Annotated in this window: 59 protein-coding genes and 1 tRNA gene (1 of these 60 only partly in view); 37 read left to right on the top strand and 23 right to left on the bottom strand. The window is 73.2% G+C overall.

Features of this window, described 5'->3' with window-relative positions; genetic code table 11:
- Together ACLE50_RS16430 and ACLE50_RS16425 are read right to left on the bottom strand one after the other, a co-directional pair.
- Positions 1 to 600 carry the 5' portion of a cupin domain-containing protein gene (locus tag ACLE50_RS16430; protein ID WP_410944432.1) on the bottom strand. 681 nt of this gene lie to the left of the window's left edge, so only the first 600 of its 1281 coding nucleotides appear in the window; it begins with the start codon at positions 598 to 600; the stop codon falls past the left edge of the window.
- On the bottom strand, positions 590 to 1018 hold the full coding sequence (locus ACLE50_RS16425) for a BatC protein (protein ID WP_410944431.1): 429 nt from the start codon (positions 1016 to 1018) through the stop codon (positions 590 to 592). Before ACLE50_RS16425 ends, ACLE50_RS16430 begins: the two co-directional genes overlap by 11 nt.
- Before the next feature lie 103 nt (positions 1019 to 1121).
- Here ACLE50_RS16425 and ACLE50_RS16420 point away from each other — a divergent pair, with 103 nt between their 5' ends.
- The 11 genes from ACLE50_RS16420 to ACLE50_RS16370 all read left to right on the top strand — a co-directional run bounded on the left by ACLE50_RS16420 (position 1122) and on the right by ACLE50_RS16370 (position 7949).
- A complete protein-coding gene (locus ACLE50_RS16420) occupies positions 1122 to 1466 on the top strand; it encodes a nuclear transport factor 2 family protein (protein WP_410944430.1) in 345 nt (114 codons plus the stop codon).
- 475 nt (positions 1467 to 1941) lie between these two features.
- Positions 1942 to 2829, top strand: coding sequence for a hypothetical protein (locus ACLE50_RS16415; protein ID WP_410944429.1), 888 nt, complete (start codon positions 1942 to 1944; stop codon positions 2827 to 2829).
- Positions 2822 to 4000, top strand: coding sequence for an SRPBCC family protein (locus tag ACLE50_RS16410; protein ID WP_410944428.1), 1179 nt, complete (start codon positions 2822 to 2824; stop codon positions 3998 to 4000). Before ACLE50_RS16415 ends, ACLE50_RS16410 begins: the two co-directional genes overlap by 8 nt.
- Before the next feature lie 48 nt (positions 4001 to 4048).
- Positions 4049 to 4432 (top strand): gas vesicle protein GvpJ, encoded by a 384-nt coding sequence (gvpJ, locus tag ACLE50_RS16405; protein WP_410944427.1) that lies wholly within the window; start codon positions 4049 to 4051, stop codon positions 4430 to 4432.
- Entirely contained in the window at positions 4429 to 5214 is a 786-nt protein-coding gene (locus ACLE50_RS16400; RefSeq protein ID WP_410944426.1) for a GvpL/GvpF family gas vesicle protein, read from the top strand. The genes gvpJ and ACLE50_RS16400 overlap by 4 nt, the downstream gene beginning before the upstream one ends.
- 1 nt (position 5215) lies before the next feature.
- Positions 5216 to 5461, top strand: a complete 246-nt coding sequence (locus ACLE50_RS16395) for a gas vesicle protein GvpG (RefSeq protein ID WP_410944425.1) — start codon at positions 5216 to 5218, stop codon at positions 5459 to 5461.
- 316 nt (positions 5462 to 5777) lie between these two features.
- Positions 5778 to 6143, top strand: a complete 366-nt coding sequence (gvpO, locus tag ACLE50_RS16390; RefSeq protein WP_410944424.1) for a gas vesicle protein GvpO — start codon at positions 5778 to 5780, stop codon at positions 6141 to 6143.
- 19 nt (positions 6144 to 6162) lie between these two features.
- Entirely contained in the window at positions 6163 to 6645 is a 483-nt protein-coding gene (locus ACLE50_RS16385; RefSeq protein WP_410944423.1) for a gas vesicle protein, read from the top strand.
- Positions 6642 to 7436 carry a GvpL/GvpF family gas vesicle protein gene (locus ACLE50_RS16380; protein WP_410944422.1) on the top strand — a complete coding sequence of 265 codons (795 nt, stop codon included), beginning with the start codon at positions 6642 to 6644 and terminating at the stop codon, positions 7434 to 7436. Before ACLE50_RS16385 ends, ACLE50_RS16380 begins: the two co-directional genes overlap by 4 nt.
- Positions 7433 to 7657 carry a gas vesicle protein gene (locus tag ACLE50_RS16375; protein ID WP_410944421.1) on the top strand — a complete coding sequence of 75 codons (225 nt, stop codon included), beginning with the start codon at positions 7433 to 7435 and terminating at the stop codon, positions 7655 to 7657. Before ACLE50_RS16380 ends, ACLE50_RS16375 begins: the two co-directional genes overlap by 4 nt.
- Positions 7650 to 7949, top strand: a complete 300-nt coding sequence (locus tag ACLE50_RS16370) for a gas vesicle protein K (protein ID WP_410944420.1) — start codon at positions 7650 to 7652, stop codon at positions 7947 to 7949. The genes ACLE50_RS16375 and ACLE50_RS16370 overlap by 8 nt, the downstream gene beginning before the upstream one ends.
- Positions 7950 to 7969: 20 nt before the next feature.
- Here ACLE50_RS16370 and ACLE50_RS16365 read toward each other — a convergent pair whose 3' ends face one another.
- Entirely contained in the window at positions 7970 to 8197 is a 228-nt protein-coding gene (locus ACLE50_RS16365) for a hypothetical protein (protein WP_410944419.1), read from the bottom strand.
- Between the two features lie 123 nt (positions 8198 to 8320).
- On the opposite strand from ACLE50_RS16365, the gene ACLE50_RS16360 reads away from it, so the two are divergent.
- From ACLE50_RS16360 to ACLE50_RS16335, 6 genes are all read left to right on the top strand, one after another.
- A complete protein-coding gene (locus ACLE50_RS16360; protein WP_410944418.1) occupies positions 8321 to 10330 on the top strand; it encodes a gamma-glutamyltransferase family protein in 2010 nt (669 codons plus the stop codon).
- Positions 10331 to 10452: 122 nt separating this feature from the next.
- Positions 10453 to 11343 carry an LLM class flavin-dependent oxidoreductase gene (locus ACLE50_RS16355; RefSeq protein ID WP_410944417.1) on the top strand — a complete coding sequence of 297 codons (891 nt, stop codon included), beginning with the start codon at positions 10453 to 10455 and terminating at the stop codon, positions 11341 to 11343.
- Positions 11344 to 11391: 48 nt separating this feature from the next.
- A complete protein-coding gene (locus ACLE50_RS16350; protein WP_410944416.1) occupies positions 11392 to 11781 on the top strand; it encodes a DUF2267 domain-containing protein in 390 nt (129 codons plus the stop codon).
- A gap of 159 nt (positions 11782 to 11940) precedes the next feature.
- Positions 11941 to 13041 carry an acyltransferase family protein gene (locus ACLE50_RS16345; RefSeq protein ID WP_410944415.1) on the top strand — a complete coding sequence of 367 codons (1101 nt, stop codon included), beginning with the start codon at positions 11941 to 11943 and terminating at the stop codon, positions 13039 to 13041.
- Between the two features lie 24 nt (positions 13042 to 13065).
- Positions 13066 to 13791 carry a ParB N-terminal domain-containing protein gene (locus ACLE50_RS16340; protein WP_410944414.1) on the top strand — a complete coding sequence of 242 codons (726 nt, stop codon included), beginning with the start codon at positions 13066 to 13068 and terminating at the stop codon, positions 13789 to 13791.
- A gap of 73 nt (positions 13792 to 13864) precedes the next feature.
- Positions 13865 to 15169: a hypothetical protein gene (locus tag ACLE50_RS16335; RefSeq protein ID WP_410944413.1), complete on the top strand. Its 1305-nt coding sequence runs from the start codon at positions 13865 to 13867 to the stop codon at positions 15167 to 15169.
- Between the two features lie 82 nt (positions 15170 to 15251).
- Here the strand turns inward: ACLE50_RS16335 and ACLE50_RS16330 are convergent, their stop codons facing one another.
- Positions 15252 to 16448 (bottom strand): DoxX family protein, encoded by a 1197-nt coding sequence (locus tag ACLE50_RS16330; protein WP_410944412.1) that lies wholly within the window; start codon positions 16446 to 16448, stop codon positions 15252 to 15254.
- An 81-nt stretch (positions 16449 to 16529) separates the two neighbouring features.
- Between ACLE50_RS16330 and ACLE50_RS16325 the strand changes: the two genes are divergently transcribed.
- Positions 16530 to 17489: an ROK family protein gene (locus ACLE50_RS16325; protein WP_410944411.1), complete on the top strand. Its 960-nt coding sequence runs from the start codon at positions 16530 to 16532 to the stop codon at positions 17487 to 17489.
- Positions 17490 to 17495: 6 nt separating this feature from the next.
- A complete protein-coding gene (locus ACLE50_RS16320) occupies positions 17496 to 19223 on the top strand; it encodes an alkaline phosphatase D family protein (protein ID WP_410944410.1) in 1728 nt (575 codons plus the stop codon).
- A 26-nt stretch (positions 19224 to 19249) separates the two neighbouring features.
- On the opposite strand, the gene ACLE50_RS16315 is transcribed toward ACLE50_RS16320, so the two are convergent.
- A complete protein-coding gene (locus tag ACLE50_RS16315) occupies positions 19250 to 20020 on the bottom strand; it encodes a maleylpyruvate isomerase family mycothiol-dependent enzyme (RefSeq protein WP_410944409.1) in 771 nt (256 codons plus the stop codon).
- Between the two features lie 148 nt (positions 20021 to 20168).
- On the opposite strand from ACLE50_RS16315, the gene ACLE50_RS16310 reads away from it, so the two are divergent.
- Both ACLE50_RS16310 and icmF read left to right on the top strand, forming a co-directional pair.
- The gene (locus tag ACLE50_RS16310) at positions 20169 to 20444 is read left to right on the top strand and encodes a hypothetical protein (RefSeq protein ID WP_410944408.1); all 276 of its coding nucleotides are present in this window, start codon (positions 20169 to 20171) and stop codon (positions 20442 to 20444) included.
- Positions 20445 to 20572: 128 nt separating this feature from the next.
- Complete coding sequence (gene icmF / locus ACLE50_RS16305; RefSeq protein WP_410944407.1) at positions 20573 to 23830, top strand: fused isobutyryl-CoA mutase/GTPase IcmF; 3258 nt, start codon at positions 20573 to 20575, stop codon at positions 23828 to 23830.
- Positions 23831 to 24106: 276 nt separating this feature from the next.
- Here the strand turns inward: icmF and ACLE50_RS16300 are convergent, their stop codons facing one another.
- Complete coding sequence (locus tag ACLE50_RS16300; protein WP_410944406.1) at positions 24107 to 25348, bottom strand: MFS transporter; 1242 nt, start codon at positions 25346 to 25348, stop codon at positions 24107 to 24109.
- A 67-nt stretch (positions 25349 to 25415) separates the two neighbouring features.
- Between ACLE50_RS16300 and ACLE50_RS16295 the strand changes: the two genes are divergently transcribed.
- Together ACLE50_RS16295 and ACLE50_RS16290 are read left to right on the top strand one after the other, a co-directional pair.
- Positions 25416 to 26315, top strand: a complete 900-nt coding sequence (locus tag ACLE50_RS16295; RefSeq protein WP_410944405.1) for a LysR family transcriptional regulator — start codon at positions 25416 to 25418, stop codon at positions 26313 to 26315.
- Between the two features lie 319 nt (positions 26316 to 26634).
- Entirely contained in the window at positions 26635 to 27417 is a 783-nt protein-coding gene (locus ACLE50_RS16290) for a helical backbone metal receptor (protein WP_410944404.1), read from the top strand.
- Between the two features lie 67 nt (positions 27418 to 27484).
- Here ACLE50_RS16290 and ACLE50_RS16285 read toward each other — a convergent pair whose 3' ends face one another.
- Positions 27485 to 29053, bottom strand: coding sequence for a GMC family oxidoreductase (locus ACLE50_RS16285; protein WP_410944403.1), 1569 nt, complete (start codon positions 29051 to 29053; stop codon positions 27485 to 27487).
- Positions 29054 to 29105: 52 nt separating this feature from the next.
- Positions 29106 to 30575 (bottom strand): aldehyde dehydrogenase family protein, encoded by a 1470-nt coding sequence (locus tag ACLE50_RS16280; protein WP_410944402.1) that lies wholly within the window; start codon positions 30573 to 30575, stop codon positions 29106 to 29108.
- 166 nt (positions 30576 to 30741) lie between these two features.
- On the opposite strand from ACLE50_RS16280, the gene ACLE50_RS16275 reads away from it, so the two are divergent.
- Positions 30742 to 31509, top strand: a complete 768-nt coding sequence (locus ACLE50_RS16275; RefSeq protein WP_410944401.1) for an IclR family transcriptional regulator — start codon at positions 30742 to 30744, stop codon at positions 31507 to 31509.
- Here ACLE50_RS16275 and ACLE50_RS16270 read toward each other — a convergent pair.
- Positions 31478 to 31942 carry an SRPBCC family protein gene (locus ACLE50_RS16270; protein ID WP_410944400.1) on the bottom strand — a complete coding sequence of 155 codons (465 nt, stop codon included), beginning with the start codon at positions 31940 to 31942 and terminating at the stop codon, positions 31478 to 31480. The genes ACLE50_RS16275 and ACLE50_RS16270 overlap by 32 nt on opposite strands.
- A gap of 239 nt (positions 31943 to 32181) precedes the next feature.
- Between ACLE50_RS16270 and ACLE50_RS16265 the strand changes: the two genes are divergently transcribed.
- The 3 genes from ACLE50_RS16265 to ACLE50_RS16255 all read left to right on the top strand — a co-directional run bounded on the left by ACLE50_RS16265 (position 32182) and on the right by ACLE50_RS16255 (position 34881).
- Positions 32182 to 32481: a hypothetical protein gene (locus tag ACLE50_RS16265; RefSeq protein ID WP_410944399.1), complete on the top strand. Its 300-nt coding sequence runs from the start codon at positions 32182 to 32184 to the stop codon at positions 32479 to 32481.
- Complete coding sequence (locus tag ACLE50_RS16260) at positions 32482 to 34053, top strand: alpha/beta hydrolase (protein ID WP_410944398.1); 1572 nt, start codon at positions 32482 to 32484, stop codon at positions 34051 to 34053.
- Positions 34054 to 34230: 177 nt separating this feature from the next.
- A complete protein-coding gene (locus ACLE50_RS16255; RefSeq protein WP_410944397.1) occupies positions 34231 to 34881 on the top strand; it encodes a TetR/AcrR family transcriptional regulator in 651 nt (216 codons plus the stop codon).
- A 78-nt stretch (positions 34882 to 34959) separates the two neighbouring features.
- Here the strand turns inward: ACLE50_RS16255 and ACLE50_RS16250 are convergent, their stop codons facing one another.
- The 3 genes from ACLE50_RS16250 to ACLE50_RS16240 all read right to left on the bottom strand — a co-directional run bounded on the left by ACLE50_RS16250 (position 34960) and on the right by ACLE50_RS16240 (position 37891).
- Entirely contained in the window at positions 34960 to 35163 is a 204-nt protein-coding gene (locus ACLE50_RS16250; RefSeq protein WP_340288879.1) for a cold-shock protein, read from the bottom strand.
- Positions 35164 to 35411: 248 nt separating this feature from the next.
- Positions 35412 to 36668: an alpha-hydroxy-acid oxidizing protein gene (locus ACLE50_RS16245; protein ID WP_410944396.1), complete on the bottom strand. Its 1257-nt coding sequence runs from the start codon at positions 36666 to 36668 to the stop codon at positions 35412 to 35414.
- 5 nt (positions 36669 to 36673) lie between these two features.
- Complete coding sequence (locus ACLE50_RS16240; RefSeq protein WP_410944395.1) at positions 36674 to 37891, bottom strand: cytochrome P450 family protein; 1218 nt, start codon at positions 37889 to 37891, stop codon at positions 36674 to 36676.
- A 58-nt stretch (positions 37892 to 37949) separates the two neighbouring features.
- On the opposite strand from ACLE50_RS16240, the gene ACLE50_RS16235 reads away from it, so the two are divergent.
- The gene (locus ACLE50_RS16235) at positions 37950 to 38558 is read left to right on the top strand and encodes a TetR/AcrR family transcriptional regulator (protein WP_410944394.1); all 609 of its coding nucleotides are present in this window, start codon (positions 37950 to 37952) and stop codon (positions 38556 to 38558) included.
- On the opposite strand, the gene ACLE50_RS16230 is transcribed toward ACLE50_RS16235, so the two are convergent.
- Together ACLE50_RS16230 and ACLE50_RS16225 are read right to left on the bottom strand one after the other, a co-directional pair.
- Complete coding sequence (locus ACLE50_RS16230) at positions 38555 to 38971, bottom strand: hypothetical protein (protein ID WP_410944393.1); 417 nt, start codon at positions 38969 to 38971, stop codon at positions 38555 to 38557. The genes ACLE50_RS16235 and ACLE50_RS16230 overlap by 4 nt on opposite strands.
- A 206-nt stretch (positions 38972 to 39177) precedes the next feature.
- Positions 39178 to 39495 (bottom strand): ArsR/SmtB family transcription factor, encoded by a 318-nt coding sequence (locus tag ACLE50_RS16225; protein WP_410944392.1) that lies wholly within the window; start codon positions 39493 to 39495, stop codon positions 39178 to 39180.
- A gap of 86 nt (positions 39496 to 39581) precedes the next feature.
- Between ACLE50_RS16225 and ACLE50_RS16220 the strand changes: the two genes are divergently transcribed.
- The gene (locus ACLE50_RS16220) at positions 39582 to 40673 is read left to right on the top strand and encodes a cation diffusion facilitator family transporter (RefSeq protein ID WP_410944391.1); all 1092 of its coding nucleotides are present in this window, start codon (positions 39582 to 39584) and stop codon (positions 40671 to 40673) included.
- Here the strand turns inward: ACLE50_RS16220 and ACLE50_RS16215 are convergent.
- On the bottom strand, positions 40660 to 40905 hold the full coding sequence (locus ACLE50_RS16215; protein ID WP_410944390.1) for a hypothetical protein: 246 nt from the start codon (positions 40903 to 40905) through the stop codon (positions 40660 to 40662). The genes ACLE50_RS16220 and ACLE50_RS16215 overlap by 14 nt on opposite strands.
- Positions 40906 to 41069: 164 nt before the next feature.
- Between ACLE50_RS16215 and ACLE50_RS16210 the strand changes: the two genes are divergently transcribed.
- Both ACLE50_RS16210 and ACLE50_RS16205 read left to right on the top strand, forming a co-directional pair.
- The gene (locus ACLE50_RS16210) at positions 41070 to 41450 is read left to right on the top strand and encodes a DUF4870 domain-containing protein (RefSeq protein ID WP_410944389.1); all 381 of its coding nucleotides are present in this window, start codon (positions 41070 to 41072) and stop codon (positions 41448 to 41450) included.
- Positions 41451 to 41603: 153 nt separating this feature from the next.
- Positions 41604 to 42809, top strand: coding sequence for an acyltransferase family protein (locus ACLE50_RS16205; RefSeq protein ID WP_410944388.1), 1206 nt, complete (start codon positions 41604 to 41606; stop codon positions 42807 to 42809).
- A 23-nt stretch (positions 42810 to 42832) separates the two neighbouring features.
- Here ACLE50_RS16205 and ACLE50_RS16200 read toward each other — a convergent pair whose 3' ends face one another.
- The 3 genes from ACLE50_RS16200 to ACLE50_RS16190 all read right to left on the bottom strand — a co-directional run bounded on the left by ACLE50_RS16200 (position 42833) and on the right by ACLE50_RS16190 (position 45412).
- Positions 42833 to 43315, bottom strand: coding sequence for a hypothetical protein (locus ACLE50_RS16200; protein WP_410944387.1), 483 nt, complete (start codon positions 43313 to 43315; stop codon positions 42833 to 42835).
- Positions 43312 to 44670, bottom strand: a complete 1359-nt coding sequence (locus ACLE50_RS16195) for an ATP-binding protein (protein WP_410944386.1) — start codon at positions 44668 to 44670, stop codon at positions 43312 to 43314. The genes ACLE50_RS16200 and ACLE50_RS16195 overlap by 4 nt, the downstream gene beginning before the upstream one ends.
- A gap of 61 nt (positions 44671 to 44731) precedes the next feature.
- Positions 44732 to 45412, bottom strand: a complete 681-nt coding sequence (locus ACLE50_RS16190) for a response regulator (RefSeq protein ID WP_410944385.1) — start codon at positions 45410 to 45412, stop codon at positions 44732 to 44734.
- Between the two features lie 112 nt (positions 45413 to 45524).
- Between ACLE50_RS16190 and ACLE50_RS16185 the strand changes: the two genes are divergently transcribed.
- A complete protein-coding gene (locus tag ACLE50_RS16185; RefSeq protein ID WP_410944384.1) occupies positions 45525 to 46286 on the top strand; it encodes an SGNH/GDSL hydrolase family protein in 762 nt (253 codons plus the stop codon).
- Positions 46287 to 46515: 229 nt separating this feature from the next.
- Here ACLE50_RS16185 and ACLE50_RS16180 read toward each other — a convergent pair whose 3' ends face one another.
- Positions 46516 to 46929, bottom strand: a complete 414-nt coding sequence (locus ACLE50_RS16180; RefSeq protein WP_410944383.1) for a helix-turn-helix domain-containing protein — start codon at positions 46927 to 46929, stop codon at positions 46516 to 46518.
- A gap of 87 nt (positions 46930 to 47016) precedes the next feature.
- On the opposite strand from ACLE50_RS16180, the gene ACLE50_RS16175 reads away from it, so the two are divergent.
- The 3 genes from ACLE50_RS16175 (at position 47017) to ACLE50_RS16165 (ending at position 50071) form a co-directional block, all read left to right on the top strand.
- Entirely contained in the window at positions 47017 to 48465 is a 1449-nt protein-coding gene (locus ACLE50_RS16175; protein ID WP_410944382.1) for a DHA2 family efflux MFS transporter permease subunit, read from the top strand.
- An 86-nt stretch (positions 48466 to 48551) separates the two neighbouring features.
- On the top strand, positions 48552 to 49193 hold the full coding sequence (locus ACLE50_RS16170) for a class I SAM-dependent methyltransferase (protein WP_410944381.1): 642 nt from the start codon (positions 48552 to 48554) through the stop codon (positions 49191 to 49193).
- Between the two features lie 374 nt (positions 49194 to 49567).
- On the top strand, positions 49568 to 50071 hold the full coding sequence (locus ACLE50_RS16165) for a DUF3291 domain-containing protein (RefSeq protein WP_410944380.1): 504 nt from the start codon (positions 49568 to 49570) through the stop codon (positions 50069 to 50071).
- Positions 50072 to 50148: 77 nt separating this feature from the next.
- Here ACLE50_RS16165 and ACLE50_RS16160 read toward each other — a convergent pair.
- Positions 50149 to 50220, bottom strand: a tRNA-Asn gene (locus ACLE50_RS16160).
- A gap of 181 nt (positions 50221 to 50401) precedes the next feature.
- On the opposite strand from ACLE50_RS16160, the gene ACLE50_RS16155 reads away from it, so the two are divergent.
- A complete protein-coding gene (locus ACLE50_RS16155) occupies positions 50402 to 50608 on the top strand; it encodes a hypothetical protein (RefSeq protein WP_410944379.1) in 207 nt (68 codons plus the stop codon).
- Between the two features lie 87 nt (positions 50609 to 50695).
- On the opposite strand, the gene ACLE50_RS16150 is transcribed toward ACLE50_RS16155, so the two are convergent.
- From ACLE50_RS16150 to ACLE50_RS16140, 3 genes are read right to left on the bottom strand one after another with little or no spacing between them, the layout of a single operon-like run.
- On the bottom strand, positions 50696 to 52870 hold the full coding sequence (locus ACLE50_RS16150; RefSeq protein ID WP_410944378.1) for a xanthine dehydrogenase family protein molybdopterin-binding subunit: 2175 nt from the start codon (positions 52868 to 52870) through the stop codon (positions 50696 to 50698).
- Positions 52867 to 53829 carry an FAD binding domain-containing protein gene (locus ACLE50_RS16145; RefSeq protein ID WP_410944377.1) on the bottom strand — a complete coding sequence of 321 codons (963 nt, stop codon included), beginning with the start codon at positions 53827 to 53829 and terminating at the stop codon, positions 52867 to 52869. The genes ACLE50_RS16150 and ACLE50_RS16145 overlap by 4 nt, the downstream gene beginning before the upstream one ends.
- Entirely contained in the window at positions 53816 to 54286 is a 471-nt protein-coding gene (locus tag ACLE50_RS16140; RefSeq protein WP_410944376.1) for a (2Fe-2S)-binding protein, read from the bottom strand. The genes ACLE50_RS16145 and ACLE50_RS16140 overlap by 14 nt, the downstream gene beginning before the upstream one ends.
- Positions 54287 to 54472: 186 nt before the next feature.
- Here ACLE50_RS16140 and ACLE50_RS16135 point away from each other — a divergent pair, with 186 nt between their 5' ends.
- Positions 54473 to 55039, top strand: a complete 567-nt coding sequence (locus ACLE50_RS16135; protein ID WP_410944375.1) for a TetR/AcrR family transcriptional regulator — start codon at positions 54473 to 54475, stop codon at positions 55037 to 55039.
- Positions 55040 to 55079 lie beyond the last annotated feature (40 nt).

Raw genomic sequence — 55079 nt, 5'->3', positions numbered from 1 at the left:
CTGGCTGCGCAACGGGTCGACGTGCACGGGGGCGTGCACCGTCCAGTGCTTGCGCCCGGCGAGCTGCAGCACGAACACGTCGTGCACGTCGTAGTGGGCGGAGAAGCCCTGCGACTGCGGCGGCGTGACGTAGGCGTTGGCCTGCACGGGGTGGCCGAGCTCCTCGGCCAGGCCGGTGCAGAGGTCGATGACGCCGGGCCACATGCGGTGCAGCGCCTGCAGCACCACGGTGCTGCCCTCGGCGAACAGCGCGGCGACCCGGTCGTCGCGGACCTGGTCGCCGATCTCGGCGCCGACGCCGCCGGGCCCGGTGAAGCTCGCGGAGTCGACCACGGTGCCGTCGCGGGCGACCCGCAGGAACGGGGTGCGCAGGCCACGGCGGGAGAGCAGCTCGTCGACGCCGTCGAGGTCGAGGACGTCGCGGAAGGAGTCGGGGTCCGCGGCTCGGACCAGCAGGGGCTCACGGCCCCAGTGGTCGCGGGCGAACCCGTCGGTGTCGCCGCCGACGACGCGCGTCAGCGGCGTGGGTGCGCCGCCCGGGGCGGGGATGCCGGTCGCCGGCGCCCCCGCCCCGGACGCCGTGCCGATGTCAGCGTGCACCGCTGTCCGCACCGCCGTCGGCGCCACCGTCGTGGTGGCCGGGCGTTCCCGAGCCGGCGCCGGAGTCGGCCGGACCCTCGGCACCGGAGTCGGCACCGCCGTCCGCGCCGCCGTCGTGGTGCCCCGGCGTGCCCGAGCCTGCGCCGGAGTCCGCGGGGCCCTCGGCACCGGAGTCGGCGCCACCGTCGGCGCCGCCGTCGTGATGACCCGGCGTGCCCGAGCCCGCGCCCGAGTCGGCCGGACCCTCGGCACCGGAGTCGGCACCGCCGTCCGCGCCGCCGTCGTGGTGGCCGGGGGTGCCGGAGCGGGCGCCCGAGTCGGCCGGTCCCTCGGCGCCGGTGGCGCCCGAGGTGGTGATGTCGTCGTCGTTCAGTGCCACGTCGATACCCCAGTCGTCGAAGTTCGGTACAACGGTCATCGCACTACCCCCTGCAGCGGAAGTTCATGCACCGGAACGGATCGGGGCGCCGGACAGGCGGTCCGGTCCCGTCCACCGGTCGAACCGAGCAAGGAGCTCTTGGATGTCCAGCACCGAACAGATCGCCGACCGTTTCCACACCGCGCTCACCTCCGGTGACGCGGCCGCACTGACCGACCTGGTGGCCGACGACGTCACCTTCACCGGTCCGCTGGCGCAGACCTCCGGTTCCGACGAGACGGTGAAGGGGCTCGCCGACATGGGCGCCGTCACCACCTCCGACGACGTCGACGTCCGCCTCGCCGACGACGAGAACGCACTGATCTGGGCGACCCTGAAGACCCGGTTCTCCGGGCCGACCCCGACCGCCACCTGGCTCACCGTCGCCGACGGGAAGATCACCGCGATCCGCACGGTCTTCGACGCCCGCGGCGCCGAGGGCCACTGACCGACGCCGCCCCGGCACAGCACGCTCCGAGCGCCCCGGATCCGCCGGATCCGGGGCGCTCGTGTGTTCCGGGGTCCCGTCGCAGGTGGCGCCGTGAATTGTGATTCAATCTCGGCCGATCGGGTGAGCTTCCGGCTCCCCGGACGGACCCGTGAATGCGGTCGATCATTGCGCCGGAGTTTTCCGGCCGAGGACCGAGAATCAGGGACTCATGGCCCTTGCGACTACTCCATCAGAGACCGGCAACACCCTCTCACCAGGCCATATGCAGTCGCCTCCACCTCCGAACGGCCCTGTCAAAGATTGGGCCCTTCGGCCCTCATCGCCATTCGAACCGGCGTTGTACGGTCCGGTCCACTCTGCAGATCAGGGTTGATGACCACAGGCGGAGATCATTTCCGGTGCCGGTTCGCGGATCGCCGCGAATACGCCACCGGAAGGTGCCCGCTCGGTGCGGAGCAGAAGGGTGGGCGGCATGGGATCGACCGCGAAGGTCGGGTTGGCGGTACTGGGGGGATACGTCCTCGGCCGAACCAAGAAGATGAAGCTGGCGATCATGCTCGGCGGTGCGCTGGCCGGGCGGAAGCTGGACCTCTCACCGACCGAGCTGCTGGGCAAGGGGGCGTCGCTGGCCGCGTCGTCGCCGGAGGTGGCGCGGTTGCGCGACGCCGTCAGCGGCCGGTTGCTGGAGGCAGGCAAGGAGGCCGCACTGGCCGCGGCGTCGAGCCGGATGGAAGCGCTGACCGACTCGCTGGTGAACCGGGTGGAGAACCTCGGCAAACCCGTCGAGGACGTCGCAGGCACCGCCGGGGACGCGGCCGGGGCGACCGTGGAGAAGACCGGGGACGCCGCGGGCGCGGCGACCGAGTCGGTCACCAAGGCGGTCGGAGCGGGGCCCTCGTCGGACAAGGGCTCGGCGGACGAGGGCTCGGCGGACGAGGGCTCGGCGGACGAGGGCTCAGCCGACGAGCCGGAGCCCGACGCCGACTCCGAGCCAGGCTCCGGGGCCGGGTCCGACGCCGACTCCGGGCCCGACGAGCAGGAACGGCAGGAGAAGAAGCGTCCACAGCGGCGCTCCCCCACCGGCTCGCGGTCCCGCGGCAGCTCGGGGACCGGCACCTCGGGGACGTCGTCGTCGCAGTCGTCGCGCAACGGCACCACACGGTCGTCGTCCTCGTCCTCGTCGTCGCGGGGCAGCGGCTCCAACGGAGCCACGAAGCGGACCGCCACCACGAAGAAGCGCACCACCTCGACCCGGAGCACATCGGGCGGCGCCGGGCGGTCGGCGTCGTCGAAGTCGGCGTCGTCGCGGTCCACGTCGACCCGCTCGTCGAAGACCTCGGGAGGCCGCGGCAATGGCTGACGACTCGGACGCCCCCACCTCACTGAAGGACCTGCCGACCGACCGGCTCAAGGGAGCCGCGTCGACCCTGCTCAGCACCGCGGTCGGGAAGCTGACCGACGCGGCCGTCGACAAGGTCGACGGGCTGTCGGACCGGCTGACCGAGGTCGCCGACAACGGCGGCGTCGGACTCAAGTCCGCGCTCGGCGGCGGCAAGGCCGCCATGGAGGGCGGCAGCCCGCTCGGCGGCGCCCTCAAGGGCGGCCTGTCCGCGATCAAGGACAAGGTCACCGACGCGGTCGGGCTCGGCTCCGGGGGCTCCGGCTCTGGGGAGAGCGGCAAGTTCAAGTTCATGAACATCGTCGAGGAGCTCGACGTCGGCGTCCCGATCCGGGTCGCCTACGACCAGTGGACGCTGTTCGCCGACTTCCCGAGCTTCATGAAGAAGGTCCACAGCGTGGAGCAGGAGTCCGACGAGAAGACCACGTGGAAGGCGCAGGTCTTCTGGTCGAAGCGGACCTGGACGGCGACGATCATCGAGCAGGTCCCGGACTCGCACATCATCTGGCGGTCGCAGGGTGCGAAGGGCTACGTCAACGGGATCGTCTCCTTCCACGACCTCGCACCGAACCTGACCAAGGTGCTGCTGGTCCTGGAGTACTACCCGGTCGGGCTGTTCGAGAAGACCGGCAACATCTGGCGGGCCGTCGGTCGTCGCGCCCGGCTGGAGTTCAAGCACTACCGCCGGCACGTGATGGTGCAGACGCTGGTCAACCAGGAGGACCTGGAGGGCTGGCGCGGCGAGATCCGCGACAGCGAGGTCGTGAAGACCCACGAGGAGGCCGTCGAGGAGGAGCAGGCGGAGTCCGATGAGGACGGCTACGACGACGCCTACGACGACCTCGACGACGAGTACGAGGACGGCTACGACGACGGCGAGCTCGACGAGGACGACGAGCTCGACGACGAGGCGGACGAGGGTCTCGACGAGGACCTGGACGGGGAGTCCGTCGACGAGTTCGACGAGTCCGATGAGGACTACGCGGACGACGGGGACGACGAGCCGGAGGACCTCGACGACGAGTACGAGGACGATGAAGACAGCCCGGCCGACGAGGACGAGTCCGATGAGGACGAGCCGCCTGCCCGGAACTCGTCCCGTCCGCGGCGCCGGCTGCCCGCGGACGCCTGAGCACCACCGACACCGACCACCCATGCGAGCACGAAGGAGTGATGCCGGGTGACCGTCAGCAGACAAGGTGGTGGTGGCCGCGTCGAGCGGGCCCCGCAGGGCGATCTCGCCCAGGTCATCGACCTGATCCTGGAGAAGGGGCTGGTCATCGACATCTTCGTCAAGGTCTCCCTGGTGGGGATCGAGCTGGTGACGATCGACGCACGGATCGTCGTCGCCAGCGTCGACACCTACCTGCGATTCGCCGAGGCGACCAACCGGCTGGACCTGCACCAGAAGGGCGGCAAGGACCTGGGCCAGGTCGTCGGCGGGCTCACCGAGAACGCCTACGAGGGCGGCGCCAAGGGCACCACCCGTGGCGTGCTGGAGGCAGGCAAGGAGAAGTTCGACGAGTTCACCGGCAAGCAGGAGAAGCAGGAGCGTCGCCGATGAGCACGACCGAACAGGACACCCGGACCGGCACCTACGTCTACGGCGTCGTCGCCGCCGGGGCGGACATCCCGGCGGACCTGACGCCGGTCGGGACCGCGCAGGGCGACGGCACCGCGATCGCACTGCTCGACCACGGAGACCTGGCCGCCGTCGTCAGCGACATCGAGGTCGACCGGCCGCTGGGCCGGCGCGACGACCTGCTCGCCCACGAGCGCGTCGTCAACGCGGTGGCCGAGCGGACCACGGTGCTGCCGATGCGGTTCGGCGGGGTCGTCGAGGACGACCAGGCCGTCGTCGACGAGCTGCTGGAGGGCCACCACGACTTCTTCGTCGACGCGCTGCGGGCGCTGGACGGGGCGGTGCAGTTCGTCGTCGACGGTCGCTACGACCAGGACGAGCTGATCAGCGGCATCGTCCGGGCCGACCCGGAGCTGGCCGAGCTGTCGGAGTCGATCCGCGGGAAGGACCCGGACGCGACCTACTACGAGCGCATCAGGATCGGGGAGCGGATCTCGTCGGCGCTGGAGGAACAGCGCACCGCGGACGCCGGGTTCGCCGACGAGCGGCTGTCCCCGCTGGCCCGGGCGGTCGTGGTGAAGGAGGCCGGTGGCGAGGACGGCGCGGTGAACCTGGCGTTCCTCGTCGCCCGCGATGCGCTCGCCGAGTTCGAGGACGCCGTCGACGCGCTCGGCGGGGAGTGGGGCGACCGCGTCTCGCTGCGGCTGGTCGGGCCGGTCGCGCCGTTCGACTTCCTCCCCGAGCCCGACGACGGGCAGGGCTGACGTGGGCATCATCCGCGCGGTCGCGGGCCTGCCGCTGGCTCCGCTGCGCGGGGTGTACTGGGTGGCCGAGCAGATCGAGACGCAGGTCGACCGGGAGATGAACGACCCGGGAGTGCTGCGCCGCAAGATCGACGAGGCGGAGCGGGCGTACGAACGCGGCGAGATCGGTGAGGACGAGCGGGACGCGATCCAGGAGGACGCGCTCGCCCGGCTGACCGGTCGTACGCCGGGGGTAGGGCATGGCTGAGGAGCAGGAGAGGCCACGCAGGCGGCCGGGGCCAGGGTCGGGGTCGTCCGGCTCACGGCGGCGGTCACCGGACGGCGGGGACCCACCCCGGCGCAGGCGGCGGTCCGGCGACGACCGGCCGCGACGTCGTCCGGCAGGCGACGAGGCGGGCGCGTCGTCCGCCGAGTCCGAACGGCGCCGCACGCGGCGGGCAGCGGGTGACGAGCGTGCGCGCCGGACGAGCGCCGACGAGGAACGTCCGCGGCGCAGGCGTACCGACGACGAGAAGCGTCCGCGGCGCCGGCGCGGGGAGGACGAGCAGCCGGCCGACGAGGTCGTGGAGACCGACGAGGTCGTGGACGGCGCCGAGATCGAGGACGGCGACGAGATCGAGGACGGGGCCGACGTCGAACCGGAACCCGACCCGGAGCCGGAACCGCCTCGCCGCCGGCGGGGTGCCCGCGCGGTCGCGCAGGCGGCCGTCGAGCAGGTCGTGGAGATGACCGGACGCCGCCCGGAGGGCGTGACGTCGGTGTCGCGCAACGGCGAGAACTGGCTGGTGGAGGTCGAGGTCGTCGAGGCGCACCGGATCCCGGACTCCGCGGACGTCCTCGCCGTCTACGAGGCAGAGCTCGACGACGACGCCGAGCTGATGTCGTACCGGCGGACCCGCCGCTACACCCGCGGCGGCGGCGAGGACTGACGATGCACAGGGGGCACACATGAGCGACCCGGTGCGGTGGACGTCCGGACAGCCACGCAGGCAGGAGTCCCGCGGGGACGGCGCGAACCTCGCCGACATCCTCGAACGAGTCCTCGACAAGGGGATCGTGATCGCGGGCGACATCCAGGTGAACCTGCTCGACATCGAGCTGCTGACGATCAAGGTGCGGCTCGTCGTCGCGTCGGTGGACCGAGCGAAGGAGATGGGCATCGACTGGTGGGAGCGCGATCCCACCCTGTCGGCCGGGCGGTCGGACCTGGAGGACGAGAACGCCCGGCTCCGGGAGCGCGTCGAGGCCCTGGAGCGCGCGGCGCTGCCGGCCGACGACGGGTACGACGAGGACGAGGAGTACGACGAGGACCTCGACGACCCGGAGCCCGGCCCCGGGGACGACATCAACGACGAACCCGACGACGAACCCGAGCCGGAGCCGGTCCGCCGGTCCCGGCCACCGCAGCGCAGGAAGGCGGGCCGCCGATGACCACCCGTCTCTACGTCTACGCCGTCTGCCCCGGCACCCCCGAGAGCACCGAGGCCGTCGACGCCGTCCTCGCCGGGGTCACCGGTGTCGCAGGCGGCCCGGTGACCACGATCGGGGTGGAGGGGCTACTCGCCGTCGTCGGGGAGGTCCCGGCCGAGGAGTTCTCCGAGGACCGCCTCGAGCAGCGCATGCAGGACCTGCCGTGGCTGGCGACGACTGCGCGGGCCCACCACGCCGTCGTCGACGAGCTGGGGCGGCGGACCGCGGTCGCGCCGCTGTCGCTGGCCACGGTGTTCCTCGACGGTGACCGGGTGCGCGCGGCCCTCGCCGAGCGCCGCGACCGGCTGACCGCGGTGCTGGACCGGGTGCGGGGCCGTGCAGAGTGGGGGGTCAAGGCGTTCCGGCCGGCCGGGCCGCCACCGGGCGCGCGGGCGGCGCGGGACCGGCCGTCGTCGGGGGCGGAGTACCTGCGCCGCCGCCGGGCCGAGGTCGACGCGACCCGCAACCGCGACGACGACGCCGAGCGTTCCGCCACCGCCCTGTTCGACGCCGTCGCCGCCGTCTCGGCCGGGGCACGGCGGCACCCGCTGCACGACGCGTCGCTCACCGGGCGCGAGGAGCCGATGGTCCTCAACGCCGCCTACCTCGTGCCCGAAGACGACGCCGGCACCTGGTGCGACGCCGTCGAGCAGGCGGCCCCGGACACGCTGCTCGTGGAGATCACCGGGCCGTGGGTGCCGTATTCGTTCACCGAGGCGCCCGACCCGGTCGACGGGATGGCCGGGCCGTGAGCGGGGTGGCCGCACACCGCGAGGTGGCGCTGGTCGACCTGCTGGACCGGCTGCTGGCGGGCGGGGTGGTCCTGACCGGTGACGTCACGATCTCCCTCGCCGGGGTGGACCTGGTGCGGGTGTCGCTGCGCGCGCTGATCACCTCGATCTCACCCGCGATCGAGCCCACGCAGGAGGCGCCGACCGGTCGACTCCCGTCCGGGGGACCCGGCGATGGGTGACCCGGCGGAGGTGCCGGGCGGACGCGTGGAGATCGACCGCGACTCCGTCGAGCGGGACCTGATGAAGCTGGTGCTGACGATCGTCGAGCTGCTGCGCCAGCTGATGGAGAAGCAGGTGCTGCGCCGGGTCGACGCCGGGGACCTGTCCGACGACCAGATCGAGGACCTCGGCACGGCACTGATGCACCTGGAGTCGGCGATGGACGAGCTGACCGAGCGGTTCGGGCTGACCGCCTCCGACCTGAACATCGAGCTCGGGCCGCTCGGCCCGCTGCTGCCGCGCGACCGCTGAGCGCGGTGGGTCGGGGTCCGTCAGATCGGCTCGGGCAGCCCGTCGACGGTGTCGGTGTGGTCGACCTCGGCGCAGTCGATGTCGGCCCGGTCGACATGTGCGGTACCGGCCTCGCCGGCGCGCTCCTCGGCCTCACGGCGCTCGGCGAACTCCTCGTACAGCGAGCAGCCGCAGTCGCAGCGCACGACCCACCTGTCGGCCACCTCCGCCATCGGCATCACCTGCGGGTCGTGCTGCTGCGTGCTCATGTGTGCACCTGTCCGTGAGGCGAACGCCGGGCGAACGCGAGGGGATGTCCCGTGATCATGCTCCGGGCGGGCGCCGGGCGCCATCCGGCGCGCGGCATCGCCGCGGCGGGATACCTTCCCCGGGTGCGACGAACGCGGATCGCGGCCTGCCTGCTCGTGGCCGGCCTGGGCCTGACCGGTTGTGCCGACGTGCCCGCGTCCGGGCCCGGGCTCCCGGCGCCACCCGGTGCCGCCGCCGCGGCCCCGCCCGCACCGGCTCCGGGACAGGAGGCGCCGGAGCCCGGCGGCCCGCCGCCGCCCGGCTCACCGCCGTGCACCTCCCCGACCGGCGCGAACGCCGCACCCGGCTCGGCAGGGGCGGCCCAGCAGCCGGGCGTGCCCGGGGCGCCGGAGATCGCCACCGGCTACCGGTCCGGGATGACCGACGTCCGCACCCGCAGCTTCGCCGTCTCCACCGCGAACCCGCTGTCCACCCGCGCCGCCTGCGAGGTGCTGGCGAAGGGCGGCACCGCGGCCGACGCCGCCGTCGTCGCGCAGACCGTGCTGGGGCTCGTCGAGCCGCAGTCGTCGGGCCTGGGTGGTGGCGGGTACCTGCTGCACTGGGACGCCCGCGCCCGCCGCCTGCAGACCTACGACGGCCGCGAGACCGCCCCGGCCGCGGCCGACGGCGACTACCTCACCCGCACCTCGCCCACCGATCCCGCACCGCCGCGTCCGGACGCCCGGGCCAGCGGCCGTTCGATCGGCGTCCCCGGCGCGATGCGGATGCTGGAGAAGGTCCACGACGAGCACGGGCGCACCCCGTGGGCGGAGCTGATGCGTCCGGCGTCGACGCTGGCGCGCAACGGGTTCCCGATCAGCCCGCGGATGGCCGACTCGATCGCCTCCTCCCGCGACGGGCTGGCCGCGGACCCGCCGTCGAAGGCGTACTTCCTCGGGCCTGACGGCGCGCCGAAACCCGCCGGGACGCCGCTGCGCAACCCGGCGCTGGCCGACACCCTCGACGCCGTCGGCCGCCGTGGCGCCGATGCGCTGCACACCGGCCCGATCGCCGACGCGATCGTCGCCGCCGCCCGCGACACCACCGGCGGCCGGACCCCGAGCCTGCTCACCGCCGACGACCTCGCCCGCTATCGCCCCGTCGAACGGGACGCGGTGTGTGTGCCGCACGGGCCGCACCAGGTGTGCGGGGCGCCGCCGTCGAGCTCCGGCGGTACCACCGTGGCCGCCGCGCTGCGGATCCTGGAGACGCTGCGTATCGAGCAGGAGAAGCCCGCCCCGGCCGGCCCGGACGGCGCGACGCCGACGCCGCGCGCCGCCCACCTGATCGCCGAGGCCGAGCGCCTCGCCTACGCCGACCGCGACCGCTACGTCGCCGACCCCGCGTTCGTGCCACTGCCCGGGCAGGGCGCGGACACCCTGCTCGACCGCGACTACCTGCGCGGACGCGCGGCACTCGTGCGCCCGCAGGGCAGCCTCGGCACCGCGCCGGCGGGGAACCTCGGCCCCGTCCCGCGCGGCGACGCCCCCGACGGCCCGGAGAACGGCACCAGCCAGATCTCGATCGTCGACCGCTACGGCGACGCCGTGTCGTTCACGACGTCGGTGGAGTCCGGGTTCGGCTCGTTCCACATGGTCGGCGGGTTCCTGCTCAACAACCAGCTCACCGACTTCTCCCCCGTCCCGCGCGACGCCGACGGCACGCCGGTGGCGAACCGGGTCCAGCCGGGCAAGCGGCCCCGCAGCTCGATGGCGCCGACGCTGGTGTTCGGCCTCGGCCCGGACGGGCGGCGCGGCGACCTGCAGTACGTGACCGGCTCCCCCGGCGGCGGGCAGATCCCGCAGTTCGTGGTGAAGACACTGGTCCAGGCCCTGGACTGGGGTGCGACGCCGCAGCAGGCCGTGTCGGCGATCGACCTCGGCGCGCAGAACAAGCCGGAGACCGGGGTGGGCGGCGAGCACCCCGACGTGCACGACGGCGACCCGCTGGTCACCGGCCTGCGCGGTCTCGGACAGCAGGTGTCGGTGGCCCCGCAGTCGTCGGGGCTGAGCATGCTGGGCCGCACCCCCGGTGGCTGGGCGGGCGGCGCCGACCCGCGCCGCGAGGGCGTCGTACTGGGCGACACCGGCTGAGTTCGGCGCCGGCCGAGTTCGACACCGGCCGAGTTCTCCGCGAGCCACGTTCGACGCTGTCGATGTCCGGTTCGCCGGGGGCGATCACCGGCGGCCAAACGTGATCTTCTACGCTCCCCCGGGTGCGGCTCGGCTACCTCACCCATGTGACCGGCGACGACACGGCGCGCGCGTACCGGCGGACGGTCGAGCTCGCGGTGCGCGCCGAGGAGCTCGGCTACGACTCGTTCTGGGTCGCCCAGCACCACGACGGCCATCTCGGTGGGCGGCTGCCGTCGCCGCTGGTGCTGCTCGCCGCCGTCGCCGAACGGACCCGGCTGATCCGGCTCGGCACCGCGGTCGCGCTGCCGCTGGAGGACCCGAACCGGCTCTCCGAGGACGCCGCGGTGCTCGACGCCCTGTCCGGCGGCCGCCTCGAGCTCGGCATCGGCGCCGGTGCCGACCCCGGCGCGATCCGGCGCTTCGGCCGCCGGTTCGACGACCGGCACGCCTACACCGTCGCCGCCCTCGACGTGCTGCTGGCGCAGCTGCCCACGGACCTCGCCCGGCAGCGTCTGTGGTGGGCCACCGGCACCGCCCGCACGATCGACGCGGCCGCCGCCCGCGGGCTCGGCGTGCTGTCCGACCGGAACCCGGCCGACGCGCCGGAGCTGGTCGGGGCACTGGAGCGGTACTGGACCTACGCGCGCGGGCTCCCCCGGGTCGCGCTGTCCCGGCCGCTGCCGGTCGGGCGCACCCCCGACGAGCTCGCCGAGGACCTGTGCGCCGACGCCGCGCTGCCGTGGGCGGACGAGGTCGTCGTCCAGACCGGCCCGGCGACGGTGTCGGCGGAGGTGCAGCGGGAGATGCTCGAACGCGCGGCCCGGCGGATCCGGCCGCGGCTCGAACGGCCGGCGCCTGCTGCCGGCACCGCCGGGTTCCGGCCGACCGTCGTCGGTGGCGGGGTCCCGACCCCCGCTCCGTGGCCGGTGCCCCGCCCGGTCCTGCGCACCGCGGGCCGCGGCGCGGGATGATCCGCCGGATGCCGGTGTAGGGGCTCCGCCTGCGGGTAGGGCCCCGTCATGCAGGAAACCGAGATCGTCAACGCCGTCGTCGAGAGCACCGGAACCGACACCGACACCGCCCGCCGGGGCGTGCAGTCCACCCTCGAGGTGCTGGGACAGCGGCTCGCCGGCGGCGAGTCGAAGAACCTGGCCGCGCAGCTGCCCGCGGAGCTGAAGAACTGCCTGCCGGCGGACGCTCCCGGTGAGCGCTTCGACCTCGCCGAGTTCTACCGGCGGGTCGCCAAGCGGGAGGGCGGTGTCACCGAGGCGCAGGCCCGTCAGCACGCGCGGGCCACGATGCACGCGGTGACCGTCGCCGTCACCGACGCGGAGATCGGGCACGTCGCGGGCCAGCTGCCCACCGAGTACGCCGATCTGCTCGGCACGGAGCCGGTGCAGAAGCACTGACGCGTCACCCGCACAGCGGTTGCGTGGACAGCAAAGAACCCGCACTCCATCGCCGGACGTGCGGGCAGGCTAACGGATCTCTCGTCGAGTCCGAGAGTTCCTATTATGAGCCTTCGCGCGTTCTTGTCAAGAGGGGTTGCGGGTCCGACTTTCGGATCCGTGTTCTCCGTTCGGAGTAACGCGTTCGACCTCGTGCGCCTCGTGCTCGCCGCGCTCGTCGCGGTGATGCACGTGGTGTACATCGGATGGGGCGTGGCCGTCGCCTTCCCGACCGGCCTGTCCGTGGCGACGCTGGGCGTCGACGGGTTCTTCGTGCTGAGCGGGTTCCTGGTCGTCCGCAGCTACCTGCAGCTCGACTCGCTGGTGCGCTTCGCCTGGCACCGGTTCCTGCGGATCATGCCCGGATACCTGGTGTGCCTGACCGTCATCGGGCTCGTCGTCGCGCCGCTGGTGGCCTGGCTCGAGGGCCGCGACCCGCTGTCGGTCGTGCTCGGCGCGGAGTCCGGCGCGACCTACATCGGCGCCAACGCCGGGCTGGTGATCTTCCAGTCCGGGATCGGCGGGCTGATGGCGGACCACCCCGGTGGGCCGGCGTTCGACGTCTCCCTGTGGAGCCTGTCGTTCGAGGTCGCCTGCTACGCGATGCTCGCGGCGCTGGGGGTGACGGCGCTCCTGCGCCGCCGTCCCGGCACGGTGCTCGCCCTCGCCGCCGCGATGCTCGTCATGACCGTGCTGCAGGCAGTGCTGCTGGCGACGCTCGGCCTGCGGCCGCCCGCGGTGGTCGGGCTGCTCGTCGAGCTGGTGACCCTGTTCCTGCTCGGCATGGTCGGCTACCTCTACCGGGACCGGATCCCGGCGCACGGCGGCTGGGCGGTGGCCGCGCTGGCCGTGCTCGTGGTCGCGCTGACCACGGTGCCGGACTACCGGGTACTGGGTGCCGTCCCGTTCGCCTACCTGCTGCTCTGGGTCGGGCTGCGCGGACGGGTGCGCGTGCGCACCGACCTGTCCTACGGCGTCTACATCTACCACTGGCCGGTCGGTCAGCTGATGGTCGCGGCGGGTCTGACCGCGGCAGGCGCCGTGCCGTTCCTGCTCGCCGTCGCGGTGCTCGTACTCCTCGTGGCCGCGGCATCCTGGCACCTGGTCGAACGTCCGGCGCTGGGCCGCCGGCACGCGCGGCTGCCCGCCGTCCTCGCGGCCCGCATCCCACGGGCGCTGGTCGGGCCCCCGGCGCGGGAGGAGCGAGAGGCACGGGTCTGAGGCGAACCGTCGTAGGCTGGGGTGATGCGCGGCATCTCCCGCCCCGGCGAACCGGCGATGTCCTACGCCGACGCCGTCGCCGCCCTGGGCCGCGACGGTGACATGGTCGAGTACCCCGACGACGTCCCGGCCGAGCGCATCGTCGGCACGGTCGGGCGCGGCGGGGACTTCGACGCCGAGTTCCGGTTGTGCAACCGTGGGCTGCAGGGCCGGTGGGACGCCGTCGCCGCCGAGATGGACGCCCACGGCTCCCCCGTCCCGCGGGTGCAGCTGATCCGGCTGGGCGAGCTGTACTTCGTCGTCGACGGCCACCACCGGGTCTCGGTGGCCCGCCACCGCGGGCACGCCGTCGTCCCGGCCGTCGTGCGGTGGGTGTGCACGACCGCGTACGCGATGGCGTGCCTGCGGGCCGCGCACCTGCCGAACAAGGCCGCGGAGCGGGAGTTCCTCGCCCGGGTCCCGCTGCCCGGCGACGTCCGCACCCGGCTCTGGCTGGACCGGGCAGCGGACTGGCTGCGCCTGGCCGACGCCGCCGAGGCGTGGGGGTTCCGGGAGGCCCTGCGCGGCAACCCGGTCGAGGACCGCCACACGCTGGCGACGCGCTGGTGGGAGTGCGAGGTCGTCCCCCTGGTGACCCATCTGCGCGGCGCCGGGGTCGGAGTCGGCCTCCGCGACGTGCAGCTCTACGTGGCCGCCACCGTGACCCGGGACCGGCGCGGCGAGAGCACCTGGCCCACGGTCCACCCGTAGCGTCACCCGGAACGCCGCCCGACGGGGCCCGAACGGCCCAGTCACCCGGCCGGTGCCGGGTCGTTGCAGAAGCATGGTCGGTCAGCCGGAGGATCCCCGCGCCGTCGTACTCCCCCTCGGTGGGCGTCCGCACGACTCCCCCGCCGGCCACGACTCCCCCGCCGGCCCGCCCCGGCACGCCCGGCCGCGCCCGCGTCCGTCCCCGGTCGCCGAACGGCACCGGATCGACGACGACGCCGACGACTCGCGTCCCACCGCGGTGATCGGCGGCCGTGTCGCCGAGCTGCAGACCGCGTACGGCAGGCCCGAGGAGCAGGCCGCCGGGCCCGCGCTGCTGCTGTCCGCACGTCCCGGGGTCCCCGACCCGCAGCGCTGCTGGGGCGACGAGCTCCCCGCCGGGAGCGAGCTCGCCCGCCGCCTCGCCCGCCCCGGGGACAGCGGCCCCGAGCCCGGCCTGCTCTTCCGGATCACGCTGCCCGAGGGCTTCGGCGCCGAGCCGCTGCTGCGGCTGTGCGTCCCGTCGACGACCGCGCCTACCCCGGCCGGGCTCAACCCGCCCCCGGCCGCGGTCCTGCCCGTCGGCGCGCCCGGCTCGGGCGCCGCGGCCGGGACCGCGCTCGGCACGCTGGCGCTCACCGTCGGCGCGGAGATCGCGGCGTCGACCACCCAGTCCCGGGTGCTCGACGACCTCACCGCCGCCGTCACCGCGCTGGCGCCCGGCTGCGCGATCGCCCCCGACTCCCGGGTGCGCGCCGCGGAGGAGGCCGTCCGCGAGGCCCAGACCGAGCTGCTCGCGCACGGCACCATCGGCTCCGGCGGCGGGCTGGAGACCGCGGCGGCGAACCTGTCGGTGCTGCGCCACCGCACGAACGCCTGGCTCGCCGGGTGGGAGCGCGTCGCCGCGGCTGCCGACCCCGCCGGGACCCCGGGCAGCGCGCTGCGCGAGCAGCTGGGCGAGGTCGGAAAGCTCGGCTGGGAGGGGTTCCCCGGCGCCGTGCACGGCGCCTACCAGGCGCTGGTCCTCGACGCGCGGCGCCTGCTGCTCGGCGCCGCCGACCACCTGCTGCGGTCCGGGCACCGGCCGCTGCCCGCGCTGCGCCCGCTGGTCGAGGCCGACCTCGCGGGCCGCGCCGCCGACGTCGCCCGGCTGCACCGGCTGCTCGGCACGCTGTCGACGCTGCCGCTGATCGTGCGCAAGCGCAGCGGCGGGATGCTGCCGCACCTGATCGCCGACCAGGCCGCCACGAACGCGCGCACCCAGGCGCTGCTGACCCGCACGGCGCACGCGCTGGCTCCGCCCGGGTGGTCCTCCGGCGGCGTCACCGTGGAGGTGGCGTCGACGCCGTCGGGCGGGCTCCAGGTGCTCCGGCCGAGCTGAGCGCCGGTCCGGCCGGGCCCGGACACACGTCCGCCCCGGAACCCGTCGGGTTCCGGGGCGGACGCGGTGCGGTAGGAACCGCCTACTTGGCGGCCTCCTCGGCGCGCTTGCGCGCGTCCTCGGCGGCACCCTTGGCGTTCTTCGCGGCCTCGGCCCCGACGACCGACGCGCGGTCGGCCAGGTCGGTGCTCAGCTTCGCGGCCTGGGTGGCCAGCGTGGAGAGGCGGTCGGCGTACTCCGGCGCACGCTTCTCGGCACGGCGGGCGGCCTTCTGGGCCTCCTCCTGCCAGCGGGCGCGGCGCTTCTCGGCCTCGCGGACCCACTTCTCACCGGTGCGGTCGGCGGCGACGCGGTACTGCTTGCCCCGCTTCTCGACCTCGGCCTGCAGCTTGGCGCCGCGCTTCTCCGCCTTCGCGGCCCGCTCCTCGGCCTTGCGAGCGGCGCGCTCGGCGGCCTTGGAGATCTCCTCGGACCAGACGTCGGCCTTCTGCTGCGCGACACCGGAGAGCTTCGAGGCACGCTCGGACGCGCGCTCGGCGAGCACCGGGCCCCGCTCCGAGGCGACGGCCTGCAGCTGGCCGGCGCGCTCGGCGGCCAGCCCCTGCAGCTGCGTCGCCCGCTCGGAGGCCTTGCTGGACAGCTCGGCGGCACGCTCGCGGGCGACCGGGCCGTACTCCGCGGCGGCCTCGGAGGCCTTCTCCCGGGCGCTCGACGCCGCGGCGGCGATCGAGGCGCCTGCGCCGGCGAGACCGGCGGCGATCTGGCCCTGCTCGGAGTCGTCGGCGGAGGAGAAGCGCTCCTCCAGACGGTTCTCGAGCCGGGCCTTGGCCGCCCGGGCACGCCACGCGGTGGACGGCTTGCCCGAGGTGTCGGCGGAGGCGATCAGCAGACCGCCCAGCAGGCCGACGTTCTTGAGGAAGTGGATCTGCTGGTTGGAGCGGACCGCCGGGTCCGTCTCCTCCCAGAACCGGTGCCCGGCCAGGGTGGACGGGATGATCGAGGCCGCCAGCGCGGTGGAGGCCAGACGGGGGAACTTGCCGACGGCCAGGAGCGAGCCGGCGACCAGCTTCACGCCGGCGTCGACCTTGATCAGCGTGACGTCGTCGGGGCGGCGGTCGAGCGGAGCCACCTCCACGACCTTGTCCAGCACCGGAGCGGCCTTGTCCAGCACCGGCTCCGCGGCCTTGACAACGCCCTCCGGAGAGCGCAGGTGGTTCACTCCGCTGTAGATGAAGACGGCCGCGAGCATCGGCCGGGCTACTCGTCGCAGGATGGGCATGGGTCACCTTTCCCCGGTCTCCGCCTACGCAAACCCGGGGGCGGTGTGGACTCACGACCCGAAGGTCGTAATCATGCCCGGGTGACGAACGGACGGCGGGCGATCGGGCTCGACATCGGGGGAACGAAGGTCGCCGGAGCGATCGTGGCCGAGGATGGCACGGTCCACGCCGAACTGCGGCGCAACACCCCGGGGACCTCCGATGCCGACACCATGGACAAGCTTCTCGTCGAGATGGTCGACGAGCTGCGGTCGGGCGAGGGCGGAGAGGGCGTGTGCGCGATCGGGGTCGGCGCGGCAGGCTCGGTCGAGTGGCCGGTGGGTCGCATCCGCTGGGCACCCAACAACAGCTATCGCGACTGGGACGTGCGCGGACACCTGGAACGAGTGACCGGGCTGCCGACCGTCGTGGACAACGACGGCAACGTGGCCGGGCTGGCCGAGGCCCGGCTCGGCAAGATCCGCTACGACGACATGATCCTGCTGACCGTCGGCACCGGCGTCGGCGCGGGCATCGTGCTCGGCGGCCAGATCTACCGCGGCCCGCACGGCCAGGGCGCCGAGGTCGGGCACATGAACGTCAACCCGGACGGCCCGCAGTGCGGCTGCGGCAACTTCGGCTGCCTGGAGTCGATGGCCTCGGGCACCGCGCTGACCCGGATGGGACGCAGCGCCGCCGCGGGCGACCCCGAAGGCATGATCGCGACGCTGGCCCGGGAGAGCGAGGGCCCAGTCACCGGCCAGCACGTCACGATGGCGGCGATGGCGGGCGACACCACCGCGCAGTCGCTGTTCACCCGGCTCGGCCGGGCGCTGGGGATCGGCATCGCCAGCGTGAACGCGATCTTCGAGGTGGAGGCGGTGATCATCGGCGGTGGCCTCGTCGACGCCGGTGAGCTGCTGCTCGAGCCGGCCCGCCGGGCCGCCCGCGAGTTCGCCTACGCCCCCGCCGCCCGCCCGATCCCGCCGGTGCTGCCCGCCACCTACAAGGGTGACGCCGGCAAGATCGGCGCCGGGCTGCTGGCGCTCGAGGAGACCTGAGCCGTCGTGACCCTCCTGCTCGGCCCGCTGCTGCGCCACGTCGACGAGACGAGCGCGCTGGTCTGGGTCCAGACCGACGGTCCCGGGCGGGTCGAGGTGCTCGGCTGCTCGGCGGCGACGTTCGAGGTGGCGGGCTCGCACTACGCGCTCGTCGTCGTCACCGGGCTGGAGCCGGACAGCCGGATCCCCTACCAGGTGCACGTCGACGGGCAGCGGTGCTGGCCGCCGGAGCACTCGGCGTTCCCGCCCAGCACGATCCCCACGCGCGGCCCGGACCGCGCCGGGCACGCGCGGATCGTGTTCGGGTCCTGCCGCTACGTGAAGCTCGCCGACCCGAAGGCGGCCCGCGCGTACGGCCTCGACGCGCTCGACGTCTACGCCACGCGGATGGCGACGCAGCCGCCCGAGCAGTGGCCCGACGTCCTGCTGCTGCTCGGCGACCAGGTGTACGCCGACGAGCTCACCCCGCAGACCCGGCGCCGGATCGCCGGGCGCCGCGACCGCCACCTGCGCGAGCACGGCAGCGCGGCCGACCCGGTGCGCGACTGGCCCGAGGACGAGATCGTCGGCTACGACGAGTACGCCGGGCTCTACCGCGACACCTGGTCGGACCCCGAGGTCCGCTGGATGCTCTCCACGGTCCCCACCGCGATGATCTTCGACGACCACGACGTCCGGGACGACTGGAACACCTCCGCGGCCTGGCGCGCCGAGATGGCGGCGACGCCGTGGTGGCGCGACCGGGTCCGGGCCGGGCTGGCGTCGTACTGGGTGTATCAGCACCTGGGCAACCTCTCCCCCGCCGAGCTCGACGCCGACCACACCTGGCAGCGGGTCCGCACCGCCGACGGCGACGTCTGGCCGCTGCTGGCCACGATGGCCGACGCCGCGGACACCGAGACCGGCGACGGCGCCGAGCGGCACAAGGAGGTGCGGTTCTCCTTCTGCTGGGAGCTGGGTCGCACCCGGCTGGTGGTGATCGACTCCCGCAACGGCCGGATCGTCGAGACGCTGCCGCGGCGGATGGTCTCGGACTCCGAGTTCGACTGGATCGCCGCGCGCAGCCTCGCCCCGGGCGCGGACCATCTGGTGCTGGGGACGTCGATCCCGTGGCTGATGCCGCAGGGGATCTCCGACGCCCAGGCCGCCGTCGAGCGGATCGGCAACGGCGACGGCGTACTGGCCCGGCTGGCCGAGAAGGCACGCCAGGGCGTCGACATGGAGCACTGGCCGGCGTTCGGGCACTCGTTCGCCCGGCTCGCCGACCTCGTCCGGCGGGTGTCGCGCCCGCACGGCGGCGAGCCCGCCCCGGCGACGGTGTCGGTGTTGTCCGGGGACGTGCACCACGGCTACGCCGCCGTCGCCGACGTGCACGCCGGGCCCGGCACCGACACGAAGGTCAACCAGCTGACCTGCTCTCCGGTGCACAACGTCGTCCCGCTGGTGATGCGGGTGCTGTTCCGTGCAACGTGGTCGCGGCTGGTGGCCCGGCTCAGCGCACCGCTGGCGCACGGCTCGGGTGCCGAGGCCGCCGACGTCCGCTGGGCCCGTACCGCGGGGCCGCTGTTCGGCAACCTGATCGCGACGCTGGAGACCGACGGCCGCCGCGCCGCGGCCCGGTTCGAGACCCCGCGCACCGCGTCCACGCTCGACCCGGCCGCCGAGGTGGTGCTGACCGAGCAGGCCCCCGCCGGTTTCGCCGGCGCGACCCCCGCTCCCACCGAGGTGCGGTAGCCGCTCAGAAACGGCCCAGCAGCGGCTCAGAAACCGGTGCGGGCCAGCCAGGTCGTCCAGACGCCGGCATCACCGAGGACCTGCAGCCGGTCGTCGTCGGCGGGGATGCGGCGCAGCGTGCCCTGCAGCAGGTCGGCGGCGCGGCCGCGGACGGCGGCGTCGCCCTTGCCGTGCCCGTGCTCCCAGACGACCCGGCCGCCCTCGCCGCGGATCATCCACTCGCCGTCGTGGCCGAGGCCGTCGTCGGTGGCGTGCAGGTGCAGCGACGCGCCGTCGGCCAGCGGCGGCTCGTCGCCTGCCGGGCGGGCGGCGAGCAGGCCGAGCCACTCGGAGACGCCGTCGGCGGCGACCGCGGGGTCGATCTCGAAGGGGACGCCGAGGGCGATCGCGGCGTCGGCCCGGTGCACGGTGGCCTCGTGCAGCCGGCGCCGGATCCACCAGGCCGCCGGCTTCGGCCCGGTGAACGTCCAGACCGGTGCGTCCGGCCCGGCCGCGTCGACGGCGTCGAGCAGCTCGCCGGCGCCGTCGCGCAGCCACTGCGCGCCGGTCGCCGGGTCGTCGGCCGGTGGCTTCCCGCCGGCGACGTCACGCGGGTCGAGCGCCTCGGTCGCGCCGGAGGCCACCATCTGGGCGGCCCAGCGGTGCCCGCGCCCGGTGTGCCGGAGCAGCTGCTGCAGCGTCCAGCCCGGGCAGGTGGGAACCTCCAGCGTGAGGTCCGCCCCGGCCAGCAGCTCGGCCAGAAGATCGTTCTCGGTGACCAGCGCGGCAGCGGGTGACGCGGCGGATGACTCGGACATGAACTCCGGCCTCTGTGGTGGAAACTGTCGCCGACGGTCCGGCGAGTCATGCATGCCGGGCGCCGCGTTCGGGTACTTATAGATCATGCCGCCTCACCGCGACTGGACGCGACGGGGTGCGGGGCGGGCGCTGCTGTACTGGCCACTCGTGGCTTTTCTGCTCGCGGCTGCCTTTCCTGCACTCGCGGTGCCGCTCGTCCTGGCCTCCGGACTGACCCTGTTCGTTCTCGGACTGATCACCGGCTTCGCCGGGAAGCGATGGCGCGCGTACAAGCTGGTGCAGGCGCAGCGGGTCGCCGCGGAGATCGCGGGCGCCGAGACGGGGGCCTGGCCCACCGGCCGGCACGCCCAGCGCGGGGACGCCCCGCCGGAGCCGGCGGCCGAGCCCGCGCGGTCGGGCGCAGCACAGCCGCACGCCGCCTGAGCGCTCGCAGCTCGGGCGGTCGCCTCATGATCGCATTGTGACCCCGGCTTCCTTGTACGTCCGATACTAGGATGTCAAACTAAATGGGCCGGGTCCCGCCGTCGTCCGCCCGGCGGGAGGAGCGGATCATGGCCGATCCGACGCTGCACGTCCCGTCACACCCGGTCCGGTTCGTCACCGCGGCGAGCCTGTTCGACGGGCACGACGCCGCGATCAACATCATGCGGCGCATCCTGCAGAAGCAGGGCGCCGAGGTGATCCACCTGGGGCACAACCGTTCCGTGGACGAGGTCGTGAACGCCGCGATCCAGGAGGATGTCCAGGGCGTCGCCATCTCCTCCTACCAGGGCGGGCACGTCGAGTACTTCTCCTACCTGGTCGAGCTGCTGCGCGAGCGCGGCGCAGGCCACATCAAGGTCTACGGCGGTGGCGGGGGCGTGATCGTCCCCGAGGAGATCGAGCTGCTGCACTCGCGCGGCGTCTCGCGCATCTTCTCCCCCGAGGACGGCCAGCGCCTCGGCCTGCCCGGGATGATCAACATCATGATCCGGGAATGCGACACGGATCTGACCGACTCGCCGCCGCCTGGCGCTGTATCGATGGTCGGCTCCGCAAGCTCCGCCTCCTACGACGGCCTGTTCTCCGGCGAGACCGCCACGCTCGCCCGGGCGCTGACCATGGCCGAGTCCGGAAAGCTGCCCGACGAGGTGCGCGAGCGCATCGCCGCCTCCGAGCGGCCGGTCCCGGTACTCGGCGTCACCGGCACCGGCGGCTCCGGCAAGTCCTCGCTGACCGACGAGATCGTCCGCCGCTTCCGCCTCGACCAGGAGGACAAGCTCCGGATCGCCGTGCTCGCCGTCGACCCGACCCGGCGCAAGGGCGGCGGCGCGCTGCTCGGCGACCGGATCCGGATGAACGCGCTCTCGGGTGAGCGGGTGTTCTTCCGCAGCCTCGCCACCCGCGGCGGCGACGGCGGCTCGCTGCCCGAGCGGCTCGGCGACGCGATCTCGGTGCTGCGCGCCTCCGGCTTCGACCTCGTGATCGTCGAGACCCCGGGCATCGGCCAGGGCGACGCGGGCATCGTCCCGTTCGTCGATCACTCCCTCTACGTGATGACGCCCGAGTTCGGCGCCGCGTCCCAGCTCGAGAAGATCGACATGCTGGACTTCGCCGACGTCGTCGCGATCAACAAGTTCGAGCGCCGCGGCGCCGAGGACGCCCGCCGCGACGTCGGCCGCCAGCTCGTGCGCAACCGCGAGGAGTTCGGCGCGACCTGGGAGGACATGCCGGTCTACGGCACCTCGGCCGCCACCTTCAACGACGACGGCGTCACCGCCCTCTACCAGCACCTGCGCGACATGCTGGCCGCCGACGGCCTGACCGTCGGCGAGGGCCGGTTGCCGCGGGTGGAGACCAAGACCTCGTCGGACTACGCCGCGGTCATCCCTCCGGAGCGGGTCCGCTACCTCGCCGAGATCGCCGAGACGCTGCGCGGGTACCACGCCGACACCGAGACCCACGCCGCCGCAGCCCGTACCGCACAGCACCTGCGCACCGCCCGCGAGATCGTCGGCGAGCCGGTGGACGAGGCGCTGGCGAAGGCGGAGAAGCAGATCCCGGCCGAGTCCGCCGAGCTGCTCGAGCAGTGGCCGGGCCGGGTCGAGGACTACTCCGGCGACGAGTACGTCTACACCGTGCGGGACAAGGAGTTCCGCACGAAGCTGACCCGGGAGACGCTGTCGGGCAGCAAGGTCCGCCGCGTCGCGCTCCCCCGCTACGACGACGACGGCGAGCTGCTGCGGTTCCTGCGCCGGGAGAACCTGCCCGGCTACTTCCCCTTCACCGCAGGGGTGTTCCCGTTCAAGCGCGAGGGCGAGGACCCGGCGCGGATGTTCGCCGGTGAGGGCGACCCGTTCCGCACCAACCGCCGCTTCAAGTACCTCTCACAGGACTCCGCCGCCAAGCGGCTGTCGACGGCGTTCGACTCGGTGACCCTCTACGGGCACGACCCGGAGACCCGCCCGGACGTCTACGGCAAGGTCGGCACCTCCGGCGTCTCGATCGCCACGCTCGACGACCTCAAGGCGCTCTACGACGGCTTCGACCTGTGCTCGCCGACGACGTCGGTGTCGATGACGATCAACGGCCCGGCGCCGACGATCCTGGCGTACTTCCTCAACACCGCGATCGACCAGCAGGTGGACCGGTTCGTCGAGGAGCAGGGCCGCGAGCCCGACGCCGGTGAGCGCGAGGAGCTCGTGGCCTACGCGCTGGCCAACGTCCGCGGGACCGTGCAGGCCGACATCCTCAAGGAGGACCAGGGGCAGAACACCTGCATCTTCTCCACCGAGTTCAGCCTGCGGATGATGGCCGACATCCAGGAGTGGTTCATCGCCCACCAGGTGCGGAACTTCTACTCGGTCTCGATCTCCGGCTACCACATCGCCGAGGCCGGGGCGAACCCGATCAGCCAGCTCGCGTTCACCCTGGCCAACGGGTTCACCTTCGTCGAGAGCTACCTGGCACGCGGGATGAGCATCGACGACTTCGCGCCGAACCTATCGTTCTTCTTCTCCAACGGCATGGACGCGGAGTACACCGTGATCGGCCGGGTCGCCCGGCGGATCTGGGCGGTGGCGATGCGCGAGCGCTACGGGGCGAACGAGCGGTCGCAGAAGCTGAAGTACCACGTGCAGACCTCGGGCCGGTCGCTGCACGCGCAGGAGATGAACTTCAACGACATCCGGACCACGCTGCAGGCGCTGTGCGCGCTCTACGACAACGCGAACTCCCTGCACACCAACGCCTACGACGAGGCCGTCACCACCCCGTCGCAGGAGTCGGTGCGCCGCGCGATGGCGATCCAGATGATCATCAACAAGGAGTGGGGCCTGTCGCTGAACGAGAACCCGCTGCAGGGCTCGTTCGTGATCGACGAGCTGACCGACCTCGTCGAGGAGGCGGTGCTGCAGGAGTTCGAGTCGATCTCCCAGCGCGGCGGGGTACTGGGCGCGATGGAGACCGGCTACCAGCGCGGCCGGATCCAGGACGAGTCGATGCTCTACGAGCACCGCAAGCACGCCGGGGACCTGCCGATCGTCGGCGTCAACACGTTCCTCAAGCCCGGGCGCGACGACGAGGAGCCGCAGGAGATCGAGCTGGCGCGGGCCACCGAGGAGGAGAAGGTCTCGCAGCTGGACCGGCTGGAGGACTTCCAGTCCCGGCACCGGACCGAGGCCGAGCAGGCGCTGCGGCGGCTGCAGGACGTCGCGACCGGCGACGGCAACGTGTTCGACGAGCTGATGAGAGCGGCGCGGGTGTGCTCGCTGGGTCAGCTGACGAACGCGTTCTTCGAGGTCGGGGGCCAGTACCGCCGCAACATGTGAGCCGGCACCGGCCCCCGGGGCACCTCGGGGCCGGGTCAGCGGCGGGTGCGCGACCGGCGGCCGCGGCTCCAGCCGCCGAGGATGCCGATGGCCTCGAAGACCGACTCGGCGGCCTTGGAGATCTTGCGTCCGTTGGTCTTCTTCATGATCCGGTCCTCCGGGGGAAGGTCGGTTCTCGTGGGGGCCTCACCACCGTGCCAGACGACGATCCCCGTCACCCGTCCGGGTGGCGGGGATCGTCGCATTCGTCCGGAGTCGCGACGGTCCGGACGACGCTCAGGCCGGCGGGGCGCTGCGGCGCAGGACCAGGGCGAGGGCCAGGGCGCCGAGCAACAGGGCGCTGACGTAGCCGGTGACCCCGATCCAACCGCCGTGGTCGTAGGCGACGCCGCCGAACGCGCCGCCGAAGCTGGAGCCCGCGTAGTAGCCGACCAGGTAGAGCGACGACGCCTGAGCCGGCACCGCGCCCGTCCGCAGGACCGCGCGGCGGCCCACCCAGCTGCTGGCGACCGAGTGCGCGCCGAAGAACCCGACGGTGACCAGCAGGAGTCCGACGAGCACCGTCACCAGGTTGTCGGGCAGGGTCACCCAGATCCCGGCCAGCGCGATCAACGTGGCCACCCACAGCACCGGGCGGCGACCGAACCGGTCACCAAGGCGCCCGGCCTGCGTCGAGGCCCAGCTCCCGGCGAGGTAGCCGAGGAAGACCAGCCCGACGAGCGTCGCGGGCAGCGAGAACGGCGGGGCCAGCAGCCGGAAGCCCAGGAAGTTGTAGACCGTCACGAACGCACCCATGAGCAGGAACGCCATGCCGAACAGGCACAGCAGACCGGGGTCGGTGACGTGGGCGCGCAGCGGGGCGCCGAGGTCGCGCAACCGGGTGCGGGGCGGGGTCGGCGCGGTCGGGGCGGGCAGGACCAGGCGGAACGCGATCGTCGCCAGCACCGACACCGCACCCACGGCCGCCATGCCCGCGCGCCACCCGCCGAGCTCGGCGACCCAGGTGGCGACGAGCCGGCCGGACAGACCGCCGAGGGTGTTCCCGGCGATGAGCAGGCCGACCGCGCCACCGAGGTGGCGGGGTGCGACCTCATGGGTCAGGTGCGCCATCGACAGCGCCGGCAGCGCGGCCAGCGCGATGCCCTGCAGTCCGCGGATGACGACGAGCGCCCCGAAGGTCGGCGCCAGCGGTGCGACCAGCGCGAGGACGGCCGAGGCGCCGAGCGCCCACGTCATGACGCGGGCGCGGCCCCAGGACTCGGTCATCGCCGACAGCGGGAGGACGGCGAGGGCCAGGGTCCCGGTCGTCGCCGACAGCACGAGGCTGGCGGTCGAGGAACCGACGCCGAACTCCGCCGAGAGCCGCGGCAGCAGCCCCTGCACGCTGTAGACCAGCACGAACGTCGCCAGTCCCGAGAGCCAGAGCGCGATCCCGAGGCGACGGAACTCGGGCGTTCCGCGCTCGACGGGAGCGGCGAGCCGGCCGCCGGGAACGGTGGAGCGATCGATCGTTGCCATCGCGTACGACCGTAGGCGCGACCACAGCATGCGTCCAATGCATGTTACGAGTGCTTATCATCCATCCATGCATGAGTCGCTGGCGCCGGGGCTGCACCGGTTCGTCGCGGTCGCACGGACCGGGCACCTGACCCGGGCGGCCGAGCAGATCGGCGTCCCGCAGCCGACGCTGTCGCGGTCGATCGCCCGGCTCGAGGACGAGCTCGGGGTGTCGCTGTTCCGCCGGGCCGGGCGCGGGCTGCACCTCACCGCGGCCGGCCGGACGCTGCTCCCCCGTGCCGAGGCCGCGCTGGCCGAGCTCACCGCCGCCACCGCCGAGCTCGCCGGTGACGCCGATCCCACCACCGGCCGCGTCGCGCTCGGCTTCCTCGGCACGCTCGGGCTCGACGCCGTGCCGCGGCTGCTGCGCGACTTCCGCCGGGAATACCCGGGCGTACGGATCCGCCTGGTGCAGGCACGGCACGCCGGGCTGCTGGAACGGCTGCGCGACGGCAGCGTCGACCTCGCACTCACCTCGCCGCTGCCCGACGAGACCGGCCTGGAGTCCGTGCCGCTCGCCGAGGAGGAGCTGCGCCTGGCGGTCCCGGCCGAGCACCCGCTGGCGGCGCGGACCGAGATCGACCTCGCCGAGGCGGCCGACGAGCCGTTCCTGCTGTTCGCCCGGGGCTACGGGCTGCACGGCACGGTGCTGCGCTGGTGCCGCGAGGCCGGGTTCGAACCGCGACCCGCGTTCGAGGGCGGCGAGTCAGGGACGCTGCGCGGGCTCGTCGGCGCGGGCCTCGGCGTGGCGCTGCTGCCGGTCGCGGCGCCGATCGCGGGCGTGGTGGAGGTGCCGGTGCGATCGCCGCACACCGTCCGGACACTCGGCATGGTCCGCCCCACCGGCGACCGTCCCACCGCACCCGTCGCCGCCCTGCGGGCCCACGTCCTGGAGCACGCACCCCGGGTGCTGGCGCAGACGCACTGAGGTCGCGCCGCGGGCGGCGGACATCCATCCCGGAGATGCCTCAGCCGCTGAGACATCTCGCGAGCCACCGAGACATCCGCGAGCCGCCGACACATCCCGCGAGCCACCGACACATCCCGCGAGCCATTGAGACATCCCGCGGCGGCAGAACCCCCCGCGGAGTGCCTCACCTACTGAGGTACCTCGGCGGGGTGACCACCCTGCGGCTGCCCGCGCAGGGAGCGCGGTCCCGGCGCACCGGCCGCCGTCCGCGCCCCGGCAACGTCCGATCCACGGCAGCACCCCGCTCCGCCGCGTCCCGCCGACTACGGTCGGCCCCGTGAGCCCCGCGACCGACCCTGCGACCGATCCCGTGCTCGACGACGAGGGCCGCGCGGTCCCGGTGCCGGAGCGTGTGCAGCGGGTGGTGTCACTGGTCCCCTCGCTCACCGAGGCGGTCGCGGCGAGCGCGCCGGGACTGCTCGTCGCCGCCACCGACTGGTGCACGCACCCGGCGGACCTCGACGTGGAGCGGATCCGGGGCACCAAGAACCCCGACGTCGAGCGGATCGTCGCGCTGGCCCCGGACCTGGTGCTCGCCAACCAGGAGGAGAACAAGCCCGGCGAGCTCGACGCGCTGCGCGCCGCGGGGCTCGCGGTGTACGTCACCGACATCCGCGACGTCGACGGCGGCCTCGCCTCCCTCGGCCGGATGCTCACCGCGTGCCGGCTGCCCGAGCCGGACTGGCTGCGCGAGGCCCGCGAGCTGTGGGCGGCGGTCGAGCCCGCGTCACCGCGGCGCCGCGCGGTCGTCCCGATCTGGCGGAAGCCCTGGATGGCGGTCGGCTCCGACACCTTCACCGGCGCCGTGCTGGACCGGCTGGGGATCGGCAACGTCCTCGACGACTCCCCCGAGCGCTACCCCCGCTTCGACCCGGCCGAGCTGCCGCCGCACGACCTCGTCGTCCTGCCCGACGAGCCGTACACCTTCACCGCCGACGACGGCCCGGAGGCGTTCGACGCCCCGTCCGCCCTGGTCAGCGGCCGCCTTCTCACCTGGTACGGACCCAGCCTGGTCGAGGCCGCCCGCGAGCTGCCCGCGGCACTCGGCCTGCGGACGTAACCGGCCCCGGACAGCGAACGACCCGGCCCGCAGAACGCGGACCGGGTCGTTCGGGGCGTGTGGACGCTCAGCCGGAGTGCGCGGCCTTCAGCAGGTCCGAGCACTTCTCGCCGATCATCATCGTGGTGATGTTCGGGTTGATCGCCGGCAGGAACGGCATGGCCGACCCGTCGGCGACGCGCAGGTTGCGCACCCCGCGCACCCGCAGCTCCGGGTCGAGGACGGCCATCTCGTCGTCGTCGGTGCCCATCTTGGCCGTGCACGCGGGGTGGTACACGGTGTTGTGGGTCCGGCGGATGTAGTCGGCCAGCTCCTCGTCGGTGGTGGCCTCCGGCCCGGGAGCCAGCTCCTGGGCCACCCACTCCTTCAGCACCGGCTGCTCGGCGATCCTGCGCGCCAGCCGGATCCCCTCGATCATCACGCGCATGTCGTGACCCTCGGGGTCGGTGAAGTAGCGCGGGTCGACCTTCGCCCGGTCCCGGAAGTCCCGGGTCCGCAGCCGCACGGTGCCCCGCGAGCGGCCGCGGGTGACGTTCGGCGTGAGACAGAAGCCGTTCTCGGTGGTCGGGTAGCCCCACCGCACGGTGTTCAGGTCGAACGGGACCGAGCCGTAGTGCATCATCAGGTCCGGCCGGTCGAGGCCCTCGACCGTGCGGCTGAACAGGCCGATCTCCCACCACTGGGTGGACTCGTCGACCATCGGCTTCGCGGCCTCCCAGAAGACCAGGCCCTCGACGTGGTCGTCCAGGTTCGAGCCGACGCCCGGGGCGTCGACGCGGACGTCGATGCCGAACTCGGCCAGGTGCTCGGCCGGGCCGATGCCCGAGAGCATCAGCAGCTTCGGGGTGTCGATCGCACCGGCGGAGAGGATGACCTCCCGGTCGGCGTAGACCTTCTCGTAGCCCGGGCCGATGCCGCGCATGTACTCGATGCCGGTGGCGACGTCGGGGTCGTCACCGTCGAAGAGCACCTTCGAGGCCCAGCAGTCGGTCCGGACCTCGAGGTTGGGCCGCTCGTCCAGGATCGGGTGCAGGTAGGACACCGACGCCGAGGCGCGGGTCCCGTCCGGGAACCGGTTGATCTGGAAGTAGCCGGCGCCGTCGGTGACGGTGTGGCCCTCGTTGAACTTCACCGTCGGGAGCCCGACCTCGGACGCGGCCTCCAGCACGGCGTTGCCGCAGGGGTCCACCGCCGGGATCTGCATCAGGTTGACCGGGCCGGAGCGGCCGTGGCCCTCCCACTCGCCGTCGTTGGTCTCCAGGCGCTGGATCAGCGGCCAGCAGTCCTCGGCGGACCAGCCGGTGAGGCCCATGGAGGCCCACTCGTCGAGGTCCTCCTTCGGCGTCCAGAACGCGATACAGGAGTTGTGCGACGAGCACCCGCCCAGCACCTTGGCGCGGGCGTGCCGCATGTGCGAGTTGCCGTTCTCCTGCTCCTCGACCGGGTAGTCCCAGTCGTAGCCGGAGTCGAGCAGGTTCATCCACTCGTTCAGCTTGAGGATGTTGTCATCGCCGACGTCGCTCGGGCCGGCCTCGAGCAGGAGCACCCGCGTCTGCGGGTCCTCCGAGAGCCGCGCCGCGAGGGCACATCCGGCGGACCCGCCGCCGACGATCACGTAGTCGAACCGATCCGTCATGCCATCTCTCCCATGCCTACGGAGATCTCCTTCACTCTGTGGCCCCGCCCGGTCACTCGCCGGAGAACCAGCGCTGCGGCTCCGGAGCGGTGTTGTTCCAGATGTGCTTGATCTCCTGGTACTCCGCCAGGCCGGTCGGTCCGAGCTCGCGCCCGTTGCCGGAGCGGCCCATGCCGCCCCACTCCGCGCCCGGGAAGTACGGGTGGAAGTCGTTGATCCACACGGTGCCGTGGCGCAGCGCGTTCGCGACCCGGTTGGCGCGCCCCATGTCCTGGGTGAACACCGCACCGGCCAGGCCGTACTCGGTGTCGTTGCCGAGGCGGATGGCCTCCTCCTCGGTGCTGAACCGCTCGACGGTCAGCAGCGGGCCGAACGTCTCCTCCTTGATCAGCTCCGAGCCCTGCGGCAGGTCGGTGATCACGGTGGGGAGGTAGAAGTAGCCGTTCTTGAGCTCCGGGGCGTCCGGGCGTGCACCGCCGCAGCGGATGGTCGCCCCCTCGGCGCGGGCGGCCGCGACGAAGTTCTCGATCTTCTCGAGGTGCTGCGCAGAGACCAGCGGGCCGACCTCGACGCCGTCGTCCAGCCCGTTGCCCAGCTTGATCCGCTGCGCCCGGCGGACGATCTCGTCCACGACGTCGTCGGCGATCGAGTCCTCGATGATCAGCCGCGCACCGGCCGAGCAGACCTGGCCCGAGTGCAGGAACACCGCGAGCATCGCGTAGTCGACGGCGAGCTCGAAGTCGGTGTCGGCGAACACGACGTTCGGGTTCTTGCCGCCCAGCTCGACGGCGGTGCGCTTCACGGTCTCCGCGGACGCACGGATGATCGAGCGCCCGGTGTTGAGGCCACCGGTGAAGCTGACCATGTCGACGTCGGCGTGCTCGGTGAGCGGGGCGCCCACGTCGGGCCCGGTACCCAGCAGGATGTTCACGACGCCGGCGGGCACGCCCGCCTCGGCGCACAGCTCGACCAGCTTGATCGAGGTGAGCGGCGTGACCTCGCTGGGCTTGATCACCATCGTGTTGCCGGCGGCGATGGCCGGGGCGACCTTCCACGACAGCTGCAGCAGCGGGTAGTTCCACGGCGTGATCAGCACGCAGACGCCGACCGGCTCGTGCACGATCCGGGAGACGACGTCGGGGTTGCCGGTGTCGACGACGCGGCCGGCGTCCTTGTCCGCCAGGCCTGCGTAGTAGCGGAAGACCGCGGTGACGTCGTCGACGTCCTGGCGGCCCTCGACCAGCGTCTTGCCGGTGTCCAGGGTCTCGCTGCGGGCGATCTCCTCCCGATCGCGGACCAGCAGGTCCGCGATGCGGCCGAGAATCTCTCCCCGTTCACCGCAGGAGGTGGCCCGCCACGGGCCCGAGTCGAACGCCGTGCGCGCGGCGGCGACCGCGCGGTCGACGTCGTCGGGCCCGGCCTGGTCGACCTCGCAGATGGTCGACGCGTCGTAGGGGTTGATGACCGGTGCGGTTCCCGCGGAACCGCCGGTCCACGTTCCGTCGATGTAGAGGCTCGGCACGGCGAGCAAGCTTCACCACGCGGACGCCCGTGCGCAACCGGTGACACGAACTCGCCCCTGGAAGATCACCGGTCGGAGCAGCGCAGCGGGGCGGAGGTGACGCCGGTCTCGGCCCGGTCCGCCCCCGGGGACGACGGCACGGGCGTTGCGCCGTTAGGGTTGCGCCATGGGCAACCCGGTGCGCACCCGCGAGTCCGGAGTGCAGTCCGTCGACCGCGCGATCACCGTCCTCGAGCTGATCGCGGGACGCGGCGAGGCCGGCGTCAGCGAGCTCGCGACCGCGCTCGACGTGCACAAGTCCACCGCGTTCCGCCTGCTCGGGGCCCTGGAGACGCACGGACTGGTCGAGCAGGTCGGCGACCGCGGCAAGTATCGGCTCGGGTTCGGGCTCATCCCGCTGGCCGGGCGGGTCGCCGAACGCCTGGAGGTCACCACCCAGGGCCGCCCGGTGCTCGACGAGCTGGCGAGCGAGCTGGGCGAGACGGTCAACCTGGCCATCCCCGACCGCGGATGGGCGGTGAACGTCGACCAGGCCCGCGGCCCGTCGATGGTCACCACCTACAACTGGCTGGGCCGGATCACCCCGATGCACAACACCTCCAGCGGCAAGGTGCTGCTCGCCGCGGCGCTCGCCCTGGACCCGGCCGCGCTCGACGAGCCGGTCCCCGGCGGGGAGAAGGTGAACCGCAAGGAGCTGGCGGCGCTGCTCACCGAGGTCACCGAGTGCGGGTACGCGTGGTCACTGGAGGAGCTGGAGACCGGGCTCAACGCCGTCGCGGCGCCGGTGCGTGACCACTCCGGGACCGTCATCGCGGCGCTGTCGGTGTCCGGGCCGTCCTACCGGCTGCCGCCCGAGCGGATCGACGAGATCACCCCGGACGTCGTCGCCGCGGGGCGCGAGGTCAGCCGGCGGATGGGCTGGTGGGAGGACTGAGGTTCTCCAGCACCGGCGGCAGGGTGCGCTCCACCTCGTCGCCGACGCGCTCGAACTCGCGGCGCAGGAACGGTCCCGCGAGCTTGAGCAGGCCCTTGAACCGCAGGTCGGCACGGTAGGTGATCGTCGAGCCGCCGTCCTCGGACGGTTCGACATGCAGGTCGTCGGTGGCGACGACCGTCGGGTTCTCCCCCACGAACACCAGCCGCGACGCGGTGCGCTCGGTGAGCCGGACCAGCAGCTCGGTCTCGCGGCCGTTGAACACCGACACCGTGTGCCAGGTGCTGCCGACCTCGACGACCCCGGCGTCGTCGGCCCGGGTGGCGGTCCGGGTGCCCGGGTCCCAGGTCTCGCTGTGCCCGAAGTCGGCAAGGTAGCCGAGCACGGTCTCCACCGGAGTGGACACCGTCATCACCCGCTGGACGCCGACCACGACGCTCCCCTCACCGGTTACGAACGGCGACGATGTTCTCACGTCAACCCGCCATGATCGAGTGCACCGGCTGGCGTGGCCGGAACCCGTCGCGATCGTGATCGTCCCGTGCCGTTCCGCCCCGCCCGGCCGCCGCCCGGCGCAGAATCCCGCTGTGTCGACGAGTCGTCGGCGGGCGGTCGGCGTGTATGCGCCGCACGGGATCCGGCGCGTACGCGCCGCAGGGACGAGGAGGCGCCGTGGACGGGGATCTGGTGCGGATCCGCCCGGACGAGCTGGACACCGCGGCCCGCTCGTACGACGCCGTCGCCGCCGGGATCGGGGCCGCGCCGCCCGCCGAGCCCGGTGCGGCCGCCGGGTTCGCCGCGACGGCCGTGGCCGTCGCGCTCGCCGGGGACCGGGACGCGGAGCTGCACCGGGACCGGCGTGCGGCGCACGAGCTCGCCGAGGCGCTGCGGGGCGCCGCCGGGGCGTGGCGGGACACCGACACGGCGGTGGCCGCGGAGCTCGCCGCGCGGCCCGGACCGGGTGGGCCCTGAGTGCCGACCGTCGCCGAGCTGCTCGCCGTCGACCCGTCGGGGTGGCTGCACCGCGCCGCGGACTGGGACGCGCTCGGGCGGGGACTGGCCGCGCAGGTCGCCGAGCTGGACCGGGCCGCGTCGTCGCTCGGCCGGGACCGCTGGGTGGGTGCGGACGCCGACGCCGCGCGGGGCGCACACGCCGTGCTGCGCGGGCGGCTCGCGGCCGCGGCGTCGTCGGCGGCGGGGACCGCGGCGGCCCTGGAGGACTGGTCCGGACGCGTGCTGGCGGCCCAGCGGACGCTGCTCGCCGCCGTCGCCGCGACCGACCCGCTGCTGACCGCGTTCGACACGGCCTCCGGGCTCCCCCGCCTCGCCCGCACCGCGACACTCGCCGCCCTCACCGGATCGCTGCCGCGTTTCGCCGCGGACGCCGCGCTGCTCGGGTCGGCGGTCGTGGCCGCCACGACCGCCGCCGCCCGGGCCGACGACGACGCCGTCACCGTCCTGCGGGGCCTCGGGCCCGCGGCGGCGCCCACTCCCCCGGTCGCCCCCGCACAGGTCCGGGACTGGTGGCACGGTCTGGGCCCCGACGGGCGCGCGCAGCTGCTGCACGACGACCCCGCCCTGGTCGGAACGCTCGACGGGATCCCGCTCGCCGACCGCGACCGGGCGAACCGGCTACGGCTCGACGGCGAGCTGACCGGGCTGCGGAGTCGGCTCGCCGCCGAGCGGCGGCGCGGGGCGATGCGCGCGGCCGGGCGGACCACGGCGGCGCTGGCCGGGCTGGAGGCGGCGGCGCACGCGCTCGCGGCACCGTCGTCGTACCTGCTCGACGTCGGCCCGGGGGCGCCCGGCGGGGGCGGGCGGCTGGTGGTCGCGCTGGGGAACCCGGAGCGGGCGGCACACGTCGTCACGCACGTGCCGGGCACGGCGTCGGGCTGGGCGTCGGCCGGGGAGGACCTGCGCCGGGTCACCGCCACCCGCGACGCGGCCGCGCTGCGGGGCACCGGCGAGGTCGCCGCGATCCTGTGGACCGGCTATGACGCCCCGCCCGGTCTCGGTGCCGCGACCTCGGCACTGCCGGCCCGTGCGGCGGCGGAACCGTTGCGGCGCTTCCAGCAGGGCCTGCGCGACGGCCACGACGGCCCGGTGCACCTGACCGTCGTCGGGCATTCCTACGGGTCGGTGGTCGCCGGGGCGGCGGCTCGCGGCGGCCCAGTCGCCGACGACGTCGTGCTCGTCGGCAGCCCGGGTGCAGGCGCGTCCCGGGCTGCCGACCTCGGTGGTGCGGGCCGGGTGTGGGCGACGACCGCGGAGCACGACCCGGTCCGGTTCGGGCCGGGGCCGGAGATGTTCGGTACCTCGCGCCCCTTCGGGCCCACCGGGCTCAGCCACGGGCCGGATCCGGCCGGTCCCGCGTTCGGCGCCCGGGTGTTCGGCTCCGCACCCGGTCACGTGCTGCCCACCGCCGACGACCCGGCCACCCCGACCGACGAGTCCGCCCTCGCCGCCGCCCACTCCGCGTACTGGGACCCGGGGGCGCCGAGCCTGACCACGCTGGGCGACATAGTTGCCGGGACAAATGAGTGACTCTTCTCGCTGTGTCACTCTCGGTAACGAACATGCCGCCGTGCGAGGCCATGAGAGCCCCTCTCGCCCTCTACCGGGAGTGCTGACGGATCAGAGATGGTGCAGGTCACCACTAGTCGTCAGCGAGAGGGCGACTACCTGATCACCCGTTCGCGAACGGGCAGTAGTATGCGGGGCGTGACCGAGACCGAGAGCAGACCGGCGAGGCGCACCGGCCGTCCACCACTCACCGACCGGGCGACCCTGCTGGCCGCCGCACGCGAGCTCGGCTTCTCCGATCTCACCGTCGGTGCCGTGACGGCCAGGGTCGGCGTCAAGTACTCCACGTTCTACCGCCACTTCCCGAGCCTGGAGGCACTCCAGGCCGCGCTGGCGAACGAGTTGTTGCCCCGTGACGCCTTCCCGACGCTCGGCGGCGGACGGTGGCAGGAGGAGCTGCTGGCGGTGACGGCGGCGACCTTCGACGTGATGGCGGCCCATCCCGGGATGGCGGGCGTGCTCGTGCGCCTTCCCGAGGTGCCGGAGACGCTGATGACCGTGTACCGCGAACTGATCGACAGCCTGCTGGCCGCCGGGTTCAGCGCCGAGGACGCCGTTCTGGCGGCCGGCTCGGCGTTGCACACCGGACTGGGCCCGTGGCTGACCGCCGCACCCGGCCGTGGCGCCGGGGACCTGCACCGCGCCCCGCAGATCGTCGACTCGATGCAGCCGTTCGCACCCCAGGTGCGTGCGGTGTTCCGCGACCAGGTCGACGACCCGCCGCGGAGCTGGACGCTGCGCCGCGTCGAGATCCTGATCGCGGGGCTGGAGAGCCGGCTGGCGTCCTAGAGAGAAACTGTCCGAACACGGCGAAGGCCCGGGGTGCGCTGCACCCCGGGCCTTCGCTCGTCTGCCGGTTCTAACCGGTCAGGAGGGCACGACCTGGTCGGCCTGCGGACCCTTCTGACCCTGCGTGACCTCGAAGGTCACGGCCTGACCCTCGTCGAGGCTGCGGTATCCGGAGGTCTGGATCGCGCTGAAGTGGACGAACAGGTCCTGCCCGCCTCCGTCCGGCGTGATGAACCCGTACCCCTTCTCCGCGTTGAACCACTTGACGGTTCCCTGTGGCATCCGGATGTCTCCTCGCGTATTGCCGAATATCTAGCACCACGGACCCTAGCGGCTTCCACCACGCAGGTGTGCGCCGCTCCACCAGATTCCTCGGCGCGTCGCCGTACGGCCCGGATTTTCGCCCGGTTCGTGCTCGGTCGTCCCGGTTCCAGGACCGCTCACCGACGCGCGACCAACCCACCGGCGTACAGCGCCCAGGTCACCAGGACCGGTTGCCCCGCAAGGAGGGCCCGTCCCGCGCGGCCGGTTCATGGGCGCTCCCGCAGCTCGATCCCCGACGGCGTCGTCGCCCCGGACAGGCCGCACACCAGATCCAGCTCGGCGAGCACGTTCTCGATCACGCGGGCGACGCCGCGGGCGCCGTCGAGCGCGAGGCCGTGGGCCACCGGGCGGCCGAGCAGCACCGCACGGGCACCGAGCCGGACGGCGGTGGCGACGTCGGCGCCGGTCCGCACGCCGGAGTCGAGCAGCACCGGAGCACGATCGGCCACCGCGTCGACCACGGCGGGCAACGCGTCCAGCGAGGCGACCGCGTGGTCGACCTGACGCCCGCCGTGGTTGGACACGACGACGCCGTCGGCGCCGGAATCGAGGGCGCGGCGCGCGTCGTCGGGGTGCAGGACCCCCTTCACGACGACCGGCAGCCGGGTCCGCGACCGCAGCGTCGCCAGGTCGTCCCAGGTCAGGTGCGGTCGCGAGTACACCCGCAGGAACGTCTGCACCGCGGCCCGCGGCAGCGGTGAGCGCAGGTTGGCCAGGAACGAGCCGGGTGCGTTGCGGCTGATCTCGAGGAACGTCCGCACCGCCTGCGGGGTGACCTTCGGCGCCGGGCCCTGCGCCGGCGCGTCGAGGCTCTGCTCGGCGAGGCGGCGGAACACCGGGTCCGAGGTGTACTGCGCGATCCCGATCCCGCGGGCGAACGGCAGGTGCCCCAGGTCCAGGTCCTGCGGGCGCCAGCCGAGCATCGAGGTGTCGACGGTGACCACGACCGCCTCGCACCCGGACGCCTCGGCGCGGGCCAGGAAGCTGTCGACCAGCTCGTCGGAGGTCGACCAGTAGAGCTGGAACCAGCTCGTCCCGGCCGCGGCGGCGATCTCCTCCACCGGCGCCCCTGCCTGGTTGGAGATCACCATCGGGACGCCGGTCGCCGCGCAGGCGCGGGCGATCGCGACGTCCGCGCCACGCCGGACCAGGTCCAGCGCGCCGATCGGGGCGGTCAGCAGCGGGGCGGGGATGCGCCGGCCGAACAGCTCGACCGACAGGTCGCGCTCGCCGACGTCACGCAGCATCCGCGGCACGATCTCGCGGCGGGCGAACGCGGCGCGGTTGGCGCGCATCGTCGTCCCGGCGCCTGCGCCGCCGGCCACGTAGGCGTCGGCGCGGCGGGACATGGCGCGCCGGGCGCGGCGCTCCAGCTCGTCGGGGCCGGTGGGGACGCGCGGGCGGCCACCGGAGACGCCCTCGGAGTAGATCCGTTCCTGCCGTGCGCGCCCCGGTGCCGCCATGATGATCAGCCTACGGTCAGCCGCACCGGCAGGCTGGTCAGTCCGTTGATCAGCGTGCTGATCCGGTGCGGTCCGGGCTCGCCGCGCAGCGTCATGTCCGGGAACCGGGACAGCAGGGTGCGGAATGCGATGTCGGCCTCGAGCCGGGCCAGCGGGGCGCCGAGGCAGTGGTGGATGCCGTAGCCGAACGCGAGGTGCCCGGACGCGTCCCGTTCGACGTCGAGCCGCTCGGGCTCGGCGTAGCGCTCGGGGTCGCGGTTGGCACCGAGCAGCGAGACGAGCACCAGCTCGTCGGCCGGGATGGTGATCCCGTCGATCTCGACGGGCTCGTCGGTGAACCGGAACGTCGCGAGGTCGACCGGGCCGTCGTAGCGCAGGAACTCCTCGACCGCGTGCGGGATCTTGTCCGGGTCCTCGGCCAGCACCGCGCGCTGGGCCGGGTCGCGCAGCAGCGCGGCCATCCCGTTGCCGATCAGGTTGACCGTGGTCTCGTGCCCGGCGACGAGCAGCAGGAACGCCATCGCCGTCGTCTCGCCGTGGGTGAGCGAGTCGCCGTCCTCGGACGCGCGCACGATCACCGACAGCATGTCCTCCCCCGGGTTCGCGGCCTTGTCGGCGACCAGGTCGGTGAGGAACCGGGACATGGCCGCGGCGGCTGCGGCGCGCTCGTCGTCGGGGGCGTGGGACAGCAGGGTGCTGGACCAGTGGCGGAAGTCGTCGCGCCGGTCCTGCGGGACGCCGAGGATCTCGCATATCACGGCCATCGGGAGCGGGAAGGCGAACTCGTCGAGCAGGTCGACGTCGGGCCCGGCGGCGGCCATCGCGTCGGCGAGCTCGGTCGCGATCTCCTCGATCCGCGGGCGCAGCCTGGCGATGGCGCGCATCGTGAACGCCCGCGAGACGAGCTTGCGCAGCCGGGTGTGGTCCGGCGGGTCGGCGTTGAGCATGTGCCCGACGAGCGCGTCGGTGAACGCGCGCTCCGTCCCGGAGGCTCTGTGCCGCTCCAGGATCGGCGGGATGCGGCGGGAGTCCTTGAGCAGGCGCGGGTCGTTGAGCGCGGCGCGGGCGTCGGCGTAGCGGGTGATCATCCAGAAGCCGAGGCCGTTCGGGCCGGTCGCCCGGACGGCGGGGCGGTCGACCCGCAGCTCGCGGTAGAGGCCGTCGGGGTTCTCGAAGAAGGCGTCGTCGAGCTCGATGGGCTCGGTCCGCTCCACGGTGGTCATCGTTGCTCCGTCCGTTCGGGTCCCCCAAGACTTACACAGTCTGTGCAAAAATGCACCCATGGAGAAAGCAGCGGCCGAACGGCTCCCGGCCCGCGAGCGGAACCGGCGCTCGATCCTCGACGCGGCCCAGGACGTGCTGCGCGGGGACCCGGAGGCCTCCCTCGACGACGTCGCCGCCCGCGCCGGTGTCGTCCGCCGCACCGTCTACGGGCACTTCCCCAGCCGGCAGGCACTCGTCGTCGAGCTGGTGCGCGCGGCGACGGCGGAGTTCCTGGAACGAACCGGCCCGGTCGACCCGGAGCCGGTGGATCCGGCCGCCGAGCTGGCCGCGAAGGTGCTGCGGACCTGGAGCGTCTCCCGGCGCTACGGCGCGCTGATCGTCCTCGCCCGCCAGACCGCCGACGACGAGATCCGCGCCGCCATGGCGCCCTACGCCCGCCTGCTCACCCGCCTGATCGACCACGGGCAGCGCGCCTGCGTGTTCACCCGGCACGCCGACGCGGCGACGCTCACCGAGGTGTTGCACAGCGGTGCCGCGGCCTACCTGCACGCCGCGCAGGCGGGGACGTGGGACGGCGACGAGCACGACGTCGCGCTCGGGCACCTGCTGACACTCGGGGTGCCGGTGGACGACGCGCGGGCCGCGGTGGAGCGGGCGGAGCGTTAGACCCGGCCGGTGCGTTCGCGGGGACGCACCAGGTGCGTCAACGAGCTGACCAGCGCCACCAGGGGCACCCCGCCGGCGAGCATCATGAACGCTCCGACCAGCCACAACCCGGTGCTGTCCGTGCTCGCCGCCGTCGCAGCCCACGCCCACATGAACGCGATCGGCATGACCAGCACGACGATCCACACCGGCAGCCGCAGCGTCGCCACGACGCACACCGCGACCAGGCACACGCCGCAGCCGATCACCTGCCAGGCCTCGTAGGGCCCGACGGCCTCCCCCGTCACCGGGTCGATCCGGTAGTCGTGGTCCCAGGCCATCCAGACCCACCAGCACGACGCCGTCGCCAGCGCGAGCACGGCGGCCGCGCCCAACCGTGGGACGAGTCCCCGTACGAGCCGTTGTCCGCTCATGCCCCCACCGTCCCGGTCGTCGCCGCGGCGTCTCACCCGTGGAACTACGGAGCCCGTCGCCGAGGGGTACATGAGAGCTGTTTCCGGGGCTGCCGACAGCTCTGCTGTACCACTCAGCCCTGCACCGCGCCTGTTCACCCGGTCGGATTCGCCACCTGCCTGCATCAGCCAGGAATCCGCCCCGCCAGCGCCGGGTACGGCTGCCGTCAGCCGCCACCCCGGTGATGCGGAATGCCGTGCAGGTCGTGCGCCGCGAACTGGTACGCCTCGGCGACCAGAGCGGCGAGGTGGTCGCTGGTGAGCCGGTAGAGCATCCGGCGCCCGACGCGGTCGGCCGCGACCAGCCCGGAGTGCCGCAGCCGCCCGAGGTGCTGCGACACCGACGACCGCGAGGCGTCCACCTGGTCGGTGAGCTCGCTCACGTCCTGTGGGGCCGTCGCGAGGAGCCGCAGCAGATGCAGGCGGGTCGGATCGGCGAGGTTCCGCAGGACGTCGGCCGCACGGGCGGTCTCATCGCCCGACACCGGCTCCCGCAAGGCATCGGCAGCAGCCATATCATCGTGCGCGCGCATGGTTGCATGATGGCCGTGACCTGCTCATCCTGGCAACCGTGGAGCACACGACGCCGCACGCGGATCACGGTCACCACGAGCACGGCCACGGGCATGGACACGGCCACTCGCACGGGCTCCGCGGATTCGTCGGGTCGCTGTTCCGGCCGCACAGCCACGACGCCGCAGACTCGGTCGACGACGAGCTGGAGTCTCACGCCGACGGCATCCGGGCCGTCAAGATCAGCCTGGTGATCCTGCTGGCGACGACGGCACTGCAGGTGGCGGTCCTGCTGGTCACCGGCTCGGTCGCACTGCTGGCCGACACGATCCACAACTTCTCCGACGCGCTGACCGCGGTGCCGCTGTGGATCGCGTTCGTGCTCGCCGGGCGCGCACCGTCGCGGCGTTACACCTACGGCTACGGCCGCGCGGAGGACCTGGCGGGCGTCTTCGTCGTCACGATGATCGCGCTGTCGGCGGTGGTCGCCGGCTACGAGTCGGTGCGGCGGCTGTTCGCGCCCGAGCCGGTGCAGCACGTCGGCGTCCTGATCGCCGCGGGCGTGATCGGCTTCGTCGGCAACGAGATCGTCGCGGTCTACCGGATCCGCGTCGGGCGGCGCATCGGCTCGGCCGCACTCGTCGCCGACGGTCTGCACGCCCGCACCGACGGGTTCACCTCGCTCGCGGTCGTCGCCGGTGCGCTGGGCGTCCTGGCCGGCTTCCCGCTCGCGGACCCGATCATCGGACTGCTGATCACCGTCGCGATCCTGGTCGTGCTGCGCAGCGCGCTGGTCGACGTCTACCGCCGCCTGATGGACGCCGTCGACCCGGCGCTGGTCGCGACGGCCGAGGTCGCGCTGCGCGACGTGCCGGGCGTGCTCGGCGTCGAGAAGGTGCAGCTGCGCTGGATCGGGCACCGGCTGCACGCCGAGACCGGCCTGACCGTCGATCCCGCCCTGTCGGTCACCGCCGCGCACGCGATCGCCACCGACGCCCACCACGCGCTGCTGCACGCGGTCGCGAAGCTGACCGAGGCGACGGTGCACGTCAGCCCGGCCGGACCCGACGGCGTCGCGCATCACGAGGGACTGCAGCACCATCGCTCCCGGCGGCCGGCGCCGGCGTGCGGAACGGCTACTTCTCGTTGAACCGGTCGCCCGGCGCGTAGGTGGTCGTGGGCTCCTGCCGGGTGGTCGTGGGGCGGCTCCGTTCGGAGCTGCCCGACCTGCCGAACAGAGTGAAGACGAACTCACCGGCGCTGTGGGCCGCCGAGCTGAGACCGTTGCCGACGCGGCCCACGCTCGCCGCGCTCTGCTGCGGGGCCGTGATGATGGCGAACAACACCAGCAGCACCGCGACGGTGATGAGGAACCGGCGCATGGCTCACCACCCTACGGAGTGAATGCGTTCGGGTCTCGCGGGACACACCCTCTCGAGCGCGCGCTCCGGCAGTCCTGCGCGTCACCGCCACCCACCGACGCCGCTTCCCCCACTCCCCGCGCCGCGGCTGGCAGGCTGGTGGCAGCAGAACGAGGGGAAGCTCGATGTCGAATCCGTACGCCACCGGTCCGCACTCCGAGAGCAGCCGCATCGCCGCGATCCTGGCCCACCTCTCGGCGCCCATCGCCGCGGTGCTGAGTGCCGGGTTCCTGAGCCTGCTCGGTCCGCTGCTGGTCTACCTGATCAAGAAGGACGACCCGTACGCACGCCAGGCTGCCGCCGGGGCGTTCAACTTCAACCTGTCGTTCTGGCTGCTCTACCTGATCAGCTGGCTGCTGATCTTCACCGTCGTCGGGGCCCTCATCGGTGCTCCGCTGCTGATCATCCTGTTCGTGGTCTCCCTGTGGTGCCACATCAAGGGAGCGATCCGCTCGTCGAACAACGAGACCTACCGCTACCCGTTCCAGCTGCGGGTGCTGTCCTGAGATGACCCCCGACGAGAGATGACGCCGACGAGCCGACGGCGTCCACGGTGAGCTGACCCGCGGGCCGGGTGCCGGTGCGGCCCCGGCGATCTGCGACGGATCTGCGACAGCATCGGGACCTTGCGGCCGCACCGGAGCGCCACCGTGGTCCCCGTGCCCGCAACCACGCATTCCGGCGCCGTGCCGACGGTGACCGCCACGAACCGGTCCGCGGCGCTGGACGGGCTCCGCGGTGTCGCGGTGCTGGGTGTGCTGGCGTTCCACGTCGACCTGCTGCCCGGCGGGTTCCTGGGCGTCGACCTGTTCTTCGCGCTGTCCGGCTACCTGATCACCGATCTGCTGCTGCGGGAGGTCGCCGCGACCGGGACCGTGTCGTTGCGGGCGTTCTGGGGCCGCCGGGCCCGCAGGCTGCTGCCGGCCACGGCGGTGCTGCTGCTCGTCGTCGGGGCGGGAACCGTCCTGTTCGGCCCGCCGGACCTGGCGCGCTCGACCCTGTCCGACGGCCCGTGGGTCCTGCTGAACCTGCAGAACTGGCACCTGCTCGCCGAGTCGGCGAGCTACTGGGACCGGTTCGGGCAGCAGCGGCTGTTCGAGCACCTCTGGAGCGTGGCCGTCGAGGAGCAGTTCTACCTCGCGTGGCCGCTGCTGGTGGTGCTGCTCGCGCGCGGCGGGAACCGGACCGCCGGGAGCCGCGTGCTCCTGGCCGCAGCGCTGCTGTCGCTCGGCTCGGTGGTGCTGATGGCGGTGCTGGCCGACCCGATCGATCCGACCCGGGTCTACACCGGCACCGACACCCGGGCGTTCTCGCTGCTCGTCGGCGCGGCCGCGGCCACCGGCCCGGTGCAGGCGTTCCTCGCCCGTCTCCCCGGACGGTGGCCCGGCGGGTTGGCAGCGGCCGCTGCCGCCGGGATCGCGGCGGCGCTGCTGCTCGTCGACGGGGAACGGGCGCCGCTGCTGTTCACCGGCGGTCTCGGCCTGTTCTCGGTCGCGGCGGCTCTGCTGATCGCGCTCTGTGTGCAGGCACCGCGGTCGTGGGTGGCCCGCCTGCTCGCCGTCCGGCCGCTGACCGTGGCGGGCCGGATCTCCTACGCCCTCTACCTGTGGCACTGGCCGGTGATCGTGCTGCTCCCGGGCGGCCCGGGAGACCCACTGTGGACGGTCGCGGTGTGCGCGATCTCGATCGGGGCGGCCACCCTGTCGACCGTGCTCGTCGAGGACCCGGTCCGGTTCCGCGCGGGCTGGGCCCGCGGGCGGAGCGGTCTCGCCGTCGTGGTCGCGGTGATGATCGGACTGGCCGTGCTGTGGGCGGTGCTGCCCGTCCCGCCCACGGTCGCGGTGGACGTCTCCCGGCTGGGCTGAGCGGACGGGCTGGGCGGGCGGGCTCAGCGGATCACCGGGCAGCGACGCCTTACGTCCGACTCGGGCGTCGGCTGGACGAACTCCACCCGGACGGTCGTGTCCCGGGCCCCGCCCTCGACCACGTGGACGGCGAGCGCGGTGCAGACGATCTGGTCGATGCCGGCCGGGGTGACGTCCTCGATCGTCAGCGGCACGCGGACGTCGATGCCGGCCGGGGTCAGCACGACACCGGCCCGTCGCACGCCGACCGGAGCGATCCCGGTGCCCAGATCCGAGCCCCCCGGACCGACGAGCAGCAGTGCGAGCGCGTCGGAGATCGTGCCCAGGTGCCCCATCGGGCGGACCTGTCCACGCAGCTCCCCCGCCGGGCCCAGGAAGTACACCGTCGGCCCCGGCGCCACCCCGGTCGGAGCCGGGCCCGCGTCGCTCACACCGGCGGGGGTCACGCCGCACCCGGCGAGCACCAGGAGCAGCAGCCCGCAGGCCGCCCACCGGGCGCCGCTCACCGGTCCCCCGCCTCGCGCGGCAGCCACAGCTCGAAGCGCGTCCCACGGTCCCCGGTCGTCCCCACGGTCAGGTCGCCACCGTGCAGGCGGGCGTTCTCCCGGGCGATCGCGAGGCCGAGCCCGCTGCCCGGGGTGCGGCCGCGGGCCGGGTCGGCCTTGAAGAACCGTTCGAACACCTGCGGGAGCACGTCGTCGGCGACGCCCGGCCCGTGATCGACGACCTCGACCAGCAGCCGATCCGCATCGCCGCCCACCCGCACGACGACCGGCGGGGCCCCGTGCCGCAGCGCGTTGCCGACGAGGTTGGCCACGATCACGTCCAGCCGGCGACGGTCGAGCAGCAGCGGCGGCCCCGGCGGGGCGACGAGCTCGACCTCCCCGGCCCAGCCCCGGGCGCGCAGGCTCTCCCCCACCGCCTCGGCGACGTCCACCGGTTCCCGGCGCAGGGTGGCGGTCCCGGCGTCGAGTCGCGAGATCTCCATGAGGTCCTCCACCAGCAGGACCAGCCGCTGGATCTCGGTCACGGCGAGCTGCACCGACTCGCGGCCGTCGGGCGGCAGGTCGGCGGCCGCGGCGTCCAGCACGTCGGCGACCGCCGTCAGCGTCGAGAGCGGGGTGCGCAGCTCGTGCGAGACGTCGGCGGCGAAGCGGCGCGCATCGTCCTGCATCCGTTCCATCGTGGCCATCGACGCCTGCAGCGAGCCGGCCATGTCGTCCACGGTCCGGGCGAGGTCGGCCAGCTCGTCGGCCCCGGTGGGGGCGGCCCGCGCGGTGAGGTCACCGGCCGCGAGCCGCCGGGCGGTGTCCCGGAGGTCGCGGACCGGCCGCAGCACGCTCCCGGCGGCGAACACCGCGAGGACCACGGCGAACGGCACGGTCAGCGCCGCGGCACCGGCGGCGGCACCGGCGACGCCGCCGACCTCGGTGTCGACGGCGGTGAGATCTCGCGCTGCGTAGACCTCGACGCCGGAGGCCGTCCGGGCACCGTCCACACCGGTCCGCACGATCGGGATGCCGATCACCAGCCACGGCCGCCCGCCGTCGACGACCCGCTCGGTGAGCGTGCGGTCGCCACCCCGGACCCCGGCGCGCAGGGCGTCGGTGACGACCCGGCCGGCGGCCCCGCCCTCGGACTCCCGGTCCCCGGCGACGACGAGCGCGTCCGGGCCCACCGCCGTCCGGAGCCGGTCCAGCGCGTCCCGGTCGGGCGGGAAGGTCAGGGTCGGGGCGAGGGCGGCGACCGAGGAGCCGACGTCGGCGACCAGCCCGCTCTGCAACGACCCGGTCAGCGCCGCACCAGCCGCACCGGCCGCCGCCCACGCCGCCGCAGCGGCACCGGCCACCGTCACCAGCACGAACGCGACGACAAACCGGACGCGCAGCCCACGCGTCCGCAGCCCGGTCCGCGTCCCGGCGTCAGACCGGCCCGAAGCGATAGCCGAACCCCCGCACGGTCTGGACGTACTCCGGCGCCGCCGGGACGTTCTCGATCTTGGCCCGCAGCCGCTGCACACTGTTGTCGACCAGGCGCGAGTCGCCGAGGTAGTCGTGCTCCCACACCTCCTGCAGCAGCTGGCTCCGGCTGAACACCCGGCCCGGCGCCCGCAGCAGGGTCAGCAGCAGCCGCAGCTCGGTGGGGGTCAGCGCCACCGGCTCGTCGCGCACCGACACCGCCAGCGAGGCGGTGTCGACCCGCAGGTCCCGGTGGACGTGCACGGCGCCGTCGGCGGCGGCGGTACCGGCCCGCCGCAGCACGGCGCGGATGCGCGCGTCGAGCACGGCGGGCTGGGCCGGCTTGATCACGAAGTCGTCCGCCCCGGCGGCCAGGCCCCCGACGACGTCGGTGTCCTCGCCGCGGGCCGTCAGCATGATCACCGGGGTCTCCCCGGCCGCCCTGATCCGCCGGCAGACCTCGAACCCGTCCATCCCGGGCAACATCAGGTCGAGCACCACCAGGTCGGGGCGGCGCGCGGCGAACTCACGCAGCCCGTCCTCGCCGGTCCCCGCCGGGTGGACGTCGTGGCCCATTCGGCTCAGCGCGAGCTCGAGACCACGCCGCACGAGCGGATCGTCCTCGATCAGCAGTACCGCAGCCACGACGCCAGTATCGGGTCCCGGACGCGGCCCCGTCACGGTGACGCGCAGGCTGCGACACGACCGCGACACGACGGCGGAGCCGCTGCGACGCACGGGCGGGAGGGTCGGCACCGTGACAACGACTGCGAGACTGATCGCCCTGCTGACCTGTGCACTCCTGACGACCGCGGCCTGTGCCGGGCGGCCCGCCGAGCCGGCGGAGGGAGCGGCAGGCGCCGACGCCGGATCCGGCACCCCGGAGAAGGTGCTGCTCCTCGGCGACTCGGTGGCCGAGGGACTGGCCCTCCCCCTGGGCGCCGCGCTGGACGCCGCCGGGACGGGGTTCGAGTCCCTCGCCGCCGACGGGGGCGGCAACGTCGTCGGACCGTCCGCCGACCAGCAGTGGCCGGAGCTGCCCGGCCGGATCGCCGCAGCCGCACCGACGGTCGTCGTCTACCAGGTCACGACCTACGACTGGGGCACCCCGCAGGAACAGCGGGACGCCTACCAGCGGCTGGCCGACACGGTGTCGGGGACCGGGGCCGTGCTCGCGCTGGTCACGGCGCCGCCGATCCGGCCCGACGACTTCTACGAACCGCACATGGGCGAGCTGGCCGCGACCCGCGACGCCGTCATGGCCGTCGCCGACGGATCCGACGGCCGGGTCGTCGCCCTCGACGCCGCGGAGGTCTGGGGCCCGTCCTATCAGCAGACCCGCGACGGGCTGCCCGATCGCAGCGCCGACGGCATCCACGCCTGCCAGCAGGGGGCGGCCCGGTTCGCCACCTGGCTCGTCGACAAGCTCGCCACGGTCCGGCCGGGGATCGTCCCGGCCGCCCCCGAGCAGTGGGCGAACGCGGGCTGGTCCGCCGACCCGCGGTTCAGGGGCTGCTGAACCGGGCGCCGGCGACGGGCTCGAGCGGCACCCACCCGTGCGCCACCCGCCACGTCCGCCCCGCCCGGCGGTGCCCGACGATCGCGCGCTGCAGCGCGGTCTCCTGTGGCGGGTGTGCCGGGAACGCCCGGCCGATGTGCGAGCAGTCAAGGCTGGGCGCCACATCGCGGACATGGGTTCTCACAGTCAGGATTCGCCCGGAGCCGACAAGCGAAGCAGCTCGACACGGTCACACATGATCTCCCGCTTGGACTGACGGCGGCAGTGACACCGTGGCTCGGAAGCCCGGGCAGATTCCGTTGCCGCGGTAGGGGCAACCGCGAAGGTGGACCAGGTAGTCCCGTGCCTTCTCGAGGCGTTCAAGCTGCTGGTCTACGACTTCGATGGCCTCATCGGCGGTCCGGAGCCAGATGGCTGTGCCTTGTCGGGTCGCGACCAGCTCGCGGATCTGCTCGATGCTCAGAAGACCGGTGTCACGCCACTGCTGGATCGAGGCGATCCGGTAGAGCTGATCGCGATCGTAGCAACGGCGGCCGCCTCGTCGGTGCGACGTGACCAGTCCCCGGTCCTCCCAGAAGCGCAACGTTGACAGCGGCAGATCGAAGTGCACCGCGACTTCGGCGATCGGTGTCAACTCGCTCACCCTGACAGTTGAACTCAAGTGCGGTTGAGCGGGCAAGGTTCGCCTCACCTGATTTCCAGGCCATGTACCTGCAGGAGGAGCGCCCGCATGTCCCAGCTCGACACCGGATCGGCGTCGCCCGCACCTCGGACGACCCGCGTCGGGGTCGCGGTCGGCACTCTCGTCGTATCGGCGTTCGTCATGTTCCTCAACGAGACGGTGCTCAGTGTCGGGTTGCAACGCCTCAGCATCGATCTGTCGGTAAGCACCGTCGCCGTCCAGTGGCTCACCAGCGGGTTCCTGCTCACGGTCGGAGTGGTCATCCCGACCACCGGGTTCCTGCTCGAGCGGTTCACGACGCGATCGGTGTTCCTGGCCTCGATGGGGCTGTTCTGTCTGGGAACGCTGATCGGCGGACTCGCCATCGGCTTCCCGATGCTGCTGCTCGGCCGCGTAGTTCAGGCCGGTGGCACGGCCATGATGCTGCCACTCGTGGCGACCACCGTGATGCGTCTGGTCCCGCCACAGAAGCGCGGAAGCACGATGGGCACGATCGCGGTGGTCGTCGCGTTCGCGCCGGCTCTCGGGCCGACCATCGGCGGCACGATCCTCACCTGGCTGGGCTGGCGGTGGATGTTCTTCGCGATTCTGCCCCTGGCCGCCACCGCACTGATCGCCGGTGCGGCAGCCCTCCACGTCCAGGACCGGCCACGCACTGTCCCGCTCGACGTAATGTCCGTTGTCCTCTCCGCGATGAGCTTCGGCGGAATCCTCTACGGCGTGTCGTCGATCGCGGAGCCGACCGCCCCGCTGCCCCCGTGGATCCCGATCGTCGTCGGTGCGGTGGCGTTGACCATGTTCGTGACGCGGCAGGTATCGCTCCAGCGCGCCGACCGGGCGCTGCTGAACCTGCGGCCGTTCACCAGCCGACGGTTCGTCGTGGCCCTGGTGATTTCCGGGCTTCTGTTCATGTGCCATATCGGAGCAGGGTCGGTTCTCCTGCCCCTCTACCTCCAAACCGTCCTGCATCACAGCACCTTCGCCACTGGACTCCTCCTACTCCCCGGCGGACTGGTTCTCGGGGCCCTGGGCATCCCGGCCGGAAAGCTGTTCGATCACTTCGGCGCGCGGCCGGTTCTCATTCCGGGCACCATCGCCCTGACCACCGCCCTGCTCGGATTCGCCGCCCTCAACGCAGGGGTGCTCATGGTCACGGTCATCGGGATCCACATCGTCCTGATGATCGGAGTCGGATTGATGATGACACCGCTGATGACCGAACCGCTTGCCGCGCTACCGGCGGGGCTGTATGCCCACGGCAGTGCAATCCTGGGCGCCTTCCAACAGATCTCCGGAGCGTTCGGCTCGACGCTGTTCGTCACCGTCGCCTCGATCGGAGCCGGCGGCACGAACACTGCTGGTCCGGCAGGGATGCGGCTCGCCTTCGTCGTCGCGGGAGCCATCGGAGGGCTCGCACTGGCCGGTGCCCTTTTCACCCGTGGACGGTTGGCCACCGTCCCCGCGGTTGTCGGCCCCGACCACCCGGATCAAGCGTAGAGGCTGGACCGACAGGTTGCTCTCGTCGACCTACGGTCGAGCGGCACGACGCTACAGCTGCTCGCGAGCGGCCTACCGTGTCGCCCATGTCTGACACCTGGCTGTCCGATACCCGCTCGTCGTACGACACCGACGCCGCCGGATACGCCGAGAAGGTCCGTGGCCTGCTCGGCGACAATCCCTACCTGCGCGCGGGCCTCGGCTTGTTCGCCGAGTCGGTACACAACGCCGGTGGCGGCCCGGTCGTCGACGTCGGCTGCGGGCCCGGCTACGTCACCCGCCACCTCCAGGACACCGGAGTGGACGCATTCGGCATCGACCTCTCACCAGAGCTGATCGCGATCGCTCGCCGCGACTACCCGGGGCTCCGCTTCGAGGTGGGGACGATGACCGACCTCGACCTCGCCGACGACTCGGTCGCCGGCCTACTGGCGTTCTGGTCGATAGTCCACGTGCCCGACCACGCCCTCCCCGGAGTGTTCGGACAGTTCCGCCGGGTCCTGCGCCCCCGAGCACCGCTACTGGTCGGCTTCCACGTCGGTGACGAAACACAACACACGTCCGAGGGCTACACGGGCCGACCGATCAACGTCGAGAGCTACCACCGCCAGCCGAGCACGGTCGCGGGCCGGCTCCGGGACGCGGGGTTCACCATTGAGGCCGAACTGGTCATCAGACCGGATGAGGACGTCCCGGGGGCCATCATCTTCGCGCACAGCCGGCCCTGACCGCTTGGGTCTCGAAGGTTTGCTCGACGAAGTCCAGGAACTTCGCTGTCCCCTTCACCACTACGTAGGGGGTCAGCGTGGACTTCCCACCGGGAATGCTCGTCGCCATGTCAGTTCGTCCTTCGTTCGGCTGCGGATCGTCGCATCTCTGCTTCGTCCGCTGAGCATCAAAGAGAAGGCGGTCAAGCTCTGTCCTCGATGATTCGGGCCCCGTTACATCGTCTGGGCAGCAACGGGCACTCCCGTCTCGGGCCGGCAGCCCCGCGGGCTCGGGGGACCGACCGAAGGCGGCATGCACCCGAGCCCAGCTGGATACCGGGCGCGGGAGACCAAGGCTGGCGCCGCGTGGCCGATCCGGCCTAGCGTGCTCCCCGATGAGCAGCTGGGAACTTGCACAGGTCAACATCGCTCTGCCCGTCGTACCGCTGTCCGAGCCCGAACTCGCCTGGTTCGTGGACGCACTCGACGCCGTGAACGCCGTCGCTGACGCGGCACCCGGCTTCCGGTGGCGCCTCCAGACCGAGGACGGGGACGCCACCGCCGTACGCGCCTTCGACGACGACCGCCTCATCGTCAACATGAGCGTGTGGGCGTCGGTGGAGACGCTGGCCGACTTCGCCTACCGGGACCCAGCGCATCTCGCGGTCCTGCGACGCAAGCGCGAGGGGTTCACCCGGCTCGGCTCCGCGCATCAGGTCCTGTGGTGGGTTCCGGCGGAACATCGGCCGACCGTGGCGGAAGCCGAGCAGAGACTGACGCTGCTCCGCGAGCACGGACCGACACCGGAGGCGTTCACGTTCCGCACGACGTTCCCGCCACCCACCGGCGCCGACGAGGGCCCACTCAGCGGTCACGACGACTGGTTCTGCCACGCCTGAACCCGCGAGGCCCCGTCGAAAACAAGAAAGCCGGTCCCTCACCTTGATCGGTGATGACCGGCTGACCTGGGATAATGCTCCTCCGACTGGATTCGAACCAGTAACCGCCCGATTAACAGTCGGGTGCTCTGCCGTTGAGCTACGGAGGACCGTCTCACCGCCTGGACCGTGTCCCGGCGACGGGAAGAACTCTACAACACCGTCCGGAGCGCCCCGGCCACCCCCCGTTCGACTGTCGTTCCCGCTGGTCACGGTCCGCGGGACGCCGGAGCGGGTACCAGAGGGGGTGCCCGGGGCGTCCGGGTACGGTCGCCATCGGAGGTGAGGGGAATGGTGAGGTTCCTCGTGGGGGTCGCCGTCGGGTACGTCCTGGGCACCAAGGCCGGGCACGAGCGCTACGAGCAGCTCGTCAAGGTCTACCACCGGGCCGCGGACCACCCGGCCGTGCAGGGCGCCGCCGGTGTCGCGCAGGCGGGCGTCGAGAGCGCCATCGGCAAGGTGCGCGGTGGACGCAACGGAGGCGACGGCCGGGCCTGAGCCGGCCCGCATCCGGGTCCCACCACCCCGTCGCCGGCGCAGCAGCGCGGTGACGGGACCCGGTGCGTCTCAGTCGTCCAGCAGGTCTCAGTCGTCCAGCAGGTCCTCGAGCATGATCGGGATGTGCCGGACCCGGACGCCGGTCGCGTTGGCGACCGCGTTCGCGACGGCCGCCGCCATGCCGACGACGCCGATCTCGCCGAGCCCGCGGGCCCCGACCGGGTTGTGCAGCGTGTCCGGGTGGTGGACGAACTCCACGTCGATCTCGGGGATGTCGGCGTTCACCGGGATCAGGTAGCTCGCGAAGTCGCCGTTGGCGAACCGGCCGGTGCGCTCGACCTCCAGGCCCTCGTGCAGCGCCGCCGAGACGCCCCAGATCATGCCACCGGAGATCTGGCTGCGGGCCGCCTGCGGGTTGATGATCCGCCCGGCGTCGAACACCCCGAGCATCCGCGACACCCGGATCTCGCGCGTCCAGCGGTGCACCCGCACCTCGCAGAACTGCGCGCCGAACGAGCTGAACGAGTGCTTGGTCAGCTCCTCCCCCGCCGCCGACGACCCGACCGCCGCGACCGACGCCTGCCCAGTCGCCCGCAGTACCTCGCCGAAGGTCATCGTGGCGCCGTCCGGGCCGAACACGCGCCCGTCGGCGTAGGTGACGTCGGCTCCGGCGAACGGCCCGCCGGGGCCGGCCGCCGCCTCGAGCAGCCGGTCGATCACCTGCGGGCCGGCGATCATGATCGCCGAGCCTGCGCTGGCCGTCGCCGTCGATCCGCCGGAGAAGCCGCCCGCAGGCAGCGCGGAGTCCCCGAGCCGCGGCGTGACCCGCGCCGGGTCGATGTCGAGGGTCTCCCCCGTCACCAGCGACAGCACCGTCAGCAGGCCGGTGCCCGGGTCGGCACCGCTGGTGGCGACCTCGGCGGTGTCGTCGTCGCGCAGGGTCACCCGCACCGACGCCGGGAACCGCAGTGCCGGGAACATCGCCGTCGCGACGCCGACCCCGACCTGCCAGTCCCCCTCGACCCGGCCCTGTGGCGCCCGCGCCGACCAGCCGAAACGCGCCGCGCCGAGCGCGAAGCAGTCGTCGAGGTGCTTGCTCGACCACTGCAGGTCCCGCCCGGGCGGGGCGACCGAGCTGTTGCGCAGCCGCAGCTCGATCGGGTCCATGTCGAGTGCGACGGCCAGCTCGTCGATCGCGCTCTCCAGCGCGAACGACCCCGGCGCCTCACCCGGCGCGCGCATGAAGCTCGTCGTCGGGACGTTGAGCGGCACCATCTTCTGACTGATCGACAGGTTCGGCGTGGCGTACCACTCGCGCGACGTGCCGTGCGAAGTCGGCTCGACGAACGCCCGTGCCATCGGCGTGCTCGACCACGAGTCGTGGCGCAGCGCGACCAGCGTGCCGTCCTTCTCCGCGCCGACGCTCAGCTTCTGCACCGTCGCCGGCCGGGTCGACGTCGCGGTGAACACCTGCTCGCGGGTCAGCGCCGCCTTCACCGGGAGCCCGAGCACGCGCGCGGCCGCGGCGGCCAGGAACGCCGGTGGCGACACCGCCTTGCCACCGAACGCACCGCCGACGTAGGGGTTGAGCACGTGCACCGCGTCGTGCTCGACGCCCAGCGCGTCGGCCATCAGCACCGCGACCAGGTCCGACGCCTGGTTGCCGGTGTAGAGGGTCAGCACGCCGTCGTCCCAGACGGCGACCGCGGAGTGCGGCTCCATCGCGGCGTGGTTCTGCGTCGCCGTCGCGTACGTCGCCTCGACGACGACCGGGGCGGCGGCCAGCGCGTCGTCGAAGGACTCCACGCCCTCGGCCAGCACCTCCAGCTCCGCCGGGGATCCGTCCATCGCGGGCGGGGCCTGTTCGGCCGTCGCGAGACCGTCAGACATCGACGTGACCGCGGGCCGCTCGCGGTAGGTGACCGCGATCGTGCCCGCCGCGTCGCGGGCCTGCTCGTAGGTCTGCGCGACGACGAAGCCGATCGGCTGACCGTGGTAGTTGACCTCGGTGTCCTGCAACGGGACCCAGACGGTGCCGAGCATCGGGTTCTGCGGCGCGGTCAGCTCCAGCGGCGCGAACGGCGTGTACACCGCGAGCACGCCGGGCGACGTCTCCGCGGCCGCGACGTCCATGGCCTCGACCTCGCCCGCGGCGATCGTGCTGGTCACGACGTAGCCGAAGACGGTGCCGGGCGGGGTGTTATCGGACCCGTAACGGGCCCGGCCGGTGACCTTCAGCGGTGCTTCCAGGCGGGCGCTCACGCGGTCTCCTCCGTGGCCTCGAGCAGGGCGCGGACCACGGTCCGGCGCACCAGCGGGATCTTGAACGCGTTGTCCGGCAACGGCCGGGCCCCGTCGGCGGCGAGCTCGGCCGCGGCGGCGAACGCCTCCTCGGTCGCGGGCGCGCCGCGCAGCGCGTCCTCCACCGCGGGCAGCCGCCACGGCACGGTCGCGACACCCCCGACGGCGACCCGGGCGTCGGCGACGACCCCGTCGCGGACCTCGAGGGCGACCGCCGCGGAGCACAGCGCGAACTCGTAGGACGCCCGGTCGCGCACCTTCACGTAGGTGCCGTGGGTGAACGCGTCGTGGCGGGGCACGACCACCTCGGCAATCAGCTCGCCGGGCCGCAGGTCGTGCTCGCGCTCGGGGGTGTCACCGGGCAGCAGGAAGAAGTCGGCGACGGCGACGATGCGCTCCCCGTCCGGCCCGACCAGCCGCAGCCGGGCGTCGTGGGCGACCAGGGCGACGGCGAGATCGCTGGCGTGGGTGGCGACGCACGCGTCGGAGGTCCCCAGGATCGCGTGCATCCGGTTCGCACCGGCGATCGCCGGGCAGCCGCTGCCCGGGTCGCGCCGGTTGCACGGCTCGGCGACGTCCCGGAAGTAGCTGCAGCGGGTGCGCTGCACCAGGTTCCCGCCGATGGAGGCCATGTTGCGCAGCTGCTGGGACGCGCTGAGCAGCAGCGCTCGCGCGATCGATGTCGGCGTCGCGGGGTGCGCGGCGACGTCACTCATCCGCTCCAGCGCCCCGATCCGCAGGCCGTCGGCGGTGTCGGTGATCCCGCGCAGCGGCAGCGCGTTGATGTCGACGACCTCGCGCGGGGTCAGGACGTCGAGCTTCATCAGGTCGACGAGCGTGGTGCCGCCGGCGAGGTAGGTGCCGGAGCTGCCCAGCGCGGCGTCGAGGTTCTCGGGTGCGGTCAGCTCAAACGCGCGCATCGGCGGTGCTCCTCGTCCGCTCGGCGGCCTGCTCGATCGCCGCGACGATGTTCGGGTACGCCGAGCACCGGCAGAGGTTGCCGGACATGAACTCCCGGACGTCGTCGACGTCCTGCTCGACGGCGGCGACGGCCGACATGACCTGACCGGGTGTGCAGAAGCCGCACTGCAGGGCGTCGCAGTCGGCGAAGGCCTGCTGCACCGGGTGCAGCGCCTCGCCCTCGACGGACAGTCCCTCCACCGTGGTCACGGGTTCCCGCACGGTCGCGGCGAGGGTCAGGCAGGACAGCACCGGCCGCCCTCCGACGTGCACGGTGCAGGCCCCGCACTGGCCGCGGTCGCAGCCCTTCTTGGGGCCGGTGACGCCGAGCCGCTCGCGCAACGCGTCCAGCAGCGTCACGCCGGGGTCGACGTCCAGTTCCTCGTGGTTGCCGTTGATCTCGAGCGAGATGTCCACTGGCTCTCTTTCCCGCGGGCCCCGGCCGGGATCGGCCGTCATCGGGGCCCGGTGGTGGTCGGGTGGTGGTGTGGCGCGCCACAGGGAACGCTAGCGGATAGTTATCCGCTCGGCAACGTGCGCGGGTCCGGCACACCCGTGGACTACCGTGGGCGGGCAGTACGACCCCGGAGCGAGCGAGGAGCGATGACGAGCGGATCGGTCAGCCACCGCCGCGCGGACACGCGTCGCAACCACGACCGCATCCTCGAGGCCGCGGCGTCCTCGGTGACCTGCGGTGAGCTGTCGTTCAACGCCATCGCGAAGAAGGCCGGGGTCGGCGTCGGCACGGTCTACCGGCACTTCCCGACCCGCGAGGACCTGGTCGTCGCGGTGTACCGCCGCGAGGTCGAGCACCTGGTCGAGATCGTCCCGCAGCTGCTGGACACGCTGCCGCCGGACCAGGCGTTCCGCAGCTGGGCGGTCGACCACCTCGCCCGGTACATGATGACCAAACGCGGGCTGGCCGGGGCACTGCAGTCCGCAGGCGCGTCCGGCGCGGGCGCCGCCGCCGACGGCTACGCCGCGATGGTCGAGGCGGGCACGATGCTGGTCGAGGCCAACGTCGCCGCCGGCACCGTCCGCGCCGACCTGGAGCCGGAGACCGTGCTGCGCGGGCTCGGCGGCCTGTTCTTCCTCGACCCGCACGACGACTGGCGCCGGCGCGCGACCGAGCTCACCGAGCTGCTGTGGCGCGGGATGGCCGCGGACTGAGCTGCTGCTCGGCTCCGGCGGCCTGCTCGGCTCCGGCGCG

Source organism: Pseudonocardia phyllosphaerae (genome assembly GCF_046546475.1).
In the GTDB taxonomy this organism is placed as follows: Bacteria; Actinomycetota; Actinomycetes; order Mycobacteriales; family Pseudonocardiaceae; genus Pseudonocardia; species Pseudonocardia phyllosphaerae.
This window is presented reverse-complemented; position numbering and strand designations above follow the sequence as displayed.

Coding starts and splice junctions, on each gene's coding strand:
- ACLE50_RS16215 (WP_410944390.1), bottom strand. CDS start 40,905: ATGCGCCGGTTCCTCATCACCGTCGCGGTGCTGCTGGTGTTGTTCGCC.
- ACLE50_RS16230 (WP_410944393.1), bottom strand. CDS start 38,971: ATGAGCGGACAACGGCTCGTACGGGGACTCGTCCCACGGTTGGGCGCG.
- ACLE50_RS16135 (WP_410944375.1), top strand. CDS start 54,473: ATGACGAGCGGATCGGTCAGCCACCGCCGCGCGGACACGCGTCGCAAC.
- ACLE50_RS16275 (WP_410944401.1), top strand. CDS start 30,742: ATGGGCAACCCGGTGCGCACCCGCGAGTCCGGAGTGCAGTCCGTCGAC.
- ACLE50_RS16240 (WP_410944395.1), bottom strand. CDS start 37,891: ATGACCACCGTGGAGCGGACCGAGCCCATCGAGCTCGACGACGCCTTC.
- ACLE50_RS16410 (WP_410944428.1), top strand. CDS start 2,822: ATGGCTGACGACTCGGACGCCCCCACCTCACTGAAGGACCTGCCGACC.
- ACLE50_RS16370 (WP_410944420.1), top strand. CDS start 7,650: ATGGGTGACCCGGCGGAGGTGCCGGGCGGACGCGTGGAGATCGACCGC.
- icmF (WP_410944407.1), top strand. CDS start 20,573: ATGGCCGATCCGACGCTGCACGTCCCGTCACACCCGGTCCGGTTCGTC.
- ACLE50_RS16245 (WP_410944396.1), bottom strand. CDS start 36,668: ATGGCGGCACCGGGGCGCGCACGGCAGGAACGGATCTACTCCGAGGGC.
- ACLE50_RS16330 (WP_410944412.1), bottom strand. CDS start 16,448: ATGCCCATCCTGCGACGAGTAGCCCGGCCGATGCTCGCGGCCGTCTTC.
- ACLE50_RS16250 (WP_340288879.1), bottom strand. CDS start 35,163: ATGCCACAGGGAACCGTCAAGTGGTTCAACGCGGAGAAGGGGTACGGG.
- ACLE50_RS16300 (WP_410944406.1), bottom strand. CDS start 25,348: ATGGCAACGATCGATCGCTCCACCGTTCCCGGCGGCCGGCTCGCCGCT.
- ACLE50_RS16380 (WP_410944422.1), top strand. CDS start 6,642: ATGACCACCCGTCTCTACGTCTACGCCGTCTGCCCCGGCACCCCCGAG.
- ACLE50_RS16295 (WP_410944405.1), top strand. CDS start 25,416: ATGCATGAGTCGCTGGCGCCGGGGCTGCACCGGTTCGTCGCGGTCGCA.
- ACLE50_RS16365 (WP_410944419.1), bottom strand. CDS start 8,197: ATGAGCACGCAGCAGCACGACCCGCAGGTGATGCCGATGGCGGAGGTG.
- ACLE50_RS16165 (WP_410944380.1), top strand. CDS start 49,568: ATGAGCAGCTGGGAACTTGCACAGGTCAACATCGCTCTGCCCGTCGTA.
- ACLE50_RS16315 (WP_410944409.1), bottom strand. CDS start 20,020: ATGTCCGAGTCATCCGCCGCGTCACCCGCTGCCGCGCTGGTCACCGAG.
- ACLE50_RS16175 (WP_410944382.1), top strand. CDS start 47,017: ATGTCCCAGCTCGACACCGGATCGGCGTCGCCCGCACCTCGGACGACC.
- ACLE50_RS16400 (WP_410944426.1), top strand. CDS start 4,429: ATGAGCACGACCGAACAGGACACCCGGACCGGCACCTACGTCTACGGC.
- ACLE50_RS16235 (WP_410944394.1), top strand. CDS start 37,950: ATGGAGAAAGCAGCGGCCGAACGGCTCCCGGCCCGCGAGCGGAACCGG.
- ACLE50_RS16335 (WP_410944413.1), top strand. CDS start 13,865: ATGGTCGGTCAGCCGGAGGATCCCCGCGCCGTCGTACTCCCCCTCGGT.
- ACLE50_RS16420 (WP_410944430.1), top strand. CDS start 1,122: ATGTCCAGCACCGAACAGATCGCCGACCGTTTCCACACCGCGCTCACC.
- ACLE50_RS16170 (WP_410944381.1), top strand. CDS start 48,552: ATGTCTGACACCTGGCTGTCCGATACCCGCTCGTCGTACGACACCGAC.
- ACLE50_RS16415 (WP_410944429.1), top strand. CDS start 1,942: ATGGGATCGACCGCGAAGGTCGGGTTGGCGGTACTGGGGGGATACGTC.
- ACLE50_RS16155 (WP_410944379.1), top strand. CDS start 50,402: ATGGTGAGGTTCCTCGTGGGGGTCGCCGTCGGGTACGTCCTGGGCACC.
- ACLE50_RS16210 (WP_410944389.1), top strand. CDS start 41,070: ATGTCGAATCCGTACGCCACCGGTCCGCACTCCGAGAGCAGCCGCATC.
- ACLE50_RS16340 (WP_410944414.1), top strand. CDS start 13,066: ATGCGCGGCATCTCCCGCCCCGGCGAACCGGCGATGTCCTACGCCGAC.
- ACLE50_RS16350 (WP_410944416.1), top strand. CDS start 11,392: ATGCAGGAAACCGAGATCGTCAACGCCGTCGTCGAGAGCACCGGAACC.
- ACLE50_RS16145 (WP_410944377.1), bottom strand. CDS start 53,829: ATGCGCGCGTTTGAGCTGACCGCACCCGAGAACCTCGACGCCGCGCTG.
- ACLE50_RS16425 (WP_410944431.1), bottom strand. CDS start 1,018: ATGACCGTTGTACCGAACTTCGACGACTGGGGTATCGACGTGGCACTG.
- ACLE50_RS16285 (WP_410944403.1), bottom strand. CDS start 29,053: ATGACGGATCGGTTCGACTACGTGATCGTCGGCGGCGGGTCCGCCGGA.
- ACLE50_RS16385 (WP_410944423.1), top strand. CDS start 6,163: ATGAGCGACCCGGTGCGGTGGACGTCCGGACAGCCACGCAGGCAGGAG.